Source organism: Parabacteroides faecalis (assembly GCF_022809355.1).
Taxonomy (GTDB): domain Bacteria; phylum Bacteroidota; class Bacteroidia; order Bacteroidales; family Tannerellaceae; genus Parabacteroides; species Parabacteroides faecalis.
In genome coordinates, this window is sequence record NZ_JAKZMM010000028.1 from 1 (window position 1) to 56,445 (window position 56,445).

The following is a 56,445-nucleotide window of genomic DNA, read 5'->3' on the forward strand; positions in this document are numbered from 1 at the left end:
TTTTTATCTTTGCAAAGGTAATATGTAAAGCCTTTTAGTAAGACTTATTTTATCTGTAGAGTTTTTTAGTAACGTATCAAAAAAGTGTAAAGTAAATTTAGGCATAGTCAATCTCAATTATCAATTCTCAAAAAGCCGGCGTGTTTTTATCATTTCACGCCGGCTTTTCAGCAAAAGACGCCGGCTTTTTCTCTCTTTATGCCTACCTTTCTAAATCAAATAAACGAGAACCGATTTCGATCCTCGTTGGATCTGTTTTCGATTCTCGTTTAGTTTGATTGGTATTCTTCTATTATATAGCTACTATACCATAGGCGATTTTTCTTTATACCCTTCACACACCTATTCATTTACCTAATTGTCAGTCACTTCCTGTGAAGGGTGTGAAATCTTTCCTTATAAGAACATTTCTGGGGCTTTGCGGGCACTGAAATTCTTATATAAGTATTCCGCGAAAGGATTCGGGAAAGTTCTAGCCTCTTCCGGACACTCTTTCACACAGGCACAACACTTAATACAACGTGTCGGATCACTATACATCTCATCATTAACAATTGAAATAGCACTTACTGGACAAACACCTATACAGTGTCCACATAAATTACAACGAGATGCATCTACCAACGGAGCAGCAGGTGCCGACGGCTTCTTTTCTTTATAAGGTCGGTTGCCTTTTATCTGCAAAGAAGACAGAGATTCCAACGAAGAACAAGCCTCCAACTTTTCCAATGCATGCTGACCGAAGAGGAAGGCTTCGTCATGATCTTTCTGATCCGGGCGACCCGATGCTACCGGATATTGAGATGTACTGAATGAATGTTCACCCACAAAAGCAGCGGCAGCCAACAATGTAAAACCTTGCTGCACCAACAAATCCGACAACTCCAACAACGCATCTTCATAATCCCTGTTTCCGTAAACAACGACAGGAACAACCGGAGAATCTTTTCCCACAAACTTTTTCAAACGTTCTATTGCTGTATCGGCAACACGCCCGCCATACACAGGCACTGCAACAACTGTCAATTCACGTTCTACCACTTCCTCAGAGTCCGGCATTTCATACGTCAAATCTGATTCTGAAAAAGATACCGCTCCCATTCCTTCCACAATAGCATGAGCTATTTTAGCGGAAGTATGCGTGGGAGAAAAATAAATGACATGTACATGTTTATAATTCATTTCTTTAACGCTCCTTCTATTTGATTCATCAACTCTGCAAATTCTTGATCTGTATATCCTTTGCTGGTATAAATCACTTTTCCGTCTTTTCCGATCAGATAACTGCGCGGAATCAGATTTTTGGCAAAAGCATTAAAGATAGCCCGATTCTTATCCGGATACAGCGGGAAAGAAAACCCTTTCTTCTCGTTATATTTCTTCAAGTCGGCATCCGTGTGTTCCCGCCCGATCACCAGCATCACAAAATCTTTATTGTCTTTATATTTCGGCCAAAGCTGATCCTTTACTGCTGCCAATTCTTTCTGACAAGGCGGACACCAGGTAGCAAACAGATTCACCAAAATAACTTTCCCTTTGAAAGAAGAGGAAGCCACTTGTGTCCCGTTGTCATGTACGATTGTGAAAGTAGGCATTGAATCACCCACTTTGACAATATCGTTTGAATCATTCTGGGCCCAGGCAACACAGGCCAGCAAAAGAGCCATCGAAATAAATAAGAATTTCTTCATAGATGAACTATTCATTTTAATACACCTTCTTCCTATCTTTACTGATTGTGCTTCTGGGCCAGTTCATATCCAGCCTTCAGCGCTTTCAGGTTCATGGCAACGATTTCTTCTCCCTTACGGGCAAAGATACTGCGAACCCCTTCTTCAATCTTTTCATATTCGATTCCCAAGAAAGGAGTTGCCGCTCCCAACATCACAATATTGGCAGCCCGAACTGAACCGGCTTCTTTGGCAATAGCCTCTACATCCAAAACTACTTTATGCGGCAGTTTATCCAATTCGGCATTTACCTTCTCCATTTCCGGATAATTCGGAATATTGATAAACGGTTGAGAATTGGTAACCAACCAACCCTCTTTACTCAGATAAGGCAGATAACGCAGACTTTCCATCGGTTCGAGAGAAATAATCAGATCGGCATGTCCCAACGGGATTAAATCCGAAGCAATTGGCTGATCAGACAAGCGCAGGTTTGACTGCACGTCACCTCCACGCTGGCTCATTCCGTGTACTTCCGCCTGCTTCATATACAAACCTTCCTTCAAAGCAGCTTCACCGATAGCGGCGGCAATTGAAAGAATACCTTGTCCGCCTACTCCTGACAATATAATATCTGTTTTCATTTCTTATTTGCTTTTTTCTTTCTGGTTAATGTTTGAATACACTCTCGACGCGGAATCAATACGGAAACACCCTTATATTCAATTTCCTCACGGATAATGGCTTTCATTTCCTCATAATTCTTCTTCAACGGAATCATGACCCGAATATGAGCCGGATCAACACCAATACCTGCACAAATAGATTCCAAGCGACCTGTTCCGGCAGAGTCTTGTCCACCTGTCATGGCCGTCGTCTCATTGTCGGATATTACAATCGTAATATTCGTATTCTCATTGACACAATCCAGCAAACCTGTCATACCCGAATGCGTGAAAGTAGAATCACCGATCACGGAAACAGCCGGGAAAACACCCGCATCCGAAGCACCTTTTGCCATGGTGATTGAAGCACCCATGTCAATACAAGAATCAATTGCCCGGAATGGAGGCAAAGCGCCCAAGGTATAACAACCGATATCACCAAAGACTTTAGCCGTCGGATATTCTGCCAGTACTTCATTCAAGGCCTGATACATATCCCGGTGGCCACAACCCTGGCAAAGAGCAGGCGGACGTTGTTCTACGACTTCCGGTTTTGCATAATACTCGGTGATCTCCAAGCCCAAAGCAACACCTACAGCATCCGGAGTCAATTCGCCATCACGCTGCAAGGTTCCATCCAAACGACCATGCACCTTCAAACCTTTACTCAGCAAGCCTTTCAACTGCTGTTCTACAACCGGATAACCTTCTTCCAATACCAGAATCTCATCGCAAGCATCAACCAAACGTTCCAGTTTCTCCTGAGGAACCGGATACTGCGTAATCTTCAATACCGGATGCTTGAATCCATTCGGACAGTTTTCAGAAAGATAGTTATAAGCAATACCTGTTGTAATAATACCTAAAGACTTATCCGGTCCATCGAAATATACATTATAGGGAGAATTTTCTGATTCCTGCATGAATATTTCCTGAGCCGCAATCAGCTTCTTATACCGCTGACGAGCCAAAGCCGGCAACAAGATAAAACACTGACGACCGTCTTCTGGACAATGCATTGGCAATTGTTCTTTCATCGGTTGCGTTTCCACACCAGCACGCGAATGCGCCATACGTGTTGTTACACGCAACAAAATCGGATATCCTAATTTTTCTGATAGTTCGAAACCATGATAAACCATATCATATGCTTCCTGCTGACTGGAAGGTTCCAGCATCGGAATCATGGCAAAATTACCATACATACGGTTATCCTGTTCATTCTGTGAAGAGTGCATCGAAGGATCGTCGGCAGTCAGAATAATCATACCTCCATTGATTCCACTCATAGCTGCATTCATAAAGCAATCGGCAGCTACATTCAGTCCGACATGCTTCATACAGCACAACGAACGCTTTCCCGCATAACTCATACCCAACGCAGCTTCCATGGCTGTCTTTTCGTTAGCACTCCAGTTACAATGAATCTTCCGTTCACGAGCCACCGGAGAATTCTGGATATATTCAGTTACTTCAGTAGAAGGCGTTCCCGGATAGGCATATACACCCGAAAGACCAGCATCAATAGCCGCCTGGGCAATTGCCTCATCCCCTAAAAAAAGATGTTTTCCCATGTTATTATGATATTAATGTCTTGTTTCAAACGTCAAAGATACGTTTTTTGTTATATATTGAAAGCTATTCATCAGAAAATCTTTCTTCTGTTAAGTTCCGAACGGTATCTCGCAGCATTTCTATTGTGTTCTGCCAAAGTTACCGCAAAATTATGACGACCGGAAAAGTCCTCCTTCGCACACATATATAAATAACGGTGTTTCGTATAATTCAAGACCGCATCCAATGCCTGAATCGAAGGAATCCGGATCGGTCCGGGAGGCAGACCTGCATATTTATACGTATTATATGGAGAATCGACCTCCAGATGCTTATCTAATATGCGACGGAGAGAAAAATCACCTACGGCAAACTTCACGGTCGGATCAGCCTGCAAAGGAATACCTGCTTTCAGACGATTCAGATACAATCCGGCAATCACCGGATATTCATCTACAGCAGCCGATTCTTCTTCCACGATTGACGCCAATACCGAAACCTCAACCGGACTTAATCCGGCAGCCTGAGCTTTCTCTTGTCGGGAAGCATTCCAAAATACTTTATATTCCCGTTTCATCCGGGCCATAAACCGCTCGGGAGACACATTCCAATACACTTCATAGGTATTAGGTATAAACATGGCGACTATGGTTTGCCTATTAAATCCCATAGAAGCACACCAGGCAGAATCATTCATCAGACGAAGCAAAGTATCACCTTTCAACATCAGCTCTTCATCCATTCTTTTTGCCAGTTCTTCCCGCGAACGCACACCTATAAACGTAAGCCGGATGGCTTCCTGATGCCCGCTTCGCAAACGCCGAACTAAATCCAGATTACTCATCTTCGGATCTACCCGATACCGTCCTGTCTTCAGATGCCCCTCATAATTCATCCAGGAAGCCAACTGACGAAAACTTCCAATATGTAAACAAGCAGCCGAATCTTCCAGTTCCTGACATAACTGATCCCAATCTTTTTGTTCGTCAATATAAACATACACAGGTTTTTCGGAAAAGAAATTAGGAGCCCATACTATCCGATAAATCCAAAGACCACAACAAAATAGAATCAGGAATACCGCAATACTACAGATCCAAATCCAATGATGAAAGGAAAAGCGTTTATTCATATATATTTAATGAATTGATTTTCAGATTCAGCCACAAAATTAGTATCTTTTTTCCGAAAAAACACGTCAAAAGTATTGTTTATTAAAAAATAAGATTTACCTTTGCAACGCAATTCCAAAACAATTGCAGCAGTCATAAAAAACTTGGAAGTTTGGGTGAGTGGCTGAAACCAACAGTTTGCTAAACTGTCGTACGGGTAACCGTACCGGGGGTTCGAATCCCCCAGCTTCCGCAAAACGGTGATTATCCAAAAGATGATCACCGTTTTTGTTTATCCTCACCACATTCCTAAACTTTCAGTCCAAGCCAAACCTTTATAATAGGTATTCCAATCGGTATATTTTGTATTGTTCTGAAAAGGGAAGTAAGACGAAAAGCCGGAAAAAGAATGAATAGGCATATTGCCGCCCCAACCACCATAATAAACCGAATAACAGGTAGGCGTATTGGCTTTATAAGGAACAGCTACATCAAGTGCTTGTTCCCAACGACTGTATTCTTCTTCGGTTGCCAACTGTTCTACCAAGTCTCCGAAGTCATAATAGGCCTGTTTATACACACCATTATACCGACGATCCGGATCATATACTTGTACATCCGCCAAATCTGCTTCTGTCAATGAATAGATTTTATCGGAATGTGCCTGATAAATCGCCCGGGTTTCGTCGGCCAAAGCAGTCAGACCCGAAGTCTGTACTACCGAAATAGCCGCACCAGAAGTCCAATGATTGTTACTTCCGCCTACACCTCCGGCATAAAGATCGGCATACGAATTATAATACGCTTCAGCCATACCTACAACATCAGCCTGTGTATCGGCAAACAAAGGATCCAATACCAGATCATAAGGAGAACCCGGACCGGGAGTTTCCAATGGACAAGCAACGATATAATTCGTATAATTCCTAAATTGATAAGCCACTTCTATACCTTGCATAAAGCAGGCATCAAAATAAATAAAGTCAAAACCGGAAGCTTTTCCCAAAAGCTCCGTACCTTTTGCCACAGCCTCTTCCAAATCCAAAATATCCATTTGCGGGCCACTGCTGCCACCATCCTGACCAAATGAACGAAGCGATTTCGAAACAGGCAACCAGCCATCGCCGTGCGACCAGAGAACCAGTCCGTAACTTTTCGCCGGATAAGTTGAAAAAGCCCGCTGGAATACGTCCGTCATCCGTTCAACCGTTACCGATGAAGCATCCTGTTCCGGATACTCATATACCAACGTTTCCTCGACCAAGCCGGTTCGAGCATTCTTTCCGATATGTATTAACTGCGGTAAAGCCGTGTTTCCCTGTTTATCCTTATTCACATCCACATATACCAGCAAATGATTCTTTTCCGATACAGATTCCATACCTAAAAGCATCTCGTCATAGTCATCCAATGCAAAGGAAGACAATGAGTTTTCGGCCGCCAGATAGACCAAAATCGTTCGATTGGGCAAATCCTCTTCCGAGAATTCCGGTTCTGAATCCGAACATCCCAACCCTATAAAAGGAGTCAATAACAACAGGATTCGAAAAACAAGCTTCATTTTTATACAGATTTCCATTTCTAACATGACTTCGTGAGGAAATAATACCAGCAGCACAGCAGTTCCCCTCAAAGTCTCCAAAGATATTGAAATTCCAAACGATCCACAAACAGAATGAATGATTTATAAGTTTGTCATTATTCCCTGTTTCTAAAAAGAAAGAACAGATATCTATTTATCCGTTTTCTCTCACCTAAAGTTTTTATTCGGCCGAATCATTCTTTAATCCACGCCGCGGATTACTTAGTTTACGTCGTGGATTAAGTAGTTCACGACGTGGATTACTTAGTTTACGCCGTGAACTAAAGAATTCATTGTTTATTTCACATAAAAAGGAAAAAGGATTTTTAATTTTCAGAACAAGAGAACACCTAAAAAATTGAACACAAAAAAACGGAGAGACCCGCAGATCTCTCCGTTCATTATTATATATACCACCTTAAAGAGGTCGAAGTTCGACAGTCAAACCCATAGCTGCAGCTATCTTATATAAAGTCGCAACAGAAGGGACTGTTAATCCTCGTTCTATTCTCGAAATATATCCTTTATCAGCACCAATACGCTTTGCTAATTCAGCTTGTGTCAAATGTGCATTCTTCCGAGCCTCCAGAAGTATCTGAGCATTATATTCTTCCCATGCTTTTTCCCTATTTTTTTCTCGTTCAGCAGAACCTTCTTTACCCAGACCTTCATCCAGCCAAGTGTCGATATCATACAGATCTTTACCGATTTCCTTTAGTTCCATAATATTCCTCTTTTAATCTTAAAGCCTTTTCTATCTCACGTTCAGGTATTCTTTGTGTCTTTTTTCTAAAAGCATTAAATAAAATAACTACTGTATTCCCATCATATATGAAAAAGATTCTAAACTCATTGTTCCCATAATTAATCCTGAATTCATATAATCCATCTCTAATGAACTTAATAAAATGCCTCGGTAACTTATCTTCTACTTTAAACAAGTCCAAAGCTCTTCTTATTTTATTAACTTCATTTGGAGAAAGTGTTTTAATGAAATCAGAGAAGTATTGTTTATATGCTATAATCTTTCTCATAGGACAAAAATAAGAAAAGTTGTACAATTATACAACTTAAAGGGTATAAAAAACGGAGAGACCCGCAGATCTCTCCGTTCCTTATAGCTGTATCTTGCGGAAAGACAGGGATTCGAACCCTGGATACAGCAGAGCCGTATAGCGGATTTCGAGTCCGCCCCGTTCGACCACTCCGGCATCTTTCCTTATGTTTGCCTTAAAACCGAGGCAAATATAGTCAAGAATAGCTATCATTGTACTTTTTTCGGTAAGTTTTTTCCGAATAAACCCACAATCGATTTGCCTTCAAACAGTTCTTTTCTGATAAAAAAGCCGGGAAAAGCCCTTTGAAGGAGCAATTCATTCGGAAGAAATTTTAATCGTTAATATGAAGAAACATGAGTTATAAGAAAAAGACTATCCGCTTAGTTTAACCTCATTCTTTTCTTCAAAGGAAACTTTTCCCAGCTTTATTCTTTCAGTGATCCAATCGTTTTAGATCCGTCCGCCACCCAAAGCCTGATACAAATTGATCACACTCTGGATTTCTTTAAACTGATTGGCCACTTGTGACAACTCGGCACTCAGTAACGTTTGTTTTGCCGTCAATACTTCCAGATAAGTAGTCGTACCATGTTCCATCAACAACGTTGTACTTCGCAATGCATTTTCCAAAGAGACAATCTGCTGTTCATAATTACTACGTTTATTTCTACTCGTCTGATAAGAAGTCAAGGCATCATTAACCTCGCTACCGGCACTCAACAGTTTTTGCTGAAATGCCAGGGAAGCTTCTTCCTGCTGCGCCTTGGCAATACGTTTCTGAGCAATCAATGTTCCTCTATTAAATAAAGGTTCCGTCAGCGAAGCTACAGCCGAAGCCAGGAACTTTCCTGGATTCGTAATAAGAGCTCCTGCAGAATTTGTCCATCCTGCACTTCCACTGAGTGTAATCGACGGATAAAAGGCTGCGTTAGCCTGGTTCGTTACATAAAAAGCCTGCTCAAGCTGACGCTCAGCTTCCCGTACATCCGGACGGTTAGCCAAAAGTTGTATCGGCACACCCACCGAAAACTCTTCCGGAAATTCCTGATCAGCCAAACGCCCCCGATCAAAACTCTGCGGAGATTCAGCCAACAACAAAGCCAAACTGTTTTCTGCCTGATTAATCTGTTCCTTCAAATCAAGCACCGAATTCTCAACTTCAAAATAAGTTGCTTTCATTTGCGAAACAGCACTCTCGTTGGCTAAGCCGGCATTCATCAACGCCTCGGTCGATTGTACGGTTTCTTTCCACGAAACAGCAGTTTTTTCCGAAATAGCCAACTGCTCATCCAGCATCAGTAAAGTATAATACGTATTGGCTATATTAGCAATCAAACTGGAATGAACAGCCTGCTGGTAATCTTCACTCTGTTCATAGGCTGCCTGAGCCTGTTTCTTGGCATTACGCAGTTTTCCAAAGATATCCAATTCCCAACTAGCCGAAACCGGAACCGTATAAGTCTTCGATGTCTCGCCGTCAAAACTACTTATTGTACCTTGTGGAGAGAAAGCCAACGAAGGCAAGAACGACAATTTAGCAGCCAATAAAGCAGCTTTTGCCTCTTCAACCCGGAGTTGTGCTGTCCGCAAATCCGTATTGTTCTGCAATCCTTTTTCAATCAGAGCCTGGAGTTGCGGGTCTTTAAATAATTCCCGCCACTCCAAATTACCCAAGCTCACGGTATCCTCTGCCAAGAACTCTTCTCCATACAAGTTTTCCGGCACCGATGTCTGTGGCTTATAGGTAGAATATATACCGCAACTACTCAACATGCAAGTAGCGCCTATCATGAAAATCCATTTATTCATACGTTTCATTCTTTCATTTACTTATTAGTATTCAACGCATCACGTTCTGCCTGAGTCTTTAGTTTTTCATACACAATCTGCATGTCTTCTTCTTCAGACAGCGGTTTACGCAACCTTTCCTGTAAATATTCAAAGAAAATAAAGAGAACAGGAACAACGAAAAGTATAGCCAACGTACCTATCGTAATACCACCCACAACACCCGTTGCCAATGAACTATTACCATTCGCTCCGGCACCAGTCGAGAACATCAAAGGCAACATACCAAATACCATTGTCAGAACGGTCATCAGAATCGGACGCAAACGAGCCTGAGCGGCAGAATAAGCAGCCGAAACAATTCCCATACCTTTACGCCGGCGTTCAATGGCATATTCGGTAATCAAGATGGCCGTCTTTGCCAACAGACCAATCAACATAATCACACCTGTCTGCAAATAGATGTTGTTTTCCAGACCGGCAATCTTGGCAAACAAGAAACTACCCATCAAACCAAACGGAACGGATAAGATAACTGCCAACGGAACCCAGAAACTTTCATACAAACAAGCAAGAATCAGATAAATCAAGACAACGCAAAGAACATATACAAAGACCGTCTGTGCACCTCCACTTGAAGCCTCTTCACGAGCCATACCTCCATATTCATAACCATAGCCGGTAGGAAGCATCTGTTCCGCAACTTCCTTGATGGCCTGCTGAACTTCACCTGTTGAATATCCTTCTGCCGCATTCACATTGACTGTAATGGTATTATACAAGTTGAAACGTTTGGCTACTTCAGCACCTAATACATTCTTAATCGTAACGAACTGACTGATCGGAGCCATTTCATCTCCATTACGTACAAACATATTATCCAAGGCATGTTTATCCAATCGGGTCTCAGGCGATGCCTGCAGCATGACACGATATACTTTACCAAACTTATTGAAGTTAGACACATACGAACCACCACAATAAGATCCTAAAGCATCCAATACCGTATTGGGAGAAATACCGGCACGCTTACATTTGGCAGCATCTACATCAACTGAAATCTGCGGGAAGTTCATGGCATACGAAGTATAAGCCATCGCTACTTCCGGCCGCTGGTTCAGCGCTCCCAAATATTGCATAGCCAATTGATAGAAAGTACCCATGTCGCCACCCGTCTTGTCCTCCAGATACAATTCGGTTGAGTTACCCGTACCGTAACCCGGAATCATAGCCGGCTGGAAGCAGAAGATCTGCGCTTCTTTAATCAAGGCAAACTGAGCATTCAACTGTTTCATCACAGCATCCACCGTGTGTTCTTTGCCTTCTCGTTCTTCCCAGTTCCTTAATCGGACAATCAACGTTGCATACGAAGTTCCTTGTCCGGAAATCAATCCATAACCAGCCGTTCTTGAGTAATGTTCTACCTCTGGTGTATTCCTTAGTATATTCTCTACTTTATCCAATACTTTATCTGTTTCTACCAACGTATTACCCGGCGACGTACTTACATTGACCATCATAACACCCTGGTCTTCCTGTGGAACCAATCCTGTTTTTGTGGTCGTCATCAGGTAAACCAATAAGACGATTACCACCGCAAATGAAGCCCAAGCCATCCACCGGTGATGGAACAAGAACATCAATCCTTTCTTATATTTACCTAACAGAGCATTATAAGAAGCATTATAAGCCGCACGTACCCGACCGTTGAAACTTTTGGCACCTTTTTCTCCATCCGAAGGTTTCATCATCATGGCACACAAGGCCGGACAAAGAGTCAATGCATTAATACAAGACAAACCAACAGCCACAGCCATTGTTACACCAAACTGCGTGTAGAAGACACCAGATGTTCCACCCATGAATGTAACAGGGATAAATACAGCCATAAACACACCCGTACAAGAAATAACCGCCATGGTTACATCGCTCATAGCATCTTTTGTCGCCAGATAAGAAGACTTATAGCCAACATCAAACTTCGCCTGCACCGCTTCTACCACAATAATGGCATCATCCACAACCGTACCAATGGCCAACACCAAGGCAAACAATGTCAGGATATTGATACTGAAACCGGCAATTTGCAAGCAAGCGAATGTTCCGATCAAAGAAACGATAATCGAAATAGATGGTATCAACGTACTCTTGAAATCCTGCAAGAAGAAATAAACTACCAATACAACCAGGATAATGGCAATGACCAAAGTTTCCACTACATTATGAATAGAAGCAAACAAGAAATCATTGACACTCATCATCTGGATAAATTCAGTTCCCGTCGGAAGTTCCTTAGACATATCATCCAACAACGCGGAGATTTCTTCATTAACCGCTGTTGCGTTGGCTCCAGCAACCTGGAATACCATAAAAATCACACCCGGAGCACCATCTACTTCACCATGATAACTATAAGAAAGACGTCCTAATTCAACTTCTGCTACATCCTTTAGACGTAAAACCGAACCATCGGACTGTGAACGGATTACAATATTCTCAAACTCTTCCGTACTTTTCAGACGTCCTTTATATTTCATCGTATATTGGAATACATGATCTGAATTTTCTCCCAATGAACCTGTTGGCGACTCAATGTTCTGTTCTCCTAACGCAGTTGTTACATCCGAAGGAACCAATCCATATTGAGCCATACGATCCGGCTTCATCCAAATACGCATACTATAGGTATCACCTAATTCCAAGACATCACCAACGCCCTGAATACGTTTAATCTGTGGAATAACATTTATATCCAGATAATTGGCCAAGAATGTTTCATCATAACGATTGTCCGGACTAACCAAGGCTCCAATCTGCAAGAAACTATTCTGACGTTTCGTCGTACTGACACCGATTTTTGTTACTTCAGAAGGTAATAAACCCTGAGCTTTGGAAACACGGTTCTGTACATTGACAGCCGCCATATCCGGATCCGTTCCCTGTTTGAAGTAAACCAAGATTTCTGCCGAACCCGAGTTGGTTGCCGTTGATGTGATATAAATCATGTTTTCCACACCGTTGATACTTTCTTCCAACGGCATAATCACACTGTTCATAACGGCTTCCGCGTTGGCTCCTGTATAAGTTGCCTCCACACGAACAGTAGGCGGCGCAATATCCGGATACTGCTCAACAGGCAATGTTGCCAACGAAATAAATCCGACGATCAGGATCAGAATAGAAATAGACAGGGCCATCACAGGCCGCTTAATAAATATATTTCCTTTCATAAAGCCATATCCTTATTTTATCTGAGTTCCTTCACGAAGCATACCAGCTCCTTCCGAAACGATTTCATCTCCTTCTTTCAATCCGTCCAATACAATGTATTCACGTCCATCGTCAACACTAGCTACCTGAATCAAAGTAGAAGTAGCTTTACCATCTACAATCTTATACGTGATAATCTTATCCTGCAACTGAACTGTTGCTCCTTGAGGAATCAAAATACAATTCTTATAAGTACTTGGGATCAGCACATTACCAGAAGATCCACTGTGTAACAGACGAGCTTCATTCGGGAATACAGCACGGACACCTACAGTTCCTGTGGTTTTGTCGATTACTCCACTGATAGATTCGATCCGTCCCTTCTTCTCGTACATACTCTGATCGTTCAACTGAAGCTGGATTTCCGGCATATCTTTGATCGCCTGATCAACAGTTCCATACTGCCGGGCTAATGCCAGTAACTGATTCTCGGTCATCGAGAAATATACATACATATCCGAATTATCAGAAACTGTCGTCAACGGTTGCGGAATAGAAGGACTTACCAAAGCACCTTTTCGATAAGGCAACATTCCGATAACACCATCACTCGGACTTTTTACTTCCGTATACGATAAGTTATTCCGGGCGTTCACTTCTTCAGCTTTCGCCTGTGCCAGTTGAGCCTGTGCCGTGAGATAAGAATTCCGGCTAGTCTGTAAGTTATAATCCGAAACTACTTTCTGTTCAAACAAAGCCTTGGTACTGTTGTATGTCAGTTCAGCTGTAGCCAATGAGGCTTCTGCCACTTTCACATTTGCCAAGGCAGTCTCAAGAGCGGCTTTGTACGGGACTTGATCTATTACAAACAGAATCTGTCCTTCACGCACTTTCTCACCCTCAGTTACACATAACTTTTCAATATAACCTGAAACTTGAGGATATATCGCTATATCCTGTTTCCCCTCAATAGTAGCTGAATAGGAAGTCATCACTTCTTTCTCGGCATTTGCGGAGATTTTCATCACCGAATACTTTGCCTCAGCTTGTCCTTTCTCCTCCTGTTTGCAGGAGATCAACCCTAACGTAAAGCAAATAAGAGCTATTTGCCAGCATTTTCTTCCTAATGTATTCATATCAATAATTTAAAATTCGCGGCAAAAGTACCGTAAGAGGAAATCACACGAGTAATCTTTTTTCGCACAGGAATGATCCATTTCCCTTTTTGCCTTTTGAGGTTTGCCGCAAAGTGGAAAATAGAACATTTTTGATAGCAAATTGAATGTAGAACTAGTATCTTTATTTCCCATCTTTGGCGACAAAAAATAGGAATATGGAACAAGAAGAAATCATCAAAGTGAATATTGAACAACTCAAAAGTTACAATCATGACAGTTATGCCGACGATTATTTGGTTGTAAGCAATAGTCTTGATCACCTTCTTTTAGGGCAAGAGAAGGTTAAACTTGATTTGTTCCTCATGTTATTCTGCACGGAAGGTCATATCCAGATCGAACTAAATAACCAAAGTTATTCTCTGGAGAAAAACGATTTGTTACTCAGTCCGCCGAATCTGATCATCAGTAAGGTTTTGGCCAGTCCAAACCATGCAACCGAATTTGCCTGTCTGTCTGCACCTTTTCTGGAACGTACTTTACAATTCGATAAAGACCACTGGAAGGTCATGCACTATATTCATAAGAATCCGGTCAGACATCTCAGTCCGGATGAAGTCGAATCATTCGATCAATATCGGTTATTGATCAATTCGCGGATCAAAAGTAGCATGTTTGAAGAAAAGAAAGAAGTCTTACAACTTTTGTTTGGAGCATTCTTTTGTGAAATGATGGGAATCATCAACACAAAGATCAATTTACCGGATAATCCAATAGACACTTCTCAAAAACCTTTACAGGCTGATTATGTTTTCAAGCGGTTCATGGAAGAACTCATGTCGGATAATGGACAACACCGGTCTGTTTCCTATTATGCCGATAAGCTTTGTTATTCTCCCAAATACTTATCGCGCATAGTCAAACAGATTCGAGGGAAAAATGCCTTATCAATTATCAACGAACATGCCGTTGAATGCATCAAATATGAACTCAAGTATTCAAGCAAGAGTATTAAGGAAATTGCACTGGATCTGGATTTTCCGAATCTGTCATTTTTCACGAAGTATACGAAAAAACACTTAGGCATGACACCTACACAATTCCGGTCCAAGAAAGATCTATCACAATAGACATTCAATTATCCAGGAATAACCCAAAATCATTCTGAAGCAATAAAAAACAAGAAGTCCGGTTACCTTGCCATAAAGCTTGCAACCGGACTTCCTTTATCTCAGTATAAAATCAACCCAATATATTATTTATTCTTCGTCAACTGTTGATGCATGGCTGCTGCCGCACGACGACCGTCGCCCATTGCCAAGATAACCGTAGCACCTCCACGGACAATATCTCCTCCGGCATAAATCATCGGAATGGAAGATTCCATATTCTCATTAACAGCAATCGTACCTTTTCGTCCTAATTCCAACCCCGGAATAGAATGTGGAACTATCGGATTCGGCGAAACACCTACACTGACAATTGCCAAGTCAATATCCAATGTTTCGATAGCACCCGGAATCGGTACCGGACTCCGGCGACCAGAAGCATCCGGTTCGCCCAGTTCCATCTTCTGCAGTACGACTTGTTTAACACGACCTTTCTCGTCAGCCTTGTATTCAATCGGATTATGTAAAGTCAGGAACTCGACTCCTTCTTCCTTTGCATGTTTTACTTCTTCCAGACGCGCCGGCATTTCCTGCTCTGAACGACGATAAATAATCATCGCCTTCTCTGCACCCAGACGTTTCGCAGTACGGACAGAATCCATCGCCGTATTACCTCCGCCAATCACAGCTACACGTTTGCCAAACGCAACCGGTGTATCTGATTCCGGATTCGCCGCGTCCATCAAGTTCACACGAGTCAGATATTCATTAGATGACATAATATTGATAGAGTTCTCGCCCGGAATATTCATAAAGTTAGGCAGACCAGCACCCGAAGCGACAAAGATCCCTTGGAAACCATCAGCTTTCAGATCTTCCACACTGATTGTCTTTCCAACGATACAATCTTTCACAAAGGTTACACCCAACTTGGAAAGATTCTCGATCTCCACATCTACGATCTTATTGGGTAAACGGAATTCCGGGATACCATACTTCAGCACTCCGCCAATCTCATGCAAAGCTTCAAACACAGTTACTTCATATCCCAACTTCGCCATATCACCTGCAAATGAAAGACCGGCAGGACCCGAACCAATAACCGCAACCTTAATACCATTAGGCTGAGCTACTTCTGGCAAGGAAATCTGTCCACTTTCCCGTTCATAGTCGGCAGCAAAGCGTTCCAAATAACCAATAGCAACCGCTTCGTGTCCCATCTTCAAATGGATACACTTCGATTCACATTGCTTTTCCTGTGGACAAACGCGACCACAAACAGCCGGCAGTGCACTCGTTTCCTTCAGAACTTTAGCAGCTTCCAAAAATTCTCCACGTTCAATATTCTTGATAAAAGATGGAATATTAATACCTACCGGACAACCCGTCATACATGTCGGATTCGCACAGTCCAGACAACGGCTTGCCTCTGTACGAGCCTGTTCAGCCGTTAATCCCTGATTTACTTCTTCCAGACGCGTATGTGAACGATATTCCGGATCCAGTTCATTCATCTTGACACGCGGAATCGCTGTACGTTCCTTAGGCTTCATCGCTTTCCGCAATTCTTCCCGCCACGGAGCTGTACGGTCGTTCAACGCTGCCGCATGCGCCTCTTCCAGATGATCCAGCTTATGGATTTCTTCCCGTTCAATCTCCTTGAAAGCCCCCATACGTTTGAGCATCTCGTCGAAATCCACCTGATGACCATCAAACTCCGGTCCATCTACACAAACAAACTTCGTCTTTCCACCCACTGTAATACGGCATGCACCACACATTCCCGTACCATCCACCATGATCGTATTCAAAGAAACATCTGTCGGGATATCATATTTCTTGGTCAGCAGGCAGACAAACTTCATCATGATAGCCGGACCAATAGCAAAGCACTTGTCCACTTTCTCCCTTAAAATGACAGCTTCTACTCCCTCTGTTACCAAACCTTTCTGTCCATACGAACCGTCATCCGTCATGATAATCACCTCATCCGAACTGGCTCGCATTTCCTTTTCCAAAATAATCAGTTCTTTTGTCCGGCCGGCCAAAACCGTAATCACTCGGTTTCCTGCAGCCTTCAGTGCCTGCACAATCGGTAACATCGGAGCAACACCCACACCTCCACCGGCGCAAACCACTGTACCAAACTTTTCGATATGCGTTGCCTGTCCCAGCGGACCTACCACATCCGTTATGTAGTCACCTACTTCCAACTGACACAGTTTGGTAGAAGAGAGACCAACTTCTTGAACAACCAGTGTAATTGTACCCTTCTTCACATCAGCTTCTGCAATGGTTAAAGGCATACGCTCACCTTTTTCACCTACGCGCACAATCACAAAATGCCCGGCTTTCCGAGAACGGGCAATCAGCGGAGCTTCGACTTCAAGCTTCACGACTTTTTCCGAGAAAAACTCTTTACCAACTATCTTATTCATATAATCGCATTTTATCGAAAGTTTGTATTGATTAACAGAAAGCAAATATACGCTATTAAATTAGATAAAACGACTTTTGTCAAGAAAAAATCTAATTATTCAAACAATCCTTCATCCCGAACCAACATTAGAATAGCAGAATGAGGTACTATCAGATACTTTTCTTCATTAAAATTGATCTCGTAGGCGGCATTCTGCAAATAAACAGCCAAGTCACCTTCTTGGGCCTGCAACGGCAAGTAACGGACTTCTTCTTCTTTCTTTTCCCAAACTTCCCGTTCCTCATTCTGTGCCGGAAGTGGATATCCCGGTCCTACCTTTATAATATAACCGACCTGTATTTTCTCCTTCTCCTGTACCGAAGGCGGCAAATAAAGTCCAGTCTTTGTCTGGCTTTGTGGATTCTTCGGTTTAATCAGTACTTTATCTCCTATCATCAGGAATTTATGAATGTCTTTTTGTTCTAAAGATAACTGCATAACGTAAAATCATTTGTTTGGACAACAAAGCTACGAAAGTTTACAAAAAAAGTCACGAGAATCGATTTTAATTCTCGTGACTTTCTTTTTTAGAATTCGTTAGTTCCCGAATCCTGTACTTATAAACTCCTGACCGATATTACAAAGTTCGTCCTTTAAAGACAGATGATTCCGCACTTGGATAAACCGTTCCGGTAAAAGAAATCCGGTTGCTATTGAAGTTTGGTGAAACAGTCGCCGTACATTTGGACGATCCTTCTATCATCCGTATGGTAATAGAAGCGGAAATACCTATTCCCTGTACCATCATCTTAAAGTTTACATTTCCTTTCTTATCGGTTTCAACTTCTACATTCGAAGGAGTTCCTTCCACTGTAATTCCGCCTATTCCGTTCGGTCCGGAAAAAGCTCCGTCGAACGACAACTGTACCGTTGCCTTTCCATCTATTAAAGAGACAAAATTCGTACTCGGTGTTACATATTTAAAATTACCTCGCTTGAATTCAACCCGGTCGGCTTCCAAAACGAAATCTTTATCGAATATAGCTTTCTTAGCCGTTTCAAACGCCTGCATCTCGGCTGCTTCTTGAGCAGCTTTTTCAGCTTCCTTAGCCGCTTTTCTAGCAGCTCTCGTATCTTCTTGAGCAAACATGGCTCCTGTTCCTACCAACAGGAATGCAACCAACATCATTACTAATCTTTTCATACTTTTCTTCCTGTTTAAATATTTAATATATACTATATAGACAGTTTTTACCCCTCAAAAGTTGCATGTTATTCTGTTAATTATGGATAAAGGAAGACATATCTTTCAAATATTCCATCAATGAAGCAACAGAAGTAAAAGTCTGAGGTTCCCGGCCCACTTGATGCAAAAGCATACGAGAAGAAGTCTGAGCCGTAATCTCGATATCCGCATGATCATTTTCCATCGGATCAAAGCCATTACGTTTCAAGGCATTGCCCAACCAATAGACTAAATTCGATTCGCCTCTCACTAATACAGGCTGATTCTTTTGTACCAAATTCAATTTACCCGTCAGGGAATCAAAATGAATCATGCCCCGATCAAAGAAAGAAGTAAATGCACCTTGCAGAATCAGGTCTTCAGGAGAACCTGCAACCATCGGTTTGTCTTTTGCCAACAGCCATAAACAATCTGCCATCTGGATTGCCAAATCCAAATCGTGGGTAGACAACAAAATAGCCTTTTGTTGCTCTACTGCCAGACGATGCAGAAGAGCCATCGTTTCAATCCGGCTGGTCACATCCAGAAATGCGGTCGGTTCATCCAATAAAATAACCGGGCACTGCTGAGCCAATACTTTAGCAATCATAGCCTTCTGGCGTTCTCCATCGCTCAGTTCCGAAACGAACTGAGAGGCTTTATGCGTAATACCTACAGCCTCCATCGAATCTTCTATGATTTGTCTATCCGCTTCCCGTAATCTACCCCAAAAGCCTGTATAAGGATGCCTGCCCAAAGAAACCAGTTCATAAACAGTCAATCCTCCGGCATTCGTTTTCTCGGTCAATACAACTCCCAGTGTCATGGCAAACGAAGCCCTGGAGTAGCTATCCAAAGCCTTCCCTGACAAATAAATTTCTCCTTGCAACGGTGGTTGAAAACCACATAATGTACGAAGTAATGTTGACTTACCGGCCCCATTCAATCCCAAAAGACAAGTTACCTCTCCTGCTCGTAACTGCAAGTCCAAACCTTCGTGTACAACTTTCCTCCGTCCACCTTTCAACAGATAGCCTATCGCCAAAGCATTTGTCGTGATAACCGGATTCTGTTTCATCCTCAATTAAAATACTGAATGTTTTTACGATTGATAATAACATAAATGATGACCGGCGCACCCAACATTGGTGTAACAGCATTCAAAGGTAATATTGTATTGCTGCCCGGAACAACCATCAGCAAATTACATAACAAAGCTACACACGAACCAGCCAATATCGTTGCCGGAACTAATAACTTATGATTGGATGTGCCTAACAGCAGACGTGCTATATGAGGTACAGCCAATCCGATAAAAGAGATGGGACCACAAAAAGCAGTCACAATGGCTGTCAGTAATCCGGTACAGAATAAGATTTGCATACGTGCCTGCTTTACTTTTACTCCCAAATTGGCTGCATACATTTCTCCCAGCAGCAAAGCATTCAATGGTTTGATAAGCAATACCGATAATAAAAGTCCAGTTACTGAAACTATCGAGAAGAAAGGTAATTGTTCCATAGAAACAGCCGAGAAGTTACCTAACCCCCACATCACAAAAGCATGTACACGATCGGCTGCTGCATAATAATTCAAGATTGAAATCAGAGAAGATGCCATATAACCGATCATTATTCCGATAATCAGCAGCATGACATTGTTTTTCACCTTCGAGGAGAAATAGATAATGATACCTAAAATAGCAAATGCTCCCAATAAAGCAGCCAAGATCACGGCTACATATCCGGTAATGGGGAAGTCGGATACCTGACTGATACTTCCTCCCCAATATAATAATACAGCCGCTACCCCCAGATTAGCACCATCACTGATACCCAATATGGAAGGACCAGCCAACGGATTCCTAAACAACGTCTGTAACAGCAATCCACTTACAGCCAAGGAGGCTCCTGCAAAAAGAGCTGTCACCACCTGAGGTAACCTGGCCTGCCATACAATATATTCCCATGCCGGCGAAGAAGAGCCCTTGCCGCATAAAATATCGATAACTTCCCGTAAAGGAATAGAGACGGCGCCATAAACCAGGCTCAAGCCAAACAGCAAAACCAGACAGACCGACAATAATGGTAATAAGGCAATACGATTCTTCATACCCAAGAACCGACTAATATCTGTAATAATAACGGAGTTCTCGTTCGCGTTCCTGAAGCAAACCGTTCCGATAAGCATACAAAAGATTCTCCAAATCGTGTATCTGTTGCTTCAGTTCAGCCCCTTTATCAGTATCTTTTACCATCTGACGGTGTGCACTCAGCTCGACAACGATCGTTGTTGAGCGAATATCCAAGCCTTCTTCAATAGCTTTTGTCGTTGACTGAAAAGGTTCATGCTGTACCAGTTGAAATCCACGTGAATGATAAACCAACGTATAACCGGCAATTCCCGTCTCCGAATGGTAAGCTTTCGAGAATCCGCCATCAATAACCAACAGTTTTCCATTGGCCTTAATCGGATTTTCACCCTTGATGGAACGAACCGGTACATGACCGTTGACGATGTGTCGGTGTTCACCAGTTACTCCAAATTCATCCAACAACATATCGCACACCGATTCTTCTTCGCGCAAGGTATAATAAGCTCCTTTTTCTTCCTTTTGAAGTTCCTTTTCTGACAAGAAACAACGTTCGAATGTAGCCATCCGGCTTTTATCAAACAAAGGAGAATCCTTACCACACCACAAATACCAAATATAATCCATGGCAAACTGTTTCTGAGGCGAATCCTCTGGATCAAAATAAGCAGTCCGTACCAACTGATCAACTTTATCCAACAAGGCTTTACCCTTGAAATATTCACCGTCCACTTTTACTTCTTTCAAGGTTCCATCACTATTCATCGGAACAGAAGCATGAAACAGCAGGTTGGAATTACAAACCTTATACATACTGCCATGACGGAACAGGCAAAGCATATGCTTACGTAGTTTCTCGCTCCCTTCAAAAGAACGCTGGATACGACGTAACATATCTTCTTCTTCTATCGACAGACGATACGGATCTTTAGGATCTAAAGTCGGCCAATATTTATCTTTCAATTCATAATCCTTCCCATTCAAATGAATCGTTCCTTTCTCCAGGTTAATCCGATGAAGCAGCATCCGGTCATCCATACCAAATTCCGGACGACGGCGAATGATTTCTCCTTCAACCTTATATTGAACGACAGAGATGGCTTTATTCATCTGGGCTATCAGGCGAACGGTCTTGGCATCATACATCGTATCTCCCGCTGTTATTTTGGGAACAAACAGCTCACAGGGATCATCGGCATAAGTTTCCATGGCAAATGTAGCCAAAGGCAACAGGTTAATTCCATAACCGTCTTCCAATGTAGCTAAATTACCATATCGCAAACACATTCGTACTACGTTCGTCATGCTCCCCAGATTTCCGGCAGCAGCCCCCATCCAAAGCATATCGTGGTTTCCCCACTGGATGTCACAATTATGATAATCACAAAGAGTATCCATGATGATATGGGCACCCGGACCACGGTCATAAATATCCCCAATGATATGTAACGAGTCAATCGTCAGTCGCTGAATCAGGTTACACATAGCAATGATAAAGTCGTCAGCCCGACCGGTCGATATAATCGTATGAATAATCTGATCTACATAAGCCGACTTATTCGGTTCCAGCAACGATTCATGCAATAACTCCTGTATGATATAGGAAAACTCACGAGGTAAAGCCTTCCGTACTTTTGAACGGGTATATTTAGAAGAGACATTACGGCATACCTTCACCAGCTGGTTTAAGGTAATCATATACCAATCGTCCAGATCTTTTTCAGCAGACTTTACCCGTACCAGCTTTTCTTCCGGGTAATAAATCAACGTACAGAGCTCTTTCTTCTCTCCTTCCCGCATGGTATTGTTGAAGATCTCATCCACTTTCCTTTTGATGGAGCCAGAAGCATTCTTCAACACATGATTGAATGCCTGATACTCACCATGAACATCCGACAAGAAATGCTCAGTACCTTTCGGCAAGTTCAAGATAGCTTCCAAATTGATAATCTCTGTACTGGCATCTGCAATTGTCGGAAAACTACGCGACAATAATTGCAAATAGCGCAGATCATCTGTTACTTTATCGGTTGTAATATCTTTCGTCATTTTTTACTTCTTAAGTTTGTAAGTTTTTGAGTCTGTATGTTTTTTAGTTGATTCCGGCTTTCCGCTTTACAGGCTTATTTCTTCAACTTCCATTTCCACCATGCCCGGATGAAACCGGTACCATAACCAAACAATTGAGTAAAGGCAGCTGCAACAGATAGCATACCAATCCAAATATTCCCCTTGTATTGATAAGTCGCATCTATAAACAGCAACAGAACATAAAGCAGTAGTAACAGGTACAGCCAAGGGCATAAAATACCCAAGAGACACAGGCCTATCACCCCTATAACAAATACGGCTGGCAGACAATGAACGATCTTTAAGGTTGAAGGGTATTTCTGTGTTAAAGCAATACGGGCTTCACCCGAATGTTCCACCTGACGGAAGAATTGGATCAAACGCGTACGCCGCTTATGATAAACGTATGCTTCCGGAAATAACCGGGTGGTATATCCTCCCTGAATGATACGTGTACTAAAATCAATATCCTCTCCATAACGCATGGAAGTATCAAATCCATCCAGCTTTATAAAGACATCCCGCCGAATACCCATATTAAAACTCCGGGGATAGAACTGATCCAGTTTCTTCTTGCCTCCCCGAATGCCTCCGGTCGTGAAGAAGGAAGTCATGGCATAACTAATAGCCTTCTGAATCGCATTAAACGATGGATGCGCACAATCCGGTCCACCGAAAGCATCTGCCTCAGTTTCATTCAACGAACGTTCTACTGCCTCCAGGTAGGTTTCGGGCAAGATACAGTCCGAATCCAGGATCAACAGATATTCGCCTTCACTGATACGCGCACCATAATTACGTGCCCCGCTGGGTCCGCCATTCGGTATCACAAAATAACGGATCTTCAGTTTCTTCTCATAACGCTGAACTACTGTCTCACAAGGTACCGTCGAGCCATCCTCAATAATAAGGACCTCAAAATTCGTATAGGTCTGCAAAGTCAGACTATACAACAAATCATCCACTTCGTCCGGACGATTATAGACCGGGATTATAATCGAGTAGTAACGCATATCCTTCCTTTTTTAATGTCACAAATGTACATATTTATCGGCAAAAGCGAAAGGAGCTAAGAAAGGGAAATGAACAAAAACAAAGACTTCCTTGTTTATTGTGCGGAAACGCCCAAAAGGAAACAGAATTTCTCCTACATAAAAAGAGGAGAAAGACCGAAGTCTCTCTCCTCTCCATTAATTCATGTTCCCGCGTTTCGCAACGGAGGAAAAACATTTTTTCATATACTAAAAAAACGGAAACAAGTAAAACATAAAGTTTTCTTGCCGCTATACCCGCGTTTCGCAACGGAAGCATAGCTGATTGTATAAAAAAGAAATATTAATTATAATAAAACGATCTTGTTATTTAACGCGTACTTTGAATACCTGTTCGCCTACGCGTACTACATAGATGCCCTGGTTCAACGGATAAGACTGTAAGCCAGTCTGTTGTGTGCGTTTTACAACTGCACCAACCATCGAGATTACTGAAACTTCTTCCTGTTGAGCTGTATAGACGTACAACATACCATCTTGTGTATAAACACGGGTTGTTTCAGAAAGAGTATCTTCCGTACCTGTTGGAACAGCATCTGTTCCCTTCAAGTAAATATCACTCTCAATACCTGTTATCACAAAGACATTGGCTTCTGTTGACAGAGTCAGTTCTTCCCAAGCTTCGTCAATACCACGTCTGAACATATAGTGAGCATTCTTAGCATTACAGTTCGGCTCGATAGTCAGATAAACCTTCGTCGTACCGTTATTGTCAACCATCTTACGGTCTGCATCCAAGTACAAGCCTTCGCAAGTTACAGACAAATCACTATAAACATGGTGTGCTTCTTTTGCGGTTTCAGGATCTTCTGCCTGATCTGCCAAATAAGCTCTTACAAAGATATCGTTTGTAACATTCCAGATCATAAACTCACCTGCCTTTCCGGAAGCCTTCAATTCTTTCCATGCACCGAAGCGGGTTACTTTGTATTCATACTTGATAGCCTTGTTCTGATTTTCTTTGCTTACCTCGGCCTTGATCAATACATCTCCACCGTTTTCTACGATTTCGCGGTCTGCATCCAGTTTAATACCGTCCTTTGTGCATGACAAGTCGATATACACATGGTTCTCATTCGGTTCTGCATCCAACAAAACTGCATCTACTTCGGCTTTCAGGTAGATATGTGTGTTGATGTCCTTGATGGTGTACTTCTTGGTTACTTCATCCATTGTCAAAGCTTCCCATGCGCCATCACCACGTCTGAATGTCAATTTCACATCTTCTGTTCCGATTTCATCCGGGATAACAACATCGACCGTGATCTTACCTACAGCTTCTACAACTCTACGGCTCGGGTTGAATTGGATAAACGGACTTGATCCTTCTGCCACATAAATATTACAGAAGTTCTTTGAAGGCTGTTGACCTCCTTCACCACCTCCATGATCCGGATCAACAACTGTACCACCACCCGGTTCATTAGGATTATTTGGATCTGGGTTTTCAGGATCTATAATAGTTATATCACCTCCCTTATAATCAACATACTTACCCTTTTCTGCATCCCATATCTGCAAACGATAATTAGCCGGGTTAAATTTACCTGTCTTAGCCAAAGCAAAGTCTGACACGGTTACAGCACATTTGTTTTCTGCATTCGGTTTACCAAACAAGAATTGCCCTTTCGCTACTGCCAATGGAGCTTCCCCCTTCACCAAACCTCTATCACCCTTCTGTGCTTCCGGCATTAAATGATCAGCCTGAATAGCTATCGGTGCCAAAGTTTCAATCTGGGTAGGCACATTAAATGCCATGTACATCGGACGTTGTAACACTGTGAATGTTATTTGTGCAGGATTATACAACGCAGCATCTGTGAATTTAACCGTAAAGGTGTAAACGCCTGCATCTTTTATAACTTTACCTTTATCTGCTCCTTGTCTTTCCAGTGTAAAGTCTTTGCCTTCCTCCATGGCAAAGGTCTTATCGCCAACAGTTACCTTCAATGTTTGCAATTCATAAGATTGACCGTCATATACTTTTTTGAAGCCATTTGCTGTTAATGTCCAACCATCAGGAACTTCTATTTCTGGATCACTTGGCTCAGGTTTCGGCTCTTCAATAGAAACTTTACCTTTAACAGAACCCGCAATATAGTAGTTTCCAGCTTTTGAACCTGTTAATACCACATTTTCATATACATGATTTTCGTGTATACCCGGAGTCATTGTACTGACATCAAGTGTTTGATCTTTTACAAATACTTGAGTTTGGTCTGAAGATACTAATCCACTTGTAATTACAAACTCAACCGTCTTCTTCGGATCTTCTCCTAATTTCCATACTACGTCTTCTGCTGCAACATATAACGATTTTTTATTAATTACAAATTCCACATCTTTTGTTTCAGCAACAAGATTTGTACCATCACCTGTCACCTCTACTTTATATTCTCCTGCATCTATTGGTGCAGCAACTTTTGCCCATTGGTCGTTACCAATATTCTGATAGAATGTAGCCTTATACCATGCTGGATTTGCGATTTTATTATCCTCACCATAAAGAACACTTAATGCAATAGCATTAGAGTTTCCACTATAATTCAAGCCATCCTCCATAAGGATATTAAAATCAGATGCAGTTACCGGGGCTTTCTTTACATGAAGTATGCCACTAACATCTGTACTATAATTATAATTACGCAGAATTCCTTGACCTTGATCATCTATTTTTACATTTTGATACTGAAATGGGTAATCACCTTCTTTACCACCGCTTATCTTTTGTGCATCTACAGGATCAGCTGTTACAGTAAGGAAGTTACCATCAGAGCCACATATACTGCTACCGTCTAATTGTAAATTACTTTCTAATAGATGAGGTTCTTCTCCGATTGTCCAATACAGATTGTCGCCACCTTTAATTGTCAGTGTAGCCTTCTTTATAATGAATTCAACCTCTCTGGTTCCTTTCAAACGGCCTCCAACTGCATCTCCATCAATCTTTATGAGATAGGTTCCAACATTTTTAAACCCTTGCTCTGGAAGTGGAACCCACGACATAACCTGCTTATAGGTTAACTTATATTCTGTCGGATCAAATTCTATCGTATTACCATCCTTTACATAAGAAACTTTCAAGTTTACTTTTTGGTTATCACCATTATATATAACCGGAGAATTAGTCTCTATTATAATATTTCCATCATCCAAATTAAATTCCTTACCCTCAACATTTGCTACAATTTTACCACTAGCGTTGTCTGGAGTTGTATAGCTAAGAGCGAACTCATAAACTCCTGCTGTTGCTTTTCCATTTCCTGACACTTGGTTTCCATTAACAGTTAAACCTGCAGCAGCAAATTGTTCTTTATCAATTGTCGCAGTAAACGGTAGTTTTTCCGGATAACCTAAAAAGAAACGTCCCTTAAATCCTTCTGAATCATCATACGTTAAATTTGCTTTGCTTAGATACCAAGCAGCTTGATATGTTAAAGTATTAACGCCTTTAGGTGTTTCATTTTCTTTCTGAATAGAAGTAAGGGATTGGTATGATTCTCCTAAAAACCATCCAGTTTTTTCTGTATGAGCATATAATAAGTCACCATTACCTCCAAAAGAATTTTTATTCATTTCAAAACCTGCTTCCCATGGTGAAAGAGTATAACCTGCACCATAATATTTATTATTTACAGGTAGAGGATTTGTACTTATTCCAAAATGAGACATATACACCACATCATAAGCATTCAAGTTTTGCAAATCACCTTGAACTTGGTTTTTATTAATGCTATTTCCTTCACCAATGGTTAATGTTTTAGTAAGATCAACAACATAACCTTCGGGTAACGGAGAGTTCAAGGTAACATCACCATACATTTTTCCAGTTGTTGAATTTTCGAAGAGGATTCCGCCGTTAATTGATTTTTTTGCATTATTCCAATCTATTTCCTTAGTAATAAGGACGGCATTACCAGACATTGTAAAATCTCTATCTAATGTAGCACCATTACTTATTTTTCCATTTGTTTGAATAGTACCTCCATTGATGGTTATATCACCGCATTGCCACCCTGTTTTAGCACCAATCGCTGTACCTCCATTGTTCACTTGGATATTTAACAAACCTGTACTTGCTTCAGAAAAAACAATACCGGTTCTTAACGACCATTCTGCGTCTCTAGCGACTTTAATCGCAGGTCCTTCTTCTGACACAATTTTATTTACACCTTTCAATATGAAAGTTGGATTAGCTCCACGGTCTAGAACAATAGCTGCACCATGTACAGAAATTTCAACTCCATCCAAAGTAATTTCAGGAGAAAGTTTTTTATCCACAATAATTCCATGTGAATTTGAACCATAGAAGCGATAAGATAAATCATCTTCTATTTTATAAGATTTAGTTAATGATGATAGATTAATTTCTTTATCATACTTCTTCTGCCCCCACACGGCACCACTCAACGTCGCCAAAAACGCGACTAAAAAAGTAAATAATTTTCGTTTCATAACTTTATGTATTAATAATAGTGAATATTGAATTTCCTGATCTATATCGGTTACTCCCACCTTCGGGAGTTATGGGGCTCGACTGTTTGCCCCGGTTGGTTTTGGTTTATCGGTTGGGGGGGTAATCCACCGGGACGAACTCCAGGTCGCCGCCCTCGCCCCCTTCAGGATTCTGGTCACTCTCACCGGTTGTATCGCCCTCTTCTTTTTTCTTGCGGGCTTCCTTTTGCGCCAGGCTCTGCTTGTAGCTGGTCTTGTAGTTGGCAATGACGCGGTTCATCTCGTTGATGATCGAAACGCAAAACTCCCGGTCCTCATCACCCGTAGCCATCAGGGCCGAAGCATACACCAGCGTGCAGATATCCTGATACATGCTGTCGGTCTTCTTGCGCACCTCAACCGTCGTTTCCGTTTCGCCTGTCGAATTCTCTTCCGCCCGTTTGTTTTTCGCCTGATCAAACGCGTTGTTGGTCGTTTCGAGGCTGGCGAGCGTAGGCTCCAGGTTCAAAGCCGTTACCGCTTCGGTGTTCTCCTCTTTCCTCAAGTCGCCCAGCAAGCCTCTGATCAAAGCCGTCTCGGCATCATCCGCCTGATTCTGGATTCCTTTATACGGACGGAGCACGACATCCAGCCGTTGGGCAGCCGCCTTGGTAGCCGCTTTCGAAGATGCCAGCGCATTTGCCACCAGGAAGAACAACATTGACAACAAGCGATCACGCTCAGCCTCTTCCTCGTCCATGGTAATAGTCAAAGTACTGGCGAGACTCTTTCTATTTAATTCTGATTCTTGATCAATTGATTTTTTATAGCTATTCAAAAGATCTTCCGAAATGTGCAGTTTAGCCAGCACATCACTCAAAAGCGTCTCAAAAATAACCAATATGTGTTGGTGAAAACCCACATGCAAGGCATTGCTATACCGTTGGCAGGAACTTCCTTCTATTTTCGTAATATTACTCATAACTAATCTATTATAAAGTCATTATAAATCGATTTTTACTTTAAGCTACAAACTCTTTGGCGATAAAATGATCTTTTCATTACTTTATGCAGGCGACAAAAGCTGTGTTATTTTTCATTTTATACTTCTATTAGCCAGCAAAAGGACCTTTTTCTAAAAAATCAAACTCTTGATAGCCAACAAAAGGTGTGTTTTTACAATTACAAGGGTTTTGTCAGGCAACAAAAGGACTGTTTTTATGGTAACAGTGGTTTTGTCGGGTGGCAAAAAGATTGTTTCTACCGCAACTATGCATTTGTTTGATAACAAAAGGACTGTTTTTATGGTAACGGTGGTTTTGTCTGATAACAAAAGCATAATTTTTTCGGCAACACGACTTTTGTAACGAGCTGAAAGAAAAACTGTCAAATATCCCTCCTTGCATTAAAAAAAGAGAAACATAGTTTCGCCAGAACTCTATATTTTCAATGCTGCTACAAAAGTAGGAATTAAAATTCCAACTCCAACTTTTTTTATACAAAAATTTCACAATCAATATTTTTTCTTCCAGACGGGCATTTGTCTTTATTCATTTTCAGCAGATAGATCCGCATCCATATCCTGCGGATTGCGTCGTGTATCCCACAAGGCCACTACATAGACAGTATCCTCGACTTCGGATACCCGATAAATCAGTTTGCAGTGATTATGTACCACCAGACTGCGGTACTCTTTGGATGAACCAGACAAAAAATATTCTACTTTCCCCATATACGGGAATGTAGCCAATCGAGCGTCATAATCCCAAATATGCGCAAAAAAACGTTTTGCAACCTTCTCTCCAAACCTAACTAATCCATCCAGAAAAGCGGTTTCAATATCATGTTGTACTGATTCCTGCCAAATCACTTTCATAAGAATGGATATTTACGTTTCATCGTTTCAAAAAACACACTACCGGGAGTTCCTTTTCCAGCTTCCGACAATGCAATCTTTTGTTTCAACTCCTCTACCGTATATTGCAGAGAAGGCGATTCAAAATCCACATCTTCCCTTTTACCTCTCCAGGCATCCACTACCTCTTTCAGCTGCTGGAGCAATTCACGGCTATCGGTTTCCACCACCTGGCGAATGATTTCCATCCGTTCCATTTCAAGTTCTGTTGATTCCATATAGACCTCCTTTGATATTTACGATCCGTTACTTCGCAAAAGTAACTTTATTTTCCGTATTTCCCAACAAGTTAAAACGACTTATCAGGTATATGTTGTCCGTCCGTAATCCAAGCCAGATTAAAGCAGTAATACAGACGGCTGCTCACCAGATGTATCAGATTGTCCGGGCTTTGTGTGGCTGCCATATAACCGCGTGGTTCAGCATGCGTCGCATCCATCAGGAAATGTTTGGTCCAGGCACCACCATCCAGAAAGCGGATTATGCCATCTGTCAGCAACCGTCTTACCGGCCAAGTCTTGCCTTCATCATACGATACAGCGGCATACAGACCATACCCCCGGTAATTATTCCCTTCCCGATCAGGGAAAATCAGGCCACGTTCGGCTTCGGGCATACGCAACGGATGATCTGTAAATGAAATGAGTAACAGCGGACCTTCATTCAGGCGCATAAAGACCAGACGCTGACCACCATCAATCGGTGGGAACTCGGAAGCATAATAAGTCCACGTCTTTCCCATATCTCTCGAGATACTCATCGGCATCCGTAATTTTCCTTCCTTATTCAAGATACTGTTACCTCGTGCCAACGCCATAAGCGAACCATCCTTCAATTGCACCACTCCGGCATGAATACCGGATCTTTCACGACCTTCCAGGTATAATTTGTCTGATTGACTTCTTGCTGATTAGCCGGAGGAAGTGCCGGTGCGACCGTTGCTACCGGAGTAAACGCCGATTCCACAATCCGGAAACCGGTCTGTGCATGCTTATCATCCGGAATCATCGCCATCCGATTGCCCGAACGCAGGTATTTATCCGGCGTATTATGGCTGCCGCCACGTGTTACCCGGAAATCACCCGTAGTTCTACCTGCCGGATCGTTTTGCTCGCCCGGCAAATAAGGGCCATACCAATCCAAGCACCATTCTTCCACATTCCCGTGCATGTCACAAAGCCCGAATGCATTCGGTGGTGTTTGTCCTACCTTCAGCGAGACCGGTTTCAAGTCGCGGGCCGTCTGTTGATTCTTCCGATATGCTTCCGGCAAACCGTCACCCGTATTATATAAGTAATACGTACCTGCCCGGCAGGCATATTCCCATTCCGCTTCGGTAGGCAGACGATAGTGTTTCCCTTCTTTCCGGCTGAGCCACTCACAGAAAGCCACTGCATCCGCATAGCTGACGTATACCACGGCCTCATCATCTTCTAGCGAAAGGCCGTTCTTCCCTCGCAATACCTTATGTTCCGGCCGGAAAGCTTCAAACTGCGCATTGGTAATCTCCGTCACACTCATCTTGAACGGATGGGTGATATTTACTTTATGAATTGGCAGTTCATCATAATCTTCTCCGGTACCTTCACCGCCCATATAGAAAGAACCCGCCGGAATATCCACCATCCGGATTTCCGGCAGTTGCTGAGCCGAAAGTAGCTGTACCAGCCATATACCCGTTACAGCTAATATCCATCTACCTATATTTTTCATAGTACCCTCTTTTACATCACTGGTTATACATTTCTTTATAATAGAAGTCCAGAATATCCATCAGCATATCATAGGCATTCTTGGCCGGACTGTCCGGATTCCGGTGAATGGCTTCCAGATAATTATTCAGGGCTTGGCGGTTGTCTCCCTTTTTCCGCCAAGCATTTCCCAATAAATAATAGGCTTCATCACTATCCGGGTGCTCTTGTATATAAGCGTTCAATTGTTGAATGGCGTCATCTACCTTGCCAGCATAAATCAGATTCTTTATTTCTTCCATACTTGTGTCAGCTTTTAAATAACTACGTACAAATGTATAAAAAAAGAAGGCAATTTGTTTTATTTAAAGATTATCTTGTACATTTGCAGCCGATTCCAATCAGAAATAAAACAATTATGCAAAAGAATCTGGTAATAGTGGAGTCTCCGGCCAAGGCAAAAACCATTGAAAAGTTCTTGGGTAAAGACTACAAGGTATTGTCGAGCTACGGACACATCCGCGACTTGAAAACGAAACAGTTCAGTATTGATATCGAGCACAATTACGCTCCGCAATACGAAATTCCGGCCGATAAAAAGAAGCTGGTTTCCGAACTCAAGGCTGAATCGAAAGCCGCCGAAATGGTATGGCTCGCATCCGATGAGGACCGCGAAGGAGAAGCCATATCATGGCATTTATATGAAGTTTTAGGATTAAAACCTGAAAATACACGCCGTATCGTTTTCCACGAGATTACCAAGACAGCTATCTTACATGCTATTGAAACGCCACGCAGCATCGATATGAATCTGGTCAACGCCCAACAGGCGCGCCGTGTATTGGATCGTATCGTCGGCTTCCAGCTTTCTCCGATCTTGTGGAGAAAAGTCAAGCCCGCCTTATCTGCCGGCCGTGTGCAATCGGTAGCAGTCCGGCTGATCGTGGAACGTGAGCGTGAAATTCAGGACTTCGTATCCGAAGCAGCTTATCGGGTAACAGCTAATTTCATCCTTCCCGACGGTAAGACTATATTGAAAGCCGAGCTAAACCGCCGTTTGAAGACCAAGGAAGAAGCGCAAGCCTTCCTGAAGGCTTGCCAACAGGCAACATTTACGATTGATGATATCAGTAAGAAACCGGTACGTAAGTCTCCGGCTCCTCCGTTTACAACATCAACCTTGCAACAGGAAGCTGCCCGTAAATTGGGGTATTCGGTTTCTCAAACCATGATGATCGCCCAGCGGTTGTATGAATCCGGATTCATTACTTACATGCGTACGGACTCATTCAACTTGAGTGACCTGGCATTGGGCACAGCCAAAGAAGCTATTTTGGAATCATACGGAGAAAAATATTACAAGTTCCGTCAATATCATACGAAGAGTAAAGGAGCGCAGGAAGCCCACGAAGCCATCCGTCCGACCTATATTGCCAAGGCAGAAATCGACGGTACAGCTCAGGAACGTAAGTTATATGATTTGATCCGCAAACGGACCATCGCTTGCCAGATGGCTGATGCCGAACTGGAACGGACAACCATCTCTGTGGATATAAGTGGAGTGAAAGAGAAATTCGTCGCTACGGGAGAAGTCGTTGTATTCGACGGATTCTTACAAGTATATCACGAAAGTACGGATGATGATCAGGAAAAGGAACAAGGAAACACCTTGCTGCCCGTTGTCCACCTGCAAGATACCTTGCAACTGAAAGAGGCGACTGCCACAGAGCGTTTCACCCAGCGTCCGGCTCGTTATACAGAAGCTACGTTGGTCCGTCGTTTGGAAGAACTGGGTATTGGCCGTCCTTCTACGTATGCACCGACTATCCAGACCATTCAGAACCGGGAATATGTCATTAAAGGAGACAAAGAAGGAACCGAACGTGCTTATTCTATCCTAACTCTAAATAAAAAAGGAATTCAGGAAAGCACTAAGACTGAAATGGTGGGAGCCGACCGGAACAAGTTAATGCCTACCGATATCGGTATCGTGGTAAATGACTTCCTGATGGAATATTTCCAATTGGTCATGGACTACAACTTTACTGCCAAAGTAGAGAAGGAGTTCGATGCCATTGCGGAAGGAGAAGAAAACTGGACAAAAGTCATCGACAATTTCTACCAGGTTTTCCATCCGGTAGTCGAACAGACAGCCGCTATCCGCACAGAGCATAAAGTGGGAGAACGCCAATTAGGTATTGACCCGAAAAGCGGAAAACCTGTATTCGTTAAGATCGGCCGATTCGGACCAGTGGCTCAAATTGGAGAATCGAATGCCGAAAAAGATAATGAAAAGCCTCAGTTCGCTACCTTGCTAAAAGGTCAGTCTATTGAGACGATCACCTTAGAAGAAGCCTTGAAGTTGTTTGAATTGCCTCGTACGGTTGGAGAATACGAAGGAAAAGTTGTAGTAGCAGCTATCGGTCGGTTTGGTCCGTTCATCCGTCATGACGGGAAGTTCGTTTCCATTCCGAAAGACAAGAACCCGATTTCCATCACGTTGGAGGAAGCGATCGAATTGATTCAGCAAAAGCGCGAGAAAGATGAGAACCGCTTCATCAAGAAGTTTGAAGAAGATCCTGAGCTGGAAATCCTGAACGGACGTTATGGCCCTTATATTGCCTACAAAGGCAAAAACTACCGAATACCGAAAACGGGTTATACACCTGCCGAGATGACCTTGGCCGATTGTATGAAGCTGGTCAGCGAAGCAGATCAGAAACCGGCAACGAAGAAACGGGTTACACGAAAGAAAGCGGAATAAGTTTTTCTATCAGATACAAAAAAGCCCTCGGATTTAGGAAGTGTAAATCCGAGGGCTTTCTTATGATCAGTCATGAAGATATTACATCATACCTTCATTTCCACCTCCATTATTACTATCTACATCGTCATTGCTGATACCACGTTTTACTTTCTTGATAGCATCTTTCAACGTACCGAAACGATAAGTCAGGCTGATGCGGAAATCGCGTGCCCGCATATAGTTGACCGTTGTCATGTCAAATGCCGGGTCTTCGGTTGTACTTTCCATCTTAATGGTCTTCCAGAACGGATTACGGCATGTCAGAGATACCGTCAGTTTCTTCTTCAGGAAGCTCTTGTTAATAGCAAAGTCGGTAAAGTACATCGGAGAACGTTTTCCCTGCAAAGAAATTCTCGGTGAGAAGTAGCCACCACGCAAGTCTACCCGGAAATCTTTCGGTAAATTGAACTGAACACCGGTGAACATACGTCCGCTAAATCCAGTATTTCCCAAAGCCATTTCCGAACTGGACAAATCAGAATAATCAGCACCTCCGTTAAACATGATCCGCAACAAAGGTATCGGTGTATAGCTGGCATACAGAGAAAGACCAACCCGCTTACTCTTACCGATATTGTCGTAGGTCGTTTCTGAAACCCCATTGTTCATCTTGACAATCTGTTCGATGGCATTATTCTCAAAGCGATAACTCAAATTGGCATTGAAATTGAACTTGGAATTAAAGAAGCTATAATTCATGTGCAAACGATTACTCTTTTCCGGGTCCAAGTTCGGATTACCATAACTGATATTTTCTGGGTCGGTTGTATTCACGTATGGATTCAAGTTCCAAATGCTCGGACGACGGATACGCATGTTATAGCCCACCCGGATTTGCTGCGCCATATCGATCTGATAAGACAAGGTCAAGTTCGGTACTACATTAAAATAACTGGTACTAAAATCCATATCTGGCTCGTAGGCAAAATGAGCATTCAAAGAAGTTCCTTCGGCACGGGCTCCCGCCTTGATACCCAATTTATCGACCTTCAACGTATAACCCAAATAAGCGGAATAGATATGCTGGTTATGACGGAAATCACTGTTCGCATCATATTCCGGATCCCAAACATTCGTAGAATCGTTATAATACTGCCGTAACGTCTCACTATCACTCTGGCGGAAAATATATTTAGCTCCTACTTCCAAGGTATGATCTTTCCACAAAGGAGTTGTATAATCGATCTGCGCTGTATGTTCAGCAGAGGCAGCATCGTTGATATCCCAACGTGGATACAAATCATCCTGCGGATAATTTCCTTCTATATTTTCCAGATCGGTATAACTTTCGTTATTGTTCGGTGTATGACTAAAACGATAAGAGAACGTCAGTAACTCATCCTTCTTATGCGTAGAATGCTGGTAATCGACATTGACATCTGTTGAACCGAAAACCGAAGTAGAACTACTGTTTCGGTCAAATCCATACACGAAATTGGAAAGATCACTACCATCCATCATCGTCACATCATATTCCGTCTTGTTGGTTGCATCACCGCGGAACAAGTTTACACCCACACTCAGCAAATTCAACGAGTCGATCTCATAACTTCCTTCCAAATAACCAAACTGGAAAGGTCCTTGTCGTTTGCTACGTCCATATTGGTTTAATAAAGTAGCTGGATTCGTTCCGGATGCATAAGTCTCACGAATGGAATAAGATTCACTCCAAGGCGAATTCTCATGATTATATTTATAATTCCCTGTAAGACCGAACTTACCGAATTTAGCCGATACATACGCTCCGGCACCCATACGTCCTAATACACTGGCATCCGCATTGATAGAAGCCGTATAACCTTCCAAAACATTTCGTGTAGTAATGATATTAATGATACCACCAACACCTTCAGCGTCATATTTCGCACCCGGATCAGTAATCACCTCTATATCTTTCACCGAATTGGCCGGCATACTTTTCAATACATCAGCCGGATTATTATTCATCATATTGGAAGGCTTTCCATTCACATAAATCTTGAAGTTGGTTGATCCTTGCAACTGGATTTCATCATTACCATCTACCGTAATCATCGGGACCTTACGCAACATATCCAATGTATTACTGGTCTGCGCTTCCGGATCTTCATCCAAACTATAGGTCAATTTATCCAGTTCCACTTTCACCAGTTTCTTTTGGGCTGTTACCGTTACTTCGCCCAATTGCTTACTGTCATCGTGCATATAGAGAATTCCCAAATCCAGGACTTTCTTTTTAGCCGAAAGCGTAAAGTTCTTTTGGGCAGGAACCTTTCCTATCGATTGTAAAGAAAGAATATACTTACCAGCACTCTTCAGATCAGTCTCAAATTTTCCATCGATATCACAAGCCAACAGCTTCAGCGATTTCTGAGGAGCCGCAGAAGAGGCAATACTTATTGTCGCATAAGGAACTGTTTCATTACTTAAAGAATCGATTACTTGGCCTTTGATCACAAATTCACCCGATGTCTGGGCTTGTACTTTTAATGGTAAAGATATCAACAACAAACACAACAAAGCAAAAAAACTACATTTCATACCGTTTTACACATTTTATGATTAGAATTATAAGTTAGTCAATAGTTGCACAAAAGTAGTAGAATAAAGGACACAATATTATCCGATCCTTTTTAAAGAAGACTAAAAAATGTATTAGCCTGTTTTTAGCTTGTCTGCTCAAACGGACATAAGCCACTTTTCATTACTTTTGTCTTGAATTAAAACATGTTGGATTCATAACAGGAATTTTATGCCTCTATTCTTTCTCATTCTGGCCGCTTTATACTTGATTGGAAACGGCTATATTTATCTCCGGAGCTGGGAAATATTACATACGTTCCCGCTTATCTGGAAATGGATCTTCTCTGTAGGTTATTGGGCAGGAACATTCTCTTTCTTTTATATTTTCGGACATCGGGAGTTACCCGACTTCAATCCCTTCCTGCATATATTGTATTACATCGGAACAGGTTGGCTGATCTTTACCTTATACATGGTACTACTGCTTTTATCCACCGATTTACTTCGAGTTTTCAACATCTGTTTCAACTACCGGTTCATAACCTGTCTTGGTCTGACTATCTTATCATTAACCGGTGGATATATTCATTATTCACATCCCAAGAAGGAAGTTATCAACATAGATATTAACAAGGAAATAACCGGAAAAAAGCAAATACGAGTGGCAGCCATCAGCGATATTCACATCGGATACGGGACAACCAAAGAACGGCTTCAGCGGTATGTACGGATGATCCAGGCTGAAAAACCGGATTTAATCCTTATTTCCGGAGATTTAATCGACAGTAACTTAAAACCCGTACGGGAACAACACCTGGAACAGGAGCTTAATCAGTTACAAGCGCCGTTAGGTGTATTTATGATTCCGGGAAATCATGAATACATCAGCGGTATCGGGAAAAGCCGTACCTTCATTCAACAGCAAACATCCATCCAATGGTTGCAAGATTCGGTTGTAACCCTGGCGAACGGGATTCAATTGATCGGACGGGACGACCGGCATAATCCGAGAAGAAAGTCAATTGCCCAACTGACGGATACCTTATCATCCAACCGCCCTTTATTCCTGCTCGATCATCAGCCATACCAGTTGGATGAATCGGCACAAGCAAATATTGATTTACAATTCAGCGGGCATACGCACAACGGACAAGTATGGCCATTGAACCTGATTACCGGTCATCTGTTTGAAGTCAGTCACGGATATAAACAAAAAGAGAATACGCATATTTATGTTTCTTCAGGACTTTCTCTTTGGGGACCTCCTTTCAGGATCGGAACTCGCAGTGAAATGGTTATCTTTGACATCAATTTCCAATAAACGATTTTACGTATGAAAGTATTTATCCAGTCGATCGTAGCACAGCTATTACTGAATCCTTATATTTACTGGCGAGGCCATCAGGCTTTACCGCGGCAGAAGAAGTGGCAGGTTACTTATTTTCTGTTATTCCTGTTCGAAATCTGCCTGTACTTGTTCGGGTTCTTTTTCCGAAAAGATTTACCGGATTCGGTATTCATTCCCATTATGAATATCTGCAATACTTGGTATATCGGAAGTATCTATATTACGTTAGGTCTTTTATGTCTGGAAGTTATCCGCATCAGCCAGCGGAAATGGAAATGGTTACCCGGCATTATTGCCAAGCATTGGGAGGAAAGCAAACGGATTCTGTTCGCTCTCTTCCTGGCAGGAACAGGCATCTTGCTATATAAAGCCCATCTTCATGTTACACATCCCATTGTGAAACATCTTTATATTGATCTACCCAAAGGAAGCAGCAGCCGCGACAGTCTGAAGATAGTCATGGTTTCAGACACACACTTCGGAGAAGTAATCGGCAAGCAACAAGCACAGAATCTAGTTCGGTTAAGCAACGAACAACAACCGGATCTGGTCGTTTTTGTTGGTGATATATTGGATTATGAATCCCGTTTTGCCGAGAATGACCATATTGAAGAAGACATGCAACAACTGATTGCTCCGTTGGGTGTCTATACGATCTACGGGAACCATGAATACCGTGCCAACCGTTTTGCCAAAGAACACTGGATCCGTAAGTTCTCTACCTTATTAAAAGACTCGGTAGCTTCGCCCGATTCATCCTTTTACCTGATCGGACGGGACGACTTTATCCATAAGCAGCGTCTTCCTTTACATCAACTCCTGGCCGGATTGGATACCACCAAACCACTGATTGTTTTAGACCATCAGCCCTGGAGCTTCGCAGAAATGCGAATGAATCATATCGATTTGGGATTACACGGCCATACACACAACGGACAATTATGGCCTTATCCGTTATTGATGAAACTTATTTACGAATGCCCTTATGGCTATTATAGCAAAGGAGGAACACAACATTATGTGTCATCCGGCTTTGGTTGTGCCGGACCGGCTTATCGTGTCGGCACCTATTCCGAACTGATTGTATTGCACATCCGCTTTGTTTAGAAGGCAAGTGCATTTATGATCGGAGATCCAAGAGACAGAAAGAAATTCAATAAAACGATCTTTCACAAGCCCTACATCTTCCTGTATATCTGTCAGTTCTTGTGATTCAAAGACCAATCGGCAAGTAGAGGCGTAGCGTGCTGCGCCTCCAGCAGGCTAAAGGATGTACCTTCACATCCTTCACAGGAAGTTACAGAATATGAGATAAATAGGGGCGTGTGTGAAGGGTATAAAAGAAAATCGGATATGGGTATATTTTCCAAAATTCATGCCTATGTTTTGATCAATACACGCCGGGAATTTATCCATTTACGCCGGCTTTTGATGCAAACACGCCGGCTTTTGGAGATACTTGAAATCGGGTGTTTTGTGACAATGAATTTTTATTTTTACTTGCTCTTTTTTTATTTATTCCTAAATTTGCATATCCTGCTATTGGGACAAAACATTCTAAACAACCTTTTCTATGAAAAAGAGCGTATTTATCAATCCCTTTGTGGATCGGGGATTTAAGATTCTGTTCGGACAGGAATCAAGTAAGGATTTATTAATCGAGTTAATCAATGATTTGTTGGAAGGCGAGCACCATGTAGAAGACCTTTCTTATATGGATAAGGAAAATCCGAGTGAGACAACAGACGGTCGGGGTGTTATCTTTGACTTATTGTGTAAGGACCTGGACGGGACGATTTTCATTGTAGAACTTCAAAATGCCCGTCAAGATTATTTTTATGAGCGGCATTGTATTATCTTTGCCGTATGATCGCCTCGCAAGGCGAGAAAGGCGAGTCTTGGAAGTTTAAACTTTTACCGGTTTATGGAATTTTCCTATTGAATTTCAAGTCGGGCGAGACGGATAAAGTCCGTACCGATCTGGTGATAGCCGACCGTGATACGGGTGAACAGAAAGGGCGTAATTTCCGAGAGATATTCATCGAGTTTCCGTTGTTCAACAAAACGGAAGCAGAATGTGAAACCCCACTGGATTACTGGTTATATAATTTGAAACATATGGAACAGTTGGAACATTTATCATTCAAAGGTCAGAAAGCCTTGTTTAACCGTCTGGAAGAATTGGCACGTATCGCCAATATGAACAAGAAGGAACGGGCTGAATACGAGGCTGCCCTGAAGATATACCGGGATAATGAGAATGTTATGGACTATGCTGTTAAGACGGCAGAAAAAAAAGGATTAGAGAAGGGAATAGCAATTGGTGAGGAGAGAGGTCGGGCAGAAGGTATATTAATAACCGCCCGCTTGATGAAACAGAACGGTATTTCTTTTGAGCAAATCAAATTATGTACGGGCCTATCTGACGAGGAAATTGAGAATTTATAAAGAAAAGCATAAAAAACCGGGAGTCAAAACAGATTCCCGGTAAAAAGATCTTATCTTTCACATAGCCTCAGCTTTGGTCAGGCGTCTTTTTTAAGGTGTTAATGTCTGGTATCCGATCTCCACTGTGGAGATATTGTCATGTTGCAAACGTAGGTATTCTTTATTTTCCCAGAAACTGGAACTATACCCAAAACCCCTTCGATTCACCATAACGGTCATCGAAGGGGCTTTCCTTATACATTATATAGATATCCGAAGGAAAGAATAACGGATCAGCGCTCTCTTATTTTCCTTCCGGAGTACTCAAAGTCTGTTGATAGAGAGTCCGGTTGGCTAATACTTCCAAAGCCTTCTCCAAGACTTTGTCATCTTTCAGACTGGCCAGCAACTCTCCTTTCTGATAATAATAACGTTTGACGATTTCCGACTCGAGCATGCGGGTTACTTCCTTCTTGAAACGATCGAAATCCCGTTCCAGATTCGGAGTCAGCTTAGCTTCCAATGTTTTAAACCAAGTAGAATCGCCTTCCAGATATCCTTCAAACTCAGCAACCTCTTTCAGGTTCTTCAAGACTTTCTCACTCTGGCGGTCGTAAGTAAACCCTTTTTCTTTCGCATAAGCCTTGAACGCTTCGAAGTCTGCATCACTGATTGAGAATTCTTCTACCGGAGGAATCGTCGGATGCTTCTGAGCCCAATTGGTTACAAAGTCGCAGAAGACCGTATCAACGGCCAAATAATACATCATGGTAGGCATTTTATCTTCTTTGACTTCAAACTCAGGACGAACACCACCGCCATCACGAACCGGACGACCTTTTGCCGTATAAAATACTTTGGTCAAACTATCCGGGATCGCAGCCACCGAACCATCTGCCTTACGATGTGTATAGTCTAACTGCTGGATACAACGGCCACTTGGAATATAATATTTACTGATCGTAACCTTCAGACTACCATTATATGGCAGATCGCGCGTAGATTGTACCAAGCCTTTTCCGTATGAACGTTGCCCGATCAACACGGCACGGTCCATATCCTGCAAAGAACCCGAAACAATTTCGGCAGCCGAAGCCGAGTTCCCGTTAATCAATACCGCCAAAGGCATAACGGTATCAATCGGATCACTCGACGTACGATACGTACGATCCATCTGCGCATGCTTGGATTTGGTAGAAAGAACAACGCTTCCTTTCGGTACAAACATGCCGACAATCTGAACAGCCGACTCCAAAACACCACCGCCATTATTGCGCAAATCCAAAATCAAACTTTTTACATGGTGATTATCCCGCAAATCCAGGAAAGCATCTTTCACTTCCTGAGCACATTTATCGGTAAAGCTCTTCAAATAGATGTAACCGACACTGTCGCCACGCACGCCATACCACGTAACCTGATTAATTTGAACCTGTTTACGAATGATATCAAACTTCCGAGGCTTCTTTTCTCCCGGCCGCTGGATCGTAAGCGTCATCTTCGAGTTTGGAACACCTTTCAACAGTTCACTTACCTTGTCGTTGGTAAATGAAGAGACATTCGTTGTATCAATAGCCAAAATCTGATCGCCGGCTTTCAATCCGGCTTCTGCTGCCGGCATTCCTTCAAACGGCTCAATGATCATGACATTTCCCTTCTCATTACGCTGACGAATATAAGCACCGATACCACCATATTCACCTGTTACCATTTGCTTAAAGTCGCCCATTTCCTGTTCGGGTATATATTCGGTATATGGATCCAAGCCACCTAACATGGCATCGATACCACGGCGGACAGTCTTCTCTACATCAACCGTATCCACATAGAACATTTCCATCTCTTTTACCAAAGAATTGAAAATCTCTAAATTCTTACTTACCTCGAAATGGTTATCTTTCTTCTCTTGCGCCTGCACCGGGAATAAAGTACCGGCACACAACAAGGCACAAATCCAACCAATCAAACCTTTACGCTGCATTCGTCTTATTCTTTATTAATTCACATATAGAATGTAAAAGTAGAAATTAATCTTTTGTGCCAGCCAAAATAGTCTTTACTTTTAACTTTATTTGTTCCCATTTATCGGCCGGTACTTGCGGACCTACTACATCAATCACATATCCCGACAACATCGAACCAATCTGTGCCGATTGTACCAGCGACGCACCAACCGACTGACCATACAAGAAGCCGGCAGCAAAGTTATCACCTGCGCCAGTCGTATCAACCGGTTTTCCGCCTTCTGCATCCACATGATAGAATTTACCTTCGCTACCAATCAAAGAACCGTCTTTACCTAGAGTAACCAAAGCCACATGTACTTGCTTTTCCAAAGCCTTAACAGCTTCCTGGGCAGGAAGTCCGGTAAATGCCTCCGCTTCGCTGGCATTGGCAAAAAGAATATCTACATACTGTGGTATCACTTCTTCCAACAATCCTTTATAGGCATTTACAATATTATAATTAGCCAAATCAAGAGCCACTTTCAAACCAAGACGTTTGGCTTTCTTCATCGTCTCGCGTACCAGCTCTTCATTGACAATCAAATAACCTTCTATATGGATACAATCGTAGCCACTCAATACATCTTCCGTAATTTCATCCGGCGAAATGGTTGGAGCCGGACCTAAAAATGTTCCCATCGTACGCTCTCCATCCGGAGAAATAAACACCGTACAAGCGCCCGACGGACCTTCTGTCTTGATCAGATAAGAAGCAACACCCGCTTTCAGCAAAGCTTCTTCATAAAACTGGCCCAAATTATCATCGCCTACCTTTCCGATAAATCCGGATTGACCACCTAAAAGTGCAATGGCTCGCATTGTATTACAATTAGCTCCACCCGGAGCCTGAGTTGTTTCTGTATTTGCCTGATATTTCCGGATTACATACATTTGTTCTCTGGAAATCATATCCATAGCACCTTTCTGAATACCTATTTTTACCAATGTTTCATCACTGTCTAACTTCGATAAAACATCGACTAACGCATTGCCGAGTCCTAAAATCTTCATTTTTCTCAAAATTTTTCTGCAAATATATTGCATATTTCGAAAATACACCGTACTTTTGCAGTGCAATTTCAGAGAGGTACTTTGGAAAAGCAAATAAATAACATTCTTCCTTAGCTCAGTTGGTTAGAGCATCTGACTGTTAATCAGAGGGTCCTTGGTTCAAGCCCAAGAGGAAGAGCAAACATTCTTCTTTAGCTCAGTTGGTTAGAGCATCTGACTGTTAATCAGAGGGTCCTTGGTTCAAGTCCAAGAAGAAGAGCAAAACATACATTCTTCCTTAGCTCAGTTGGTTAGAGCATCTGACTGTTAATCAGAGGGTCCTTGGTTCAAGCCCAAGAGGAAGAGCTTTCGAAAAGAGACATAATCAGATATGTCTCTTTTTTCATGTACAGACTTCTCGTTTTCCCACCCACTTATCAACAAGTTATTTACTATTCACAGGCTTTTCAACAGGGTTATCAACAGATTTATCCACATACTGGCAGATAAATCCTATATGAGTTTATTGCATAAAAAATAACCGGTGTAGCATTTCTACAAACACTACACCGGCATACCTATTAACTATTCAGAGAATTTTTAATTTCTATTCTGACGTTTACGTTCTGTTTCATCCAAAATAATCTTACGCATACGCATATAATTCGGAGTGATTTCAACGTATTCATCACCTTTAATATATTCCAACGCATCTTCCAGACTGAAAATAGTTGGCGGAGCCAGAGAAACTTTTTCATCAGACCCAGAAGCACGCATATTCGTCAACTTCTTAGACTTCGTTACGTTAACCACCAAGTCATTATCTTTTGTATGTTCTCCAACTACCTGACCTGCATAAACTTCTTCTCCCGGAGCAATGAAGAAACGACCGCGAGACTGCAAGTTATTCAAGGCATAAGCATAAGCCGTTCCGGTTTCCATTGCAATGATAGAACCGTTGGTACGACGTTCGATATCACCTTTCCAAGGTTGATATTCCAAGAAGCGGTGAGCAATGATTGCCTCACCGGCAGAAGCCGTCAGAGCCGCATTATTCAGACCGATGATACCACGAGAAGGAATTGTAAATTCCAAATGCATACGTCCGTTCTTGCTTTCCATCATCGTCATCTCACCTTTACGTTTGGTCACCATATCGATGATACGACTTGAACATTCTTCCGGCAAATTAATAGTCAGTTGCTCAACCGGCTCGCATTTTACACCATCAATTTCCTTGATGATAACCTGCGGCTGACCTACTTGCAATTCGTATCCTTCACGACGCATCGTCTCGATCAAGACAGACAAGTGCAATACACCACGTCCGTAAACCAACCATGAATCCGCTGAATCAGTCGGTCTTACACGCAAAGCCAAGTTCTTATCCAATTCTTTCTGCAGACGTTCATAAATATGACGAGAAGTCACATATTTACCATCTTTACCGAAGAAAGGCGAGTTATTGATTGTAAAGAGCATAGACATCGTCGGCTCATCAATGGCAATGGTAGGCAAAGCTTCAGGTTCCAGAGCATCGGCAATTGTCTCACCAATTTCAAAACCTTCAATACCGATTACGGCACAGATATCACCTGATTTCACAGACTGCACTTTCGTACGGCCCAATCCTTCGAATACATCGATTTCCTTGATCTTTGACTTTACCTGCGAGCCATCCCGCTTACACAAAACGATATCTTGTCCTTCACGTAATTCTCCGCGATGAACACGTCCCACAGCAATTCGCCCTACGTATTTAGAATAATCCAATGAAGTAATCAACATTTGTGACGGACCTTCCAATACTTGCGGTTCCGGAATATATTTGATAATGGCATCCAATAACGCCGTTATATCCGTAGTAGGCTTTTCCCAATCTTCCGACATCCAACCTTGTTTGGCAGAACCATAAATAGTCGGGAAATCCAATTGTTCTTCGGTAGCATCCAAGCTGAACATCAAATCGAATACCATCTCTTGTACTTCCGAAGGACGACAGTTCGGTTTATCTACCTTATTAATGACAACAATAGGCTTCAGACCAATCTGAATGGCTTTCTGAAGCACGAAACGAGTCTGCGGCATCGGGCCTTCGAAGGCATCCACCAATAACAAACAGCCATCAGCCATATTCAATACACGTTCTACTTCCCCTCCAAAATCAGCGTGCCCCGGAGTATCGATAATATTAATCTTATATCCTTTGTAATTAATAGACACATTTTTGGCAAGGATTGTAATACCTCTTTCCCTTTCCAAATCATTGTTGTCAAGGAACTGATCCGGCTCAGCCTGTCCTTCCCGGAAAAGCTTACCAGCCAATAACATCTTATCCACGAGCGTTGTCTTTCCGTGGTCCACGTGCGCAATAATCGCAATGTTTCTTATCTTTTGCATTGAAGACTAATTTATTGGGTGCAAAAATACGACATTTCTCAGAATGTAGAAGGAATATTATACCCAAAAAATAAAAAAAGAGCAAGAAATCATTGCAGATCAAAAAGAAACACCTATCTTTGCATCCGCTTAAATAACATAGTATAGTATTAATTTATTAAAGTAAGAGAATCATGTATTTAGATTCAGAAAAGAAAAAAGAAATCTTCGAAAAGTACGGTAAATCAGCTACTAACACAGGTTCTGCTGAAAGCCAGATCGCATTGTTTACTTACCGTATCGCTCACTTGACTGAGCACCTGAAAGAAAATCACAAAGACTTCGCTACTGAACGTGCGTTGAAAATGTTGGTAGGTAAGCGTCGTCGTCTGTTGGATTATCTGACAAAAGTTGATATCGAAAGATATCGTGCTATCATCAAAGAACTGGGTATCAGAAAGTAATTTTACTTCTCCTATAAGTTCATAAAAAGGTCACTTCTTTTCGGAGTGACCTTTTTTATTTCCTTTTGTTTTCCCGTTATTATTCATAACGAACGGCTGTTCCGGCTGCCGTAACCATCAGCATACTTCCTTCGCCGCCTACGGTTTCATAATCAAGATCGATGGCAATCACCGCATTGGCACCCAAAGCGGCTGCCTGTTGTGACATCTCCTGCAAAGCCGTTTCCTTGGCTTCCCGCAATACTTTCTCGTACGAACCCGAACGTCCACCCACAATATCCCGGATGCTGGCAAAGAAATCTCTGAAAATATTCGCACCAATGATTGTTTCGCCCGAAACAATTCCATAATAAGCCGTAATCCGCCGGCCTTCAATGTTGTTTGTTGTAGTCAGTAACATAATTGTATTTCTATTTTTATCCAGGCATCAAAGGTCTGAACCTCTGATGCCTTGCTTATTGATTGTTTTTTATTGAATTACGGATGAACTGCCGTCATCTCGATTTCCAAGGTTCCGCCTTTCACCAGGTCGGCATGCGGGAAGAACAAGGAATCCAGGACTTTTCCGTTCAACTTAGCCTCTTTCATATACTTATTTTCCGGAGAATTGTTCTTGACAATAATCTCGAAATTTCCTCCGGCAACCGGGATTGTCGCCTTATCTATCATCGGACGACCGATTGCATACACCGGAATTCCCGGACAAACCTGATAAAAGCCTAATGCACTCAATACATACCAGGCAGACATCTGACCACAGTCTTCGTTTCCGATGATTCCGTCCGGCTGGTTCGTATAGAAATTACGCATGATAAAGTCCAAACGTTCCGCTCCCTTCCAAGGCGCATCCGTCCAATTGTACAAATAGGCCATGTGGTGACTGGGTTCGTTTCCATGTGCATACTGACCGATCAGCCCCGTAATATCACCCGAAGCCTCAGCTCCGTCGATTTGAGAAGAAGTCGTAAACAAAGTATCCAACCGTGTTTCCAATTCTTTCTTACCACCAATCTCGGCAATGAAATTATCCATATCATGCGGAACAAAGAAACTCCATTGGAACGCATTTCCTTCGGTATAATCACTCTTCATATGAGATGAATAACGCGGATTAAACGGTGTACGGAAAGAACCGTCGGCCATCACACCGCGCATCAGCTTCGTTTCCGGATCCAGATAACGCTTATAATAGGAAGCTTTCTCCTGATAAGCTTTGGCCAACGTATCATTTCCGGCTTTAGCCGCTATCTGAGCGATACACCAATCGTAATAAGCCATTTCCAATCCCCACGAAACGGATTCCGGAATCGAGTCGGCAGGGACAAATCCAAACTTATCTTTATAATACACATGCCGGGTGATCAGATCCAGTTCGCGTGTACCTTTGAACTTTTCTGCCAGGTCTGCCCGATAAACAGAAGAACGGGCTCCGGCTTCAGCCCAAAGATTCAAATCTCCTTTTGCCAAATCCTTGGCTACCAGATCAGCCAATACGGATACCGCCGGATAACCAACCATACATCCGGTATAACTGGAAGCCAACGGCCATTTCGGCAAGATGGTTCCTTCCATATAACCCTGCACCAACGCATTTCCCATATCCGAAGCCAACGACGGATTGATAATCGTCATCAACGGATGCAAGGCACGGAACGTATCCCACAAAGAGAACGCCGTATAATTCGTATAACCGGCAGCAGCAGTATGTACTTTCTTGTCCATACCCAAATAACGGCCATCCACATCCTGATAAGCAAACGGAGCAATCATCGTATGGTAAAGCGCTGTATAGAAGTTCTTCCGGATCACCGGATCGTTGGTTTCGATCTGGATCTTGTTCAATGCCTTGTTCCAGATATCAGCCGATTCGGCACGAACCTGATCGAAGTCCCATCCCGGCAATTCGGCTTCCATATTCTTTTCCGCTCCTTCCACATCAACCGGAGAAAGTGCTACTTTTACCAACAAAGGCTTATCCGATTCCTTGAACCGATAGTGGAACTTCAGATCTTTATCGGAATGCAATTTGAGGAACAAGGAATCCGAACGCATCTTTCCATCTATATACTGATAGATCTTAGTCATCGGTTCAGAGAAAGTCACCCGGTAAGAAACAGAATGGAAATGTGCCCAACCCTGTGTCTTATACGTTCCTTCTACCGTTGAGTCGTTGACCAGCTGATAATCATTGCTCACCAATTTGTGTCCCCAGTTGGGTTGAAGTACATGCCCCAAGTCCAGCATCACCCGACGGTCTTTCGGATTATCGAAAGTATACCGGTGAAAGCCCACTCGGTCGGTAGAAGTCAGCTCGACATTCACACCCAAGTTTTCCAACCGTACGGCATAATAGCCCGGAGTTGCCTTCTCTGTCTCCTTCTTGAAGGTAGCCACCGGCTTGATCGAATCGCCTCCACTGAACGGGAGCAGCATGATATCGCCCAGATCTCCGATACCTGTTCCCGACAAATGCGTATGACTGAAGCCATAAATCTGATGATCGTCATAATGATAGCCGCTGCTGGCGTCCCAGCCCATGATATGTGTATCCGGACTTAACTGCACCATCGCGTACGGACGCGTAGCTCCCGGGAATGTATGCCCATGAAAGCCGGTTCCGATAAACGGATCTACATACTGGATTTCGTCGGCCAACGGCTGCGACTCCGGTTTCTGCTGACAACTCGTTGCCAAACCCATCACGGCAACGGATAATAAAAATAGTTTCGTCTTCACTGTGTTATAGATTTAGTATTAGTTATTGTCAAATCTTATTCAGCAAACTTACATATTTTTATTGACTTACTCAGTATTCCGGAGTCAAAAAAGAGAAATGTAAAGCAAAGATCAGATGAATTATTTCCTACCTTTGCAGCTCATTTATACAAATCAGCTATGTTTACTGTCATTGGCATCATGTTTGCCGGTATTGCTGCCGGATACTTATTAAGAAGTGTTTCTATCTTGCAAAAGATAGGGAAACCTATTTCGTACACCATATTCGCCCTGCTCTTTTTATTGGGCGCTTCCGTCGGGACAAACCCGCAAATCATCAATAACTTGAGTACATTGGGCCTGCAAGCCTTGCTGATTGCAGTTGCCACGACTCTAGGCAGCGTTTGCATGGCGAAGATCGTCTATCACTTTTTCTTTGAGAAGAAAGGAGGAGAGAAATGATTGGCAGTATCATTGTTGTAGGATTCTTCATCTTGGGTTGCCTGCTGGGCTGGGCCGGTCTTTTACCCGACTGGATCATGGATGCCGACCTTTCGATGTACGTATTATATGCCCTGATGTTTCAAGTCGGACTCAGTATCGGCAGCGATAAGAAACTGAAAGACATCCTTCGAAGCATCCGTCCGAAATTATTGCTCGTGCCTTTGGCTACAATCAGCGGCTCTTTACTATTTGCCGCCCTGATCAGTCTGGTAATCAGCCGTTGGAGTGTATTCGACTGCCTGGCGTTAGGTAGCGGATTCGCTTATTATTCTCTCTCTTCCATCCTGATTACTCAGCTGAAAGAACCATCTTTAGGTATTCAGATCGCTTCCGAATTAGGAACCATTGCACTGATCGCCAATATTCTCCGGGAGATTTTCGCCCTGTTGGGTGCACCCATCTTCCTCAAATACTTCGGGCGTCTGGCACCAATCTGTGCCGGAGGAGCCACAACCATGGATACAACGCTGCCCATTATCACCCGCTACTGTGGCAACGACCTGGTGTTTGTTTCCATCTTCCACGGGATTCTGGTCGATTTCAGCGTACCTTTTCTGGTATCCTTCTTCTGCCAGTTATAACGAAGTCATCAAGATTTCCAGTCAAACCTTTTTATTTTATATCGTTTCACCCGGGTGATTCGATCGTCCCACCTAGGTGAAACGATCATTCCACAAGGGTGAAACGATCGTTCCACAGTCGTGGAACGGTAAAAAGGTAACGAGAATCAGATTTAATTGTGCCTAAAATAAATAACCACCCGCATGCTACATGACAATACAGGTGGTTATTCATATCTGGTCTATTCAAGAGATTATCCAATAATCCATTTACTTTTCGGGAGATAAGATAGGATCTTTGTAGCGACATAGCAACTCACAAATGTAGCTACAGCAATAAAAGGTATAGCAGCCACAGTAGGCAAAGCCAGAACTTCCTTACAGATACTAGTCCACATGCCCAGCCAGAAGATATGCATCAAATACATTCCATAGCTCAACTTGGAGATGTCAAGAATCAGACGCGGCGTTTCCTGCTGCTGTATGCACGAGAACATAAGAAACATTCCGGTAGTGAGTAAAACACAATTAATCGTACAGAAAGCCCATCCTATCTCTAAAACCGGAGTAGAATGGATTACACCCGGAACAGCCTGAACATAGAATGACAATATCGTCCATACAGCACCAATCACCGTTAAAAGCAAGCCTACATTCAAGCGTTTGCTCCGGCTCCAGTCAAGATGCACACGTATGTAATGAGCCAAAACGAGATAACCAAGATATCCAGAAAAATACCAAAGCATATGATATTCATTCCAGAAACATTGTCCCCATACTTCTCCGAAGAACCTGTTCAGATAAGGAATACAGGTAGATATTAAAAACAACAGGATAAAGAAACGCTCTTCTTTAGCCGTTGCTTTATTTATCCAGGGTGAAATCATTGGAATAAATAAATAGAGACTAATTAGCGGATACATAAACCAAAGATGTCCGGCCAACGTCGGGAAGTTCAACAGGATACGGGATAAATCTTTGACCGAGGTTTCCGTATGAATCTGTCCCCATAACAAGGGAAGAGTACTGTACAAGATCATAAAGATGAACATGGGTGGTAGAATGTGCGTAAACCTACGTTTATAAAATTGCCACATGTTCTGCTCAGCTTTCATAGGAACAAGAAGAAATGCCGAGACAATCATAAATAAAGGAACAGACATTCTTGAAAATCCATCGTATATGGAGACCCAAAGTCTGTCCGTCTCGTTATTCAGTAAAGCCTGAGGACCAACCATATCTGTTGAACCGGGTGCTCCATAAAAGTTCTCACTCGCGTGTACCAACATAACCAGAAAACAGGCAAATACACGCACATAATCAAGGAATACAACTCTCTTCATTATAAATAAATAGGTCTAATAAATTGTTTTCAATTAAGTCTTACTATCGAGCCTTGATGCCTCATCTGAATCAAATATAAGCTTATCCTTCGTCACCCAGACGAAGAATAAGCTTATGCTATTATACTGGAATAATTCCTTTTTCTGCCAATAACTTCAATCCCAAGTCTTTCAACTTGAACTTCTGAATCTTTCCACTACCTGTCATCGGGAAGGTATCGACAAAGAAGATATATTTCGGAATCTTATGACGGGCAATCTTTCCACAGCAGAAGTCTTTCACCACATCCTCTGTCATGGTTACACCATCATGCAAGATAATAAAGGCACCGACTTCTTCTCCATACTTCTTCGAAGGCACGGCTGCCACCTGTACATCTTTCACTCCTTCCAGATGATATAGGAATTCTTCCAATTCGCGCGGATAAATATTCTCACCCCCACGAATAATCATATCTTTGATACGACCGGTAATCCGATAATTACCGTTTTCGTCCTTTACTCCCAAGTCACCGCTATGCAGGAAGCCATTCTCATCAATGACTTCGGCTGTTGCTTCCGGATTGTTATAATATCCTTTCATCGTATTATAACCGCGGTTACACATTTCGCCCTGCACACCAACCGGACATTCTTCGCCCGTTTCCGGATCGATCACGCGTACTTCGGTAAATTCAAAATCACGTCCTACGGTTGTATAACGTACTTCTGCCGGATCATCAATCCGAGAATGTGTCATACCCGGAGAAGCTTCAGTCAGTCCATACACACTCGTTACCCGCATGAACATCTTCTCTTCTACCTGCTTCATCAATTCAATCGGACACAACGAACCTGCCATAATACCGGTACGAAGTGAACTCAAATCAAACATATTGAACATCGGATGATTCAATTCGGCAATAAACATCGTCGGAACCCCGTAAAGAGCTGTACAACGTTCCTTATGTACGGAAGCCAAAACCACCAGCGGATCAAACTTCTCGACCATTACCTGTGTACAACCATGAGTCAATACGTTCATGGATGCTAATACCACACCAAAGCAATGGAAAAGCGGCACACAGCAACACAGCTTATCTTCGGAAGTAAACTTCATGTGTTCTCCTGTCAGGAAACCGTTATTCGTAATATTGTAATGCGTCAGCATCACACCTTTCGGGAATCCGGTTGTACCCGAAGTATATTGCATATTCACAACATCCTGACAATCGACTTTAGCTTTTACCTCATCCAAGATCTCATCGCTGATATTCTCACCCAAGAGCAGCAATTCCGGTGTATTATACATACCACGGAACTTCTCCTGACCGATATATACCACATTCTTCAGTTTCGGGAAACGTTTGCTCTTCAGGTAACCGCGCTGCGATTCCTTCAGTTCAGGAAGCATCGTATAAACCATGTCAATATAGCTGCCATCGAAGACACCATCAGTAATACACATGGTATGAATATCTGCATTCTCAACCAAAAATTCCAGCTCGTTCTGCTTGTAATTCGTATTGATCGTAACCGCAACCGCACCAATCTTGGCTGCCGCAAACAGGAATGTCAACCAATCCGGCACGTTGGTAGCCCAAATGCCGACATGCGTGCCATGTTCCACACCAATGGACAACATACCTTTTGCCATCCGGTCAACCCGTTCATTAAACTCTTTCCACGTAAACCGAAGATCACGGTCTGAATACACAATATATTCCTTGTCTGGCGTAACAGCAGCCCAATGTTCCAGCCACTGTCCTAATGTCTTATTCTGTAAAGCTAACATAACCTGATCCCAATTAATACGGAGTATAAATCACACCCAGAATCCGAGCCGAGGCATCCTTGGCTGCATGAACATGGTGAGCTACAATCGAATCATAATAAATACTGTCACCGGCTTCCAGCTGATAGGTATTCTTTCCATATACAATTTCCAGCTTACCTTCCAAGACATAGATAAACTCTTCACCTTCGTGCGAAGATGTAACGAAGCTTTCGCCTTCAGCCGACGGAGCCACATCGATCATAAACGGTTCCATGTGACGTCCCGACTTGTCTTGTGACAAAGAGTGATAAGCCATATGCTTACGACCTTCCGTATTGTTGTTGGTAAATCCAATACCGTCGCCAGCCATGTCTCCTTTGCGGCAAACTACCGGTCCTAATTGAGATTGGTCATCCAAGAAAGTTCCCAGACGAACGCCCAAAACACGCGCTATCTTAATAAGCGGAGCTAGTGATGGGAAATCAACATTTCCTTCAATCCGCTGAATCTGTTCTACACTTAAACCTGATCTTTCAGCTACATCTTCAATAGAAAGCTGCTTCGTCTCACGTATATGTTGGATCTTTGATCCGATAATTTTGTTGTCTTTCATTTTTGTACTATTATTATTTAGGCAAGACAAAAGTATATTATTTATTTATTATTTCAAACATTTTGTCTGATTTATCTTTTAAATCATTATTGATTCACCAAATATTCAGATAAAAATAAAGCAGTCAACATTCATTGACTGCTTTTAACTTTAAATTCATATCACTTCTGAATAAGAGATAGAGCGAATCCGCCTCCAGGAGCGAGGTCTATCTGTAAAGAACTGCTACGCTCTACGGTTTGTTCCGTCTTCTTATAATCAGCAGCCTGCTTACCGGCATTCACACCATCCGAGAATAATACGGCTTCATAGTTGCCTTCTCCCAAGAAAGATAAATCCAGTTTGACAGTCCGGGCATTCCAGTCAGTCAAACCTCCTACATACCAATTCTTTCCTACCCGACGGGCTGTAACAATATATTCACCCATCTTTCCCTGAAGCACTCGTGTCTCCTCAATACCGGTATTGGGAACAGAACAGATAAAATCAACACAAGGCTGTTCCTGTCTGTAAATCGTAGGATTATCAGCCAGCATCGTCAGAGGTGAATCATGAACGATATACGTAGCCAGCTGATGACAGCGTGTTCCCTGACTCATCGGATTGTAATAAATCGGTTGGAAATCTTTTTTCGTTGCATTGCGCATGGCGCCAGGAGTATAATCAATCGGTCCGCACATCATGCGGATAAACGGCATCGTGACATCATATTCCATCATATCTTTTTCCACCGTGCTCCATTTCATTTCTTCCATACCAAACACCGATTCGAAGTTGATAATATTCGGGAAAGTCCGGTTCAAACCTGTCGGCTTATAAATACCATGCAGATCCAGTGTCAGATGATATTTCGCTGTCATCTCGGCAATCCGATAAACCATTTCAACGCCTGTCTGATCATCCCGGTCCAGAAAATCTACTTTAAACCCACTGATACCCATTTCTGAATACTTCTTGCAGGCTTCTTCCAGCTGATCGTCCAACACATTAAACACTGTCCAAAGAATCAGGTCAACACCTTTGGATTTTCCATAAGCGATCAATTCTTCCAAATTCAATTCCGGAATGACAGTCAGCATATCACCACTCTTCGGATTATACCAGCCTTCGTCCAGCACGACATAACCAATCTTGTTCTCCGCGGCAAAGTCAATATAATGTTTATAAGTGTCCATATTAATGCCTGCCTTGAAATCGACATTCCAAATGCCCCAGTCGTTCCACCAGTCCCAAGCAACCTTACCTGATTTTACCCACGAATAATCACCGATCCGATTCGGAGAAGCCAAGGCATAAACCAGATTATTCACCGGCATCTGCGTATCATCACTCGTAATCGCCATGATTCGCCAAGGGAAAGAACGCGTACCTTGACAACGAGCTATATCATCACTCCGCTTCGTTACATATTTCATGGCACGTGTACTGTTCACCGCATATTCTTCCGGATATTCAGCAAAGTCGGCCTTCAAAGCACGAGCTTTCGGATCTGCTAGCACAAACATACCCGGATAATTCTCCAGATCAGATTCCAGAATCGTCACCTTAACGCCATCACCACAATCAGCTGTTACCGGCAAGAAGGCAACTTTACTGTTATCCGCCTCACTGATTTTGCTTACTGAATAAATATTCTGAAAAGCCATGGCGTATGGATCCTTCTTGGATGTTGTAAACGGAAGATAAACAACATAATCTTCTGCCCAATTGAAATCCGCCTGCTCATTGCGGACAACAATGTCTTCCTTCATCTTCGTTTCCCACCGATAGGCTACCCCATCATTATACACCCGAAAGACCAAGGCATAATCACCTTTAAAGGTCACATACATCTCATTGTAAGACACATCGAACGACGGACACCGATAATTAAAGCAATCCACATGCTCTTGAAAGGCCTTCTGTTTTACTTTCTTCACTACAGGCGATTGCCCCAAAACACCATTACTCAGTTCCAACGCAATCTGATTCTGTTTCATCAATGTTTTCCCATGATACATGACATCATACGAAATGTCCTCTTCCACTACAAGCTTCATCTGAATCGCTTTATCGGGCGATGAGACTACATACTCTTTGGCATTCAATACGTTTCCGAGAGATAAGACCAACAGGGAAACCAGGGTTAACAAACTTTTCTGTACCATAATTAATTATATGACCCGTTGGCGGAATTAAATTGATAAAATAAATATGTATAAAAGGTTGTGCTTATCGCTGATTATTAGTAGATTAGAAGTGATCAAACTATTAATTTACAATAAAGCTATG

40 protein-coding genes, 5 tRNA genes and 2 pseudogenes are annotated in these 56,445 nt (G+C 42.4%); 12 read left to right on the forward strand and 35 right to left on the reverse strand.

The window, feature by feature from the left end:
- Positions 1 to 396: 396 nt before the first annotated feature.
- From MUN53_RS11235 to mltG, 5 genes are all read right to left on the reverse strand, one after another.
- Positions 397 to 1,182 (reverse strand): 4Fe-4S binding protein, encoded by a 786-nt coding sequence (locus MUN53_RS11235; RefSeq protein WP_022454837.1) that lies wholly within the window; start codon positions 1,180 to 1,182, stop codon positions 397 to 399.
- Complete coding sequence (locus tag MUN53_RS11240; RefSeq protein WP_243325504.1) at positions 1,179 to 1,691, reverse strand: TlpA family protein disulfide reductase; 513 nt, start codon at positions 1,689 to 1,691, stop codon at positions 1,179 to 1,181. The genes MUN53_RS11235 and MUN53_RS11240 overlap by 4 nt, the downstream gene beginning before the upstream one ends.
- Before the next feature lie 38 nt (positions 1,692 to 1,729).
- Positions 1,730 to 2,314, reverse strand: coding sequence for an indolepyruvate oxidoreductase subunit beta (locus MUN53_RS11245; RefSeq protein WP_243325505.1), 585 nt, complete (start codon positions 2,312 to 2,314; stop codon positions 1,730 to 1,732).
- Positions 2,311 to 3,909 (reverse strand): thiamine pyrophosphate-dependent enzyme, encoded by a 1,599-nt coding sequence (locus MUN53_RS11250; RefSeq protein WP_243325506.1) that lies wholly within the window; start codon positions 3,907 to 3,909, stop codon positions 2,311 to 2,313. The genes MUN53_RS11245 and MUN53_RS11250 overlap by 4 nt, the downstream gene beginning before the upstream one ends.
- 71 nt (positions 3,910 to 3,980) lie before the next feature.
- Positions 3,981 to 5,021, reverse strand: coding sequence for an endolytic transglycosylase MltG (mltG, locus tag MUN53_RS11255; RefSeq protein ID WP_243325507.1), 1,041 nt, complete (start codon positions 5,019 to 5,021; stop codon positions 3,981 to 3,983).
- 146 nt (positions 5,022 to 5,167) lie between these two features.
- Here mltG and MUN53_RS11260 point away from each other — a divergent pair.
- A tRNA-Ser gene (locus MUN53_RS11260) sits at positions 5,168 to 5,254 on the forward strand.
- A gap of 45 nt (positions 5,255 to 5,299) precedes the next feature.
- Here MUN53_RS11260 and MUN53_RS11265 read toward each other — a convergent pair.
- The 7 genes from MUN53_RS11265 to MUN53_RS11295 form a co-directional block, all read right to left on the reverse strand.
- Positions 5,300 to 6,562 carry a clostripain-related cysteine peptidase gene (locus tag MUN53_RS11265; RefSeq protein ID WP_243325508.1) on the reverse strand — a complete coding sequence of 421 codons (1,263 nt, stop codon included), beginning with the start codon at positions 6,560 to 6,562 and terminating at the stop codon, positions 5,300 to 5,302.
- Positions 6,563 to 7,001: 439 nt separating this feature from the next.
- A complete protein-coding gene (locus MUN53_RS11270; protein WP_243325509.1) occupies positions 7,002 to 7,307 on the reverse strand; it encodes a helix-turn-helix domain-containing protein in 306 nt (101 codons plus the stop codon).
- A complete protein-coding gene (locus MUN53_RS11275; RefSeq protein ID WP_243325510.1) occupies positions 7,285 to 7,617 on the reverse strand; it encodes a type II toxin-antitoxin system RelE/ParE family toxin in 333 nt (110 codons plus the stop codon). Before MUN53_RS11275 ends, MUN53_RS11270 begins: the two co-directional genes overlap by 23 nt.
- 97 nt (positions 7,618 to 7,714) lie before the next feature.
- Positions 7,715 to 7,802: transfer RNA gene (locus MUN53_RS11280), tRNA-Ser, on the reverse strand.
- A gap of 289 nt (positions 7,803 to 8,091) precedes the next feature.
- A complete protein-coding gene (locus tag MUN53_RS11285) occupies positions 8,092 to 9,450 on the reverse strand; it encodes an efflux transporter outer membrane subunit (RefSeq protein WP_243325511.1) in 1,359 nt (452 codons plus the stop codon).
- 17 nt (positions 9,451 to 9,467) lie between these two features.
- Entirely contained in the window at positions 9,468 to 12,659 is a 3,192-nt protein-coding gene (locus MUN53_RS11290; protein ID WP_022454827.1) for an efflux RND transporter permease subunit, read from the reverse strand.
- Positions 12,660 to 12,671: 12 nt separating this feature from the next.
- Positions 12,672 to 13,775 carry an efflux RND transporter periplasmic adaptor subunit gene (locus tag MUN53_RS11295; RefSeq protein ID WP_243325512.1) on the reverse strand — a complete coding sequence of 368 codons (1,104 nt, stop codon included), beginning with the start codon at positions 13,773 to 13,775 and terminating at the stop codon, positions 12,672 to 12,674.
- Between the two features lie 197 nt (positions 13,776 to 13,972).
- Between MUN53_RS11295 and MUN53_RS11300 the strand changes: the two genes are divergently transcribed.
- Positions 13,973 to 14,884, forward strand: coding sequence for an AraC family transcriptional regulator (locus MUN53_RS11300; protein WP_243325513.1), 912 nt, complete (start codon positions 13,973 to 13,975; stop codon positions 14,882 to 14,884).
- 125 nt (positions 14,885 to 15,009) lie between these two features.
- On the opposite strand, the gene MUN53_RS11305 is transcribed toward MUN53_RS11300, so the two are convergent.
- From MUN53_RS11305 to MUN53_RS11365, 13 genes and pseudogenes are all read right to left on the reverse strand, one after another.
- A complete protein-coding gene (locus tag MUN53_RS11305) occupies positions 15,010 to 17,301 on the reverse strand; it encodes a bifunctional dihydroorotate dehydrogenase B NAD binding subunit/NADPH-dependent glutamate synthase (RefSeq protein WP_243325514.1) in 2,292 nt (763 codons plus the stop codon).
- Between the two features lie 95 nt (positions 17,302 to 17,396).
- The gene (locus tag MUN53_RS11310; protein ID WP_022454822.1) at positions 17,397 to 17,780 is read right to left on the reverse strand and encodes a co-chaperone GroES; all 384 of its coding nucleotides are present in this window, start codon (positions 17,778 to 17,780) and stop codon (positions 17,397 to 17,399) included.
- Between the two features lie 139 nt (positions 17,781 to 17,919).
- Positions 17,920 to 18,486 (reverse strand): DUF4251 domain-containing protein, encoded by a 567-nt coding sequence (locus tag MUN53_RS11315; RefSeq protein ID WP_243325515.1) that lies wholly within the window; start codon positions 18,484 to 18,486, stop codon positions 17,920 to 17,922.
- A gap of 76 nt (positions 18,487 to 18,562) precedes the next feature.
- Entirely contained in the window at positions 18,563 to 19,585 is a 1,023-nt protein-coding gene (locus MUN53_RS11320; RefSeq protein WP_243325516.1) for an ABC transporter ATP-binding protein, read from the reverse strand.
- A gap of 2 nt (positions 19,586 to 19,587) precedes the next feature.
- Positions 19,588 to 20,619 (reverse strand): iron ABC transporter permease, encoded by a 1,032-nt coding sequence (locus MUN53_RS11325; RefSeq protein WP_243325517.1) that lies wholly within the window; start codon positions 20,617 to 20,619, stop codon positions 19,588 to 19,590.
- A gap of 13 nt (positions 20,620 to 20,632) precedes the next feature.
- On the reverse strand, positions 20,633 to 22,648 hold the full coding sequence (locus tag MUN53_RS11330; RefSeq protein ID WP_243325518.1) for a fructose-1,6-bisphosphatase: 2,016 nt from the start codon (positions 22,646 to 22,648) through the stop codon (positions 20,633 to 20,635).
- A 74-nt stretch (positions 22,649 to 22,722) separates the two neighbouring features.
- Positions 22,723 to 23,682 carry a glycosyltransferase gene (locus MUN53_RS11335; protein WP_243325519.1) on the reverse strand — a complete coding sequence of 320 codons (960 nt, stop codon included), beginning with the start codon at positions 23,680 to 23,682 and terminating at the stop codon, positions 22,723 to 22,725.
- Between the two features lie 345 nt (positions 23,683 to 24,027).
- Positions 24,028 to 28,176 carry a hypothetical protein gene (locus MUN53_RS11340; protein WP_243325520.1) on the reverse strand — a complete coding sequence of 1,383 codons (4,149 nt, stop codon included), beginning with the start codon at positions 28,174 to 28,176 and terminating at the stop codon, positions 24,028 to 24,030.
- 106 nt (positions 28,177 to 28,282) lie between these two features.
- Entirely contained in the window at positions 28,283 to 29,137 is an 855-nt protein-coding gene (locus MUN53_RS11345; RefSeq protein WP_243325521.1) for a DUF6261 family protein, read from the reverse strand.
- A 564-nt stretch (positions 29,138 to 29,701) separates the two neighbouring features.
- Entirely contained in the window at positions 29,702 to 30,031 is a 330-nt protein-coding gene (locus MUN53_RS11350) for a type II toxin-antitoxin system RelE/ParE family toxin (RefSeq protein WP_243325522.1), read from the reverse strand.
- The gene (locus tag MUN53_RS11355) at positions 30,028 to 30,288 is read right to left on the reverse strand and encodes a hypothetical protein (protein WP_243325523.1); all 261 of its coding nucleotides are present in this window, start codon (positions 30,286 to 30,288) and stop codon (positions 30,028 to 30,030) included. Before MUN53_RS11355 ends, MUN53_RS11350 begins: the two co-directional genes overlap by 4 nt.
- A 71-nt stretch (positions 30,289 to 30,359) precedes the next feature.
- A pseudogene (locus MUN53_RS11360) lies at positions 30,360 to 31,696 on the reverse strand (SUMF1/EgtB/PvdO family nonheme iron enzyme).
- 103 nt (positions 31,697 to 31,799) lie between these two features.
- Complete coding sequence (locus MUN53_RS11365; protein ID WP_243325524.1) at positions 31,800 to 32,063, reverse strand: tetratricopeptide repeat protein; 264 nt, start codon at positions 32,061 to 32,063, stop codon at positions 31,800 to 31,802.
- Positions 32,064 to 32,179: 116 nt separating this feature from the next.
- Here MUN53_RS11365 and topA point away from each other — a divergent pair, with 116 nt between their 5' ends.
- Positions 32,180 to 34,525 (forward strand): type I DNA topoisomerase, encoded by a 2,346-nt coding sequence (topA, locus tag MUN53_RS11370; protein WP_243325525.1) that lies wholly within the window; start codon positions 32,180 to 32,182, stop codon positions 34,523 to 34,525.
- Between the two features lie 81 nt (positions 34,526 to 34,606).
- Here the strand turns inward: topA and MUN53_RS11375 are convergent, their stop codons facing one another.
- Positions 34,607 to 37,087, reverse strand: a complete 2,481-nt coding sequence (locus tag MUN53_RS11375; RefSeq protein ID WP_243325526.1) for an outer membrane beta-barrel family protein — start codon at positions 37,085 to 37,087, stop codon at positions 34,607 to 34,609.
- Between the two features lie 211 nt (positions 37,088 to 37,298).
- On the opposite strand from MUN53_RS11375, the gene MUN53_RS11380 reads away from it, so the two are divergent.
- From MUN53_RS11380 to MUN53_RS11390, 3 genes and pseudogenes are all read left to right on the forward strand, one after another.
- A complete protein-coding gene (locus MUN53_RS11380) occupies positions 37,299 to 38,390 on the forward strand; it encodes a metallophosphoesterase (RefSeq protein WP_243325527.1) in 1,092 nt (363 codons plus the stop codon).
- 12 nt (positions 38,391 to 38,402) lie between these two features.
- Positions 38,403 to 39,524 (forward strand): metallophosphoesterase, encoded by a 1,122-nt coding sequence (locus tag MUN53_RS11385; RefSeq protein ID WP_243325528.1) that lies wholly within the window; start codon positions 38,403 to 38,405, stop codon positions 39,522 to 39,524.
- A 466-nt stretch (positions 39,525 to 39,990) separates the two neighbouring features.
- Positions 39,991 to 40,865 (forward strand): annotated as a pseudogene (locus MUN53_RS11390) (Rpn family recombination-promoting nuclease/putative transposase).
- A gap of 283 nt (positions 40,866 to 41,148) precedes the next feature.
- Here the strand turns inward: MUN53_RS11390 and MUN53_RS11395 are convergent.
- Both MUN53_RS11395 and MUN53_RS11400 read right to left on the reverse strand, forming a co-directional pair.
- Positions 41,149 to 42,825 carry a S41 family peptidase gene (locus tag MUN53_RS11395; protein ID WP_243325529.1) on the reverse strand — a complete coding sequence of 559 codons (1,677 nt, stop codon included), beginning with the start codon at positions 42,823 to 42,825 and terminating at the stop codon, positions 41,149 to 41,151.
- A 46-nt stretch (positions 42,826 to 42,871) separates the two neighbouring features.
- The gene (locus MUN53_RS11400) at positions 42,872 to 43,861 is read right to left on the reverse strand and encodes an adenosine kinase (protein ID WP_243325530.1); all 990 of its coding nucleotides are present in this window, start codon (positions 43,859 to 43,861) and stop codon (positions 42,872 to 42,874) included.
- Between the two features lie 104 nt (positions 43,862 to 43,965).
- On the opposite strand from MUN53_RS11400, the gene MUN53_RS11405 reads away from it, so the two are divergent.
- The 3 genes from MUN53_RS11405 to MUN53_RS11415 all read left to right on the forward strand — a co-directional run bounded on the left by MUN53_RS11405 (position 43,966) and on the right by MUN53_RS11415 (position 44,206).
- Positions 43,966 to 44,039: transfer RNA gene (locus MUN53_RS11405), tRNA-Asn, on the forward strand.
- A 7-nt stretch (positions 44,040 to 44,046) separates the two neighbouring features.
- Positions 44,047 to 44,120: transfer RNA gene (locus MUN53_RS11410), tRNA-Asn, on the forward strand.
- 12 nt (positions 44,121 to 44,132) lie between these two features.
- Positions 44,133 to 44,206 (forward strand) — tRNA-Asn (locus tag MUN53_RS11415).
- A gap of 234 nt (positions 44,207 to 44,440) precedes the next feature.
- On the opposite strand, the gene typA is transcribed toward MUN53_RS11415, so the two are convergent.
- Positions 44,441 to 46,240 carry a translational GTPase TypA gene (typA, locus tag MUN53_RS11420; protein WP_022455450.1) on the reverse strand — a complete coding sequence of 600 codons (1,800 nt, stop codon included), beginning with the start codon at positions 46,238 to 46,240 and terminating at the stop codon, positions 44,441 to 44,443.
- A gap of 173 nt (positions 46,241 to 46,413) precedes the next feature.
- Here typA and rpsO point away from each other — a divergent pair, with 173 nt between their 5' ends.
- A complete protein-coding gene (rpsO, locus tag MUN53_RS11425) occupies positions 46,414 to 46,683 on the forward strand; it encodes a 30S ribosomal protein S15 (protein ID WP_022455449.1) in 270 nt (89 codons plus the stop codon).
- Between the two features lie 79 nt (positions 46,684 to 46,762).
- Here rpsO and MUN53_RS11430 read toward each other — a convergent pair whose 3' ends face one another.
- Positions 46,763 to 47,083, reverse strand: coding sequence for a heavy metal-binding domain-containing protein (locus tag MUN53_RS11430; protein ID WP_022455448.1), 321 nt, complete (start codon positions 47,081 to 47,083; stop codon positions 46,763 to 46,765).
- 77 nt (positions 47,084 to 47,160) lie between these two features.
- A complete protein-coding gene (locus MUN53_RS11435) occupies positions 47,161 to 49,419 on the reverse strand; it encodes a GH92 family glycosyl hydrolase (protein ID WP_243325531.1) in 2,259 nt (752 codons plus the stop codon).
- A gap of 159 nt (positions 49,420 to 49,578) precedes the next feature.
- On the opposite strand from MUN53_RS11435, the gene MUN53_RS11440 reads away from it, so the two are divergent.
- Together MUN53_RS11440 and MUN53_RS11445 are read left to right on the forward strand one after the other, a co-directional pair.
- Positions 49,579 to 49,860 (forward strand): LysO family transporter, encoded by a 282-nt coding sequence (locus MUN53_RS11440; RefSeq protein WP_243325532.1) that lies wholly within the window; start codon positions 49,579 to 49,581, stop codon positions 49,858 to 49,860.
- A complete protein-coding gene (locus tag MUN53_RS11445; protein ID WP_022455445.1) occupies positions 49,857 to 50,483 on the forward strand; it encodes a lysine exporter LysO family protein in 627 nt (208 codons plus the stop codon). Before MUN53_RS11440 ends, MUN53_RS11445 begins: the two co-directional genes overlap by 4 nt.
- 233 nt (positions 50,484 to 50,716) lie before the next feature.
- On the opposite strand, the gene MUN53_RS11450 is transcribed toward MUN53_RS11445, so the two are convergent.
- The 4 genes from MUN53_RS11450 to MUN53_RS11465 all read right to left on the reverse strand — a co-directional run bounded on the left by MUN53_RS11450 (position 50,717) and on the right by MUN53_RS11465 (position 56,321).
- Positions 50,717 to 51,805 carry an acyltransferase gene (locus MUN53_RS11450; RefSeq protein WP_243325533.1) on the reverse strand — a complete coding sequence of 363 codons (1,089 nt, stop codon included), beginning with the start codon at positions 51,803 to 51,805 and terminating at the stop codon, positions 50,717 to 50,719.
- Between the two features lie 121 nt (positions 51,806 to 51,926).
- On the reverse strand, positions 51,927 to 53,579 hold the full coding sequence (locus tag MUN53_RS11455; protein WP_243325534.1) for an AMP-binding protein: 1,653 nt from the start codon (positions 53,577 to 53,579) through the stop codon (positions 51,927 to 51,929).
- 13 nt (positions 53,580 to 53,592) lie between these two features.
- Positions 53,593 to 54,174: a helix-turn-helix domain-containing protein gene (locus MUN53_RS11460; RefSeq protein ID WP_022455439.1), complete on the reverse strand. Its 582-nt coding sequence runs from the start codon at positions 54,172 to 54,174 to the stop codon at positions 53,593 to 53,595.
- A 161-nt stretch (positions 54,175 to 54,335) separates the two neighbouring features.
- Positions 54,336 to 56,321, reverse strand: coding sequence for a glycoside hydrolase family 97 protein (locus MUN53_RS11465; protein ID WP_243325535.1), 1,986 nt, complete (start codon positions 56,319 to 56,321; stop codon positions 54,336 to 54,338).
- Between the last annotated feature and the right edge of the window lie 124 nt (positions 56,322 to 56,445).

Bases quoted from the DNA above. Each gene is read 5' to 3' on its own strand.
- MUN53_RS11455 (WP_243325534.1), bottom strand. From the start codon at position 53,579: ATGTTAGCTTTACAGAATAAGACATTAGGACAGTGGCTGGAACATTGG.
- mltG (WP_243325507.1), bottom strand. From the start codon at position 5,021: ATGAATAAACGCTTTTCCTTTCATCATTGGATTTGGATCTGTAGTATT.
- MUN53_RS11380 (WP_243325527.1), top strand. From the start codon at position 37,299: ATGCCTCTATTCTTTCTCATTCTGGCCGCTTTATACTTGATTGGAAAC.
- MUN53_RS11300 (WP_243325513.1), top strand. From the start codon at position 13,973: ATGGAACAAGAAGAAATCATCAAAGTGAATATTGAACAACTCAAAAGT.
- MUN53_RS11265 (WP_243325508.1), bottom strand. From the start codon at position 6,562: ATGAAGCTTGTTTTTCGAATCCTGTTGTTATTGACTCCTTTTATAGGG.
- MUN53_RS11465 (WP_243325535.1), bottom strand. From the start codon at position 56,321: ATGGTACAGAAAAGTTTGTTAACCCTGGTTTCCCTGTTGGTCTTATCT.
- MUN53_RS11345 (WP_243325521.1), bottom strand. From the start codon at position 29,137: ATGAGTAATATTACGAAAATAGAAGGAAGTTCCTGCCAACGGTATAGC.
- MUN53_RS11355 (WP_243325523.1), bottom strand. From the start codon at position 30,288: ATGGAATCAACAGAACTTGAAATGGAACGGATGGAAATCATTCGCCAG.
- MUN53_RS11320 (WP_243325516.1), bottom strand. From the start codon at position 19,585: ATGAAACAGAATCCGGTTATCACGACAAATGCTTTGGCGATAGGCTAT.
- MUN53_RS11400 (WP_243325530.1), bottom strand. From the start codon at position 43,861: ATGAAGATTTTAGGACTCGGCAATGCGTTAGTCGATGTTTTATCGAAG.
- MUN53_RS11450 (WP_243325533.1), bottom strand. From the start codon at position 51,805: ATGAAGAGAGTTGTATTCCTTGATTATGTGCGTGTATTTGCCTGTTTT.
- MUN53_RS11235 (WP_022454837.1), bottom strand. From the start codon at position 1,182: ATGAATTATAAACATGTACATGTCATTTATTTTTCTCCCACGCATACT.
- MUN53_RS11275 (WP_243325510.1), bottom strand. From the start codon at position 7,617: ATGAGAAAGATTATAGCATATAAACAATACTTCTCTGATTTCATTAAA.
- MUN53_RS11365 (WP_243325524.1), bottom strand. From the start codon at position 32,063: ATGGAAGAAATAAAGAATCTGATTTATGCTGGCAAGGTAGATGACGCC.
- MUN53_RS11295 (WP_243325512.1), bottom strand. From the start codon at position 13,775: ATGAATACATTAGGAAGAAAATGCTGGCAAATAGCTCTTATTTGCTTT.
- MUN53_RS11325 (WP_243325517.1), bottom strand. From the start codon at position 20,619: ATGAAGAATCGTATTGCCTTATTACCATTATTGTCGGTCTGTCTGGTT.
- MUN53_RS11340 (WP_243325520.1), bottom strand. From the start codon at position 28,176: ATGAAACGAAAATTATTTACTTTTTTAGTCGCGTTTTTGGCGACGTTG.
- MUN53_RS11440 (WP_243325532.1), top strand. From the start codon at position 49,579: ATGTTTACTGTCATTGGCATCATGTTTGCCGGTATTGCTGCCGGATAC.
- topA (WP_243325525.1), top strand. From the start codon at position 32,180: ATGCAAAAGAATCTGGTAATAGTGGAGTCTCCGGCCAAGGCAAAAACC.
- MUN53_RS11290 (WP_022454827.1), bottom strand. From the start codon at position 12,659: ATGAAAGGAAATATATTTATTAAGCGGCCTGTGATGGCCCTGTCTATT.
- MUN53_RS11250 (WP_243325506.1), bottom strand. From the start codon at position 3,909: ATGGGAAAACATCTTTTTTTAGGGGATGAGGCAATTGCCCAGGCGGCT.
- MUN53_RS11350 (WP_243325522.1), bottom strand. From the start codon at position 30,031: ATGAAAGTGATTTGGCAGGAATCAGTACAACATGATATTGAAACCGCT.
- MUN53_RS11395 (WP_243325529.1), bottom strand. From the start codon at position 42,825: ATGCAGCGTAAAGGTTTGATTGGTTGGATTTGTGCCTTGTTGTGTGCC.
- MUN53_RS11460 (WP_022455439.1), bottom strand. From the start codon at position 54,174: ATGAAAGACAACAAAATTATCGGATCAAAGATCCAACATATACGTGAG.
- MUN53_RS11270 (WP_243325509.1), bottom strand. From the start codon at position 7,307: ATGGAACTAAAGGAAATCGGTAAAGATCTGTATGATATCGACACTTGG.
- MUN53_RS11240 (WP_243325504.1), bottom strand. From the start codon at position 1,691: ATGAAGAAATTCTTATTTATTTCGATGGCTCTTTTGCTGGCCTGTGTT.
- MUN53_RS11245 (WP_243325505.1), bottom strand. From the start codon at position 2,314: ATGAAAACAGATATTATATTGTCAGGAGTAGGCGGACAAGGTATTCTT.
- MUN53_RS11305 (WP_243325514.1), bottom strand. From the start codon at position 17,301: ATGAATAAGATAGTTGGTAAAGAGTTTTTCTCGGAAAAAGTCGTGAAG.
- MUN53_RS11285 (WP_243325511.1), bottom strand. From the start codon at position 9,450: ATGAATAAATGGATTTTCATGATAGGCGCTACTTGCATGTTGAGTAGT.
- MUN53_RS11430 (WP_022455448.1), bottom strand. From the start codon at position 47,083: ATGTTACTGACTACAACAAACAACATTGAAGGCCGGCGGATTACGGCT.
- MUN53_RS11310 (WP_022454822.1), bottom strand. From the start codon at position 17,780: ATGCAGTTATCTTTAGAACAAAAAGACATTCATAAATTCCTGATGATA.
- MUN53_RS11385 (WP_243325528.1), top strand. From the start codon at position 38,403: ATGAAAGTATTTATCCAGTCGATCGTAGCACAGCTATTACTGAATCCT.
- rpsO (WP_022455449.1), top strand. From the start codon at position 46,414: ATGTATTTAGATTCAGAAAAGAAAAAAGAAATCTTCGAAAAGTACGGT.
- MUN53_RS11315 (WP_243325515.1), bottom strand. From the start codon at position 18,486: ATGAAAAGATTAGTAATGATGTTGGTTGCATTCCTGTTGGTAGGAACA.
- MUN53_RS11335 (WP_243325519.1), bottom strand. From the start codon at position 23,682: ATGCGTTACTACTCGATTATAATCCCGGTCTATAATCGTCCGGACGAA.
- MUN53_RS11330 (WP_243325518.1), bottom strand. From the start codon at position 22,648: ATGACGAAAGATATTACAACCGATAAAGTAACAGATGATCTGCGCTAT.
- MUN53_RS11375 (WP_243325526.1), bottom strand. From the start codon at position 37,087: ATGAAATGTAGTTTTTTTGCTTTGTTGTGTTTGTTGTTGATATCTTTA.
- MUN53_RS11445 (WP_022455445.1), top strand. From the start codon at position 49,857: ATGATTGGCAGTATCATTGTTGTAGGATTCTTCATCTTGGGTTGCCTG.
- typA (WP_022455450.1), bottom strand. From the start codon at position 46,240: ATGCAAAAGATAAGAAACATTGCGATTATTGCGCACGTGGACCACGGA.